36 protein-coding genes and 1 pseudogene are annotated in these 42,457 nt (G+C 37.3%); 32 read left to right on the top strand and 5 right to left on the bottom strand.

Annotation, left to right across the window (positions count from 1 at the left end):
- The first annotated feature begins 191 nt into the window (after positions 1 to 191).
- The gene (locus LQ50_RS19610) at positions 192 to 1,016 is read left to right on the top strand and encodes a CsxC family protein (RefSeq protein WP_034632558.1); all 825 of its coding nucleotides are present in this window, start codon (positions 192 to 194) and stop codon (positions 1,014 to 1,016) included.
- A gap of 149 nt (positions 1,017 to 1,165) precedes the next feature.
- On the opposite strand, the gene LQ50_RS19605 is transcribed toward LQ50_RS19610, so the two are convergent.
- On the bottom strand, positions 1,166 to 2,278 hold the full coding sequence (locus tag LQ50_RS19605; protein WP_034632555.1) for a GntR family transcriptional regulator: 1,113 nt from the start codon (positions 2,276 to 2,278) through the stop codon (positions 1,166 to 1,168).
- A 360-nt stretch (positions 2,279 to 2,638) separates the two neighbouring features.
- Here LQ50_RS19605 and araD point away from each other — a divergent pair, with 360 nt between their 5' ends.
- The 3 genes from araD (at position 2,639) to LQ50_RS19590 (ending at position 6,570) form a co-directional block, all read left to right on the top strand.
- The gene (araD, locus tag LQ50_RS19600) at positions 2,639 to 3,334 is read left to right on the top strand and encodes an L-ribulose-5-phosphate 4-epimerase (protein ID WP_034632554.1); all 696 of its coding nucleotides are present in this window, start codon (positions 2,639 to 2,641) and stop codon (positions 3,332 to 3,334) included.
- Between the two features lie 105 nt (positions 3,335 to 3,439).
- Positions 3,440 to 4,924, top strand: a complete 1,485-nt coding sequence (araA, locus tag LQ50_RS19595) for an L-arabinose isomerase (protein WP_034632552.1) — start codon at positions 3,440 to 3,442, stop codon at positions 4,922 to 4,924.
- 50 nt (positions 4,925 to 4,974) lie between these two features.
- Positions 4,975 to 6,570: a xylulokinase gene (locus tag LQ50_RS19590; protein WP_034632549.1), complete on the top strand. Its 1,596-nt coding sequence runs from the start codon at positions 4,975 to 4,977 to the stop codon at positions 6,568 to 6,570.
- 217 nt (positions 6,571 to 6,787) lie between these two features.
- Here LQ50_RS19590 and LQ50_RS19585 read toward each other — a convergent pair whose 3' ends face one another.
- From LQ50_RS19585 to LQ50_RS19575, 3 genes are all read right to left on the bottom strand, one after another.
- Positions 6,788 to 7,258: a CBO0543 family protein gene (locus LQ50_RS19585; protein ID WP_034632547.1), complete on the bottom strand. Its 471-nt coding sequence runs from the start codon at positions 7,256 to 7,258 to the stop codon at positions 6,788 to 6,790.
- A gap of 79 nt (positions 7,259 to 7,337) precedes the next feature.
- Positions 7,338 to 7,799, bottom strand: coding sequence for a hypothetical protein (locus tag LQ50_RS19580; protein ID WP_034632545.1), 462 nt, complete (start codon positions 7,797 to 7,799; stop codon positions 7,338 to 7,340).
- Positions 7,800 to 7,811: 12 nt separating this feature from the next.
- On the bottom strand, positions 7,812 to 8,591 hold the full coding sequence (locus LQ50_RS19575) for a hypothetical protein (RefSeq protein ID WP_034632543.1): 780 nt from the start codon (positions 8,589 to 8,591) through the stop codon (positions 7,812 to 7,814).
- Positions 8,592 to 9,227: 636 nt separating this feature from the next.
- Between LQ50_RS19575 and LQ50_RS19570 the strand changes: the two genes are divergently transcribed.
- The 21 genes from LQ50_RS19570 to LQ50_RS19470 all read left to right on the top strand — a co-directional run bounded on the left by LQ50_RS19570 (position 9,228) and on the right by LQ50_RS19470 (position 33,048).
- Positions 9,228 to 10,337: a TRAP transporter substrate-binding protein gene (locus LQ50_RS19570; protein WP_034632541.1), complete on the top strand. Its 1,110-nt coding sequence runs from the start codon at positions 9,228 to 9,230 to the stop codon at positions 10,335 to 10,337.
- 73 nt (positions 10,338 to 10,410) lie between these two features.
- A complete protein-coding gene (locus LQ50_RS19565; RefSeq protein ID WP_052144878.1) occupies positions 10,411 to 10,905 on the top strand; it encodes a TRAP transporter small permease in 495 nt (164 codons plus the stop codon).
- Positions 10,902 to 12,209: a TRAP transporter large permease gene (locus tag LQ50_RS19560; protein WP_034632539.1), complete on the top strand. Its 1,308-nt coding sequence runs from the start codon at positions 10,902 to 10,904 to the stop codon at positions 12,207 to 12,209. Before LQ50_RS19565 ends, LQ50_RS19560 begins: the two co-directional genes overlap by 4 nt.
- Positions 12,210 to 12,558: 349 nt before the next feature.
- Entirely contained in the window at positions 12,559 to 14,133 is a 1,575-nt protein-coding gene (locus LQ50_RS19555) for a class I adenylate-forming enzyme family protein (protein WP_034632537.1), read from the top strand.
- 15 nt (positions 14,134 to 14,148) lie between these two features.
- Entirely contained in the window at positions 14,149 to 16,212 is a 2,064-nt protein-coding gene (locus LQ50_RS19550) for a 3-hydroxyacyl-CoA dehydrogenase/enoyl-CoA hydratase family protein (protein WP_237563766.1), read from the top strand.
- Between the two features lie 6 nt (positions 16,213 to 16,218).
- Entirely contained in the window at positions 16,219 to 17,418 is a 1,200-nt protein-coding gene (locus LQ50_RS19545; RefSeq protein ID WP_237563765.1) for a thiolase family protein, read from the top strand.
- Positions 17,419 to 18,061: 643 nt separating this feature from the next.
- On the top strand, positions 18,062 to 18,463 hold the full coding sequence (locus LQ50_RS19540) for an acyl-CoA thioesterase (RefSeq protein ID WP_202595396.1): 402 nt from the start codon (positions 18,062 to 18,064) through the stop codon (positions 18,461 to 18,463).
- Positions 18,464 to 18,696: 233 nt separating this feature from the next.
- The gene (locus tag LQ50_RS19535; RefSeq protein WP_034632535.1) at positions 18,697 to 20,889 is read left to right on the top strand and encodes a helix-turn-helix domain-containing protein; all 2,193 of its coding nucleotides are present in this window, start codon (positions 18,697 to 18,699) and stop codon (positions 20,887 to 20,889) included.
- 359 nt (positions 20,890 to 21,248) lie between these two features.
- On the top strand, positions 21,249 to 22,430 hold the full coding sequence (locus tag LQ50_RS19530) for an acetyl-CoA C-acetyltransferase (protein WP_034632532.1): 1,182 nt from the start codon (positions 21,249 to 21,251) through the stop codon (positions 22,428 to 22,430).
- 16 nt (positions 22,431 to 22,446) lie between these two features.
- Positions 22,447 to 24,021 (top strand): class I adenylate-forming enzyme family protein, encoded by a 1,575-nt coding sequence (locus LQ50_RS19525; RefSeq protein WP_034632530.1) that lies wholly within the window; start codon positions 22,447 to 22,449, stop codon positions 24,019 to 24,021.
- A complete protein-coding gene (locus LQ50_RS19520) occupies positions 24,022 to 25,572 on the top strand; it encodes a class I adenylate-forming enzyme family protein (RefSeq protein WP_034632529.1) in 1,551 nt (516 codons plus the stop codon).
- A 309-nt stretch (positions 25,573 to 25,881) separates the two neighbouring features.
- Positions 25,882 to 27,081: an MFS transporter gene (locus tag LQ50_RS19515; RefSeq protein ID WP_034632526.1), complete on the top strand. Its 1,200-nt coding sequence runs from the start codon at positions 25,882 to 25,884 to the stop codon at positions 27,079 to 27,081.
- A gap of 132 nt (positions 27,082 to 27,213) precedes the next feature.
- Complete coding sequence (locus tag LQ50_RS25250; protein ID WP_152608262.1) at positions 27,214 to 27,567, top strand: hypothetical protein; 354 nt, start codon at positions 27,214 to 27,216, stop codon at positions 27,565 to 27,567.
- A gap of 513 nt (positions 27,568 to 28,080) precedes the next feature.
- Complete coding sequence (locus LQ50_RS19505; protein ID WP_034632524.1) at positions 28,081 to 28,341, top strand: metal-sensitive transcriptional regulator; 261 nt, start codon at positions 28,081 to 28,083, stop codon at positions 28,339 to 28,341.
- A gap of 229 nt (positions 28,342 to 28,570) precedes the next feature.
- Positions 28,571 to 29,050, top strand: a complete 480-nt coding sequence (locus tag LQ50_RS19500) for a DsrE/DsrF/DrsH-like family protein (RefSeq protein ID WP_034632522.1) — start codon at positions 28,571 to 28,573, stop codon at positions 29,048 to 29,050.
- Between the two features lie 37 nt (positions 29,051 to 29,087).
- Positions 29,088 to 29,372, top strand: a complete 285-nt coding sequence (locus LQ50_RS19495; RefSeq protein ID WP_034632520.1) for a rhodanese-like domain-containing protein — start codon at positions 29,088 to 29,090, stop codon at positions 29,370 to 29,372.
- 56 nt (positions 29,373 to 29,428) lie between these two features.
- The gene (locus LQ50_RS19490) at positions 29,429 to 30,004 is read left to right on the top strand and encodes a sulfurtransferase TusA family protein (protein WP_034632518.1); all 576 of its coding nucleotides are present in this window, start codon (positions 29,429 to 29,431) and stop codon (positions 30,002 to 30,004) included.
- Between the two features lie 74 nt (positions 30,005 to 30,078).
- Complete coding sequence (locus LQ50_RS19485) at positions 30,079 to 31,206, top strand: MBL fold metallo-hydrolase (RefSeq protein ID WP_034632516.1); 1,128 nt, start codon at positions 30,079 to 30,081, stop codon at positions 31,204 to 31,206.
- Between the two features lie 43 nt (positions 31,207 to 31,249).
- Complete coding sequence (locus LQ50_RS19480; RefSeq protein WP_034632515.1) at positions 31,250 to 31,477, top strand: sulfurtransferase TusA family protein; 228 nt, start codon at positions 31,250 to 31,252, stop codon at positions 31,475 to 31,477.
- A 54-nt stretch (positions 31,478 to 31,531) separates the two neighbouring features.
- Positions 31,532 to 32,308, top strand: coding sequence for a sulfite exporter TauE/SafE family protein (locus LQ50_RS19475; protein ID WP_034632513.1), 777 nt, complete (start codon positions 31,532 to 31,534; stop codon positions 32,306 to 32,308).
- 80 nt (positions 32,309 to 32,388) lie between these two features.
- A complete protein-coding gene (locus LQ50_RS19470; protein ID WP_034632512.1) occupies positions 32,389 to 33,048 on the top strand; it encodes an SOS response-associated peptidase in 660 nt (219 codons plus the stop codon).
- 466 nt (positions 33,049 to 33,514) lie between these two features.
- Here the strand turns inward: LQ50_RS19470 and LQ50_RS26555 are convergent.
- Positions 33,515 to 33,658 (bottom strand): annotated as a pseudogene (locus LQ50_RS26555) (YlaH-like family protein); the annotation flags it as partial.
- Positions 33,659 to 34,056: 398 nt separating this feature from the next.
- Here LQ50_RS26555 and LQ50_RS19465 point away from each other — a divergent pair.
- The 7 genes from LQ50_RS19465 to asnB form a co-directional block, all read left to right on the top strand.
- On the top strand, positions 34,057 to 35,640 hold the full coding sequence (locus tag LQ50_RS19465; RefSeq protein ID WP_034632510.1) for a multicopper oxidase family protein: 1,584 nt from the start codon (positions 34,057 to 34,059) through the stop codon (positions 35,638 to 35,640).
- Between the two features lie 330 nt (positions 35,641 to 35,970).
- The gene (locus LQ50_RS19460; RefSeq protein WP_034632508.1) at positions 35,971 to 36,684 is read left to right on the top strand and encodes a hypothetical protein; all 714 of its coding nucleotides are present in this window, start codon (positions 35,971 to 35,973) and stop codon (positions 36,682 to 36,684) included.
- A 72-nt stretch (positions 36,685 to 36,756) separates the two neighbouring features.
- Positions 36,757 to 37,455 carry a response regulator transcription factor gene (locus LQ50_RS19455; RefSeq protein ID WP_034632506.1) on the top strand — a complete coding sequence of 233 codons (699 nt, stop codon included), beginning with the start codon at positions 36,757 to 36,759 and terminating at the stop codon, positions 37,453 to 37,455.
- Positions 37,456 to 37,472: 17 nt separating this feature from the next.
- Positions 37,473 to 38,867 (top strand): sensor histidine kinase, encoded by a 1,395-nt coding sequence (locus LQ50_RS19450; RefSeq protein WP_034632505.1) that lies wholly within the window; start codon positions 37,473 to 37,475, stop codon positions 38,865 to 38,867.
- A gap of 409 nt (positions 38,868 to 39,276) precedes the next feature.
- Complete coding sequence (locus LQ50_RS19445; protein WP_034632503.1) at positions 39,277 to 40,179, top strand: F510_1955 family glycosylhydrolase; 903 nt, start codon at positions 39,277 to 39,279, stop codon at positions 40,177 to 40,179.
- A 335-nt stretch (positions 40,180 to 40,514) separates the two neighbouring features.
- Entirely contained in the window at positions 40,515 to 41,072 is a 558-nt protein-coding gene (locus tag LQ50_RS19440; protein WP_052144875.1) for a ferric reductase-like transmembrane domain-containing protein, read from the top strand.
- 536 nt (positions 41,073 to 41,608) lie between these two features.
- The coding region (asnB, locus tag LQ50_RS19435) for an asparagine synthase (glutamine-hydrolyzing) (RefSeq protein ID WP_034632499.1) at positions 41,609 to 42,457 on the top strand (849 nt) is incomplete at its 3' end.

Below are 42,457 nucleotides of genomic sequence, written 5' to 3'. Positions count from 1 at the left end.
TTAACCCTTTAATAACAGGATGTTCTTTTTTACATAAAAACGATTATTTCAATAACGATTTAATTTAATTGGGCATCCACCCTTGGCGTTTGCCTAACCGAAACTTAATTTAAAGACATATATAAAGAAGTAAGTCTAAATGGGTATTCTCTATATTTTAGATATTTTTTTGGGAAGTAAGGAGTTTAAAAATGAAAAATGATAAAAAGCCAAGTTATGGTTTTGATAATTGTGAAAATCAAAAACAAAAAAGCGATGGTAAAAAGCAAACGGTGCGGCATGAGAACTTTTCTCCTCCAAAGCAAAGTAAACAAGTAGAAGTAACACAAGCAGATTTTGGTGCTATGGTTTTAGGTGTAGATGGAAAGGAATTACAAGTTCCAGTTATTTATGCGGCTGTCCCTTTGGCTGAAGTTGAGTTATTTGCTAATATAGAGGCTTACATTAAACTTCCTACTTCAGCCAAAGAAATAAAACAGGTTCGTAAAAATGTGTATTTCACACAATGTAGGGCATTACCGTCACTTTTAGGTATAGACTATGTAAACTTGTCTATTACTGGATTTATTCATAAAAACATCCATTATACGGATCGAAGCGGCTATGTCCGTGATGTTGGCGTAGATGTCCCTTTTAGTTGTAATCAAACGGTTGAGCTCATCAACCGTCGTGACCCTTCTATAACTAGCTTGAAAAATACAGTGCTCGAAAGGAGTGAGATCGATCAAAATAAAATGGGAGCGGGTCATCCGAAGCATACACAAGTTAACTTTGAAGTATTTAATGAACCAATTGAGTGTAAGGTCCTTGCATCCTTTATTAACGAAGTCGATGTATTAAAAAAATATGATAAACGTGGGTATTTTAATAAAATAACTGAGAAAATGGAACTGTCAATCATTTTGAAGTTATTGCAAAATCAACAGGTCGTATTATTTAATAAACAGTATAGTGATGACTGCCATCTATCAGTTATGGAGCGAATTCAGCAGTTGAGAGAAAACTTTGAAAGATAATGTGTATATGAGTTTGACAGTTGAAGAGGGAAGGCGCGAATCCATCAACTGAAGATAAGTAAATTGGGAGGGAGAGGGCTCAATTGAGTCCTCTTATTATGAATGAACCGTTCGCACCATTCCGTCATACCATTCTTTCGAAAACAATATTAACTCTGAACTTTCTTAAGGGGCAAAGTAGAATTTCTAATTACTAATTTAGGCTCATAAACGATGGATGAAGGGTGATTCCCTTCAACAGCAGATACAATCCATTTTGCCGCATCAATTCCCATTTGTGTTTTTGGATGGGTAAGGGTTGTAAGCTTAACATCGGTAGCGTCCGCTAAAAAGGAATCATCATTACCAACTATAGAAACATCCTCTGGAACACTTAACCCAAGTCTTCTTAGTATGTTCAATGTTTGAAGGGCCAGTTCGTCATTATAACATACGATTGCTGTTGGTCTTGAGTTTGAATCAAGAAATTTCTCTAATCTCTCGACTACCTTGTCATACTTTTCTTCTGTCGTATAGGTAAGAACCATCTCCGGAAAAGAAGTCAAACCAGCCTCTCTAAATGCACGAATAAACCCTTTCATTCGATTGACCCCTTGAAGGTCATCCGTCTTAAACAAACCAACAATTTTTTCGTGTCCTAATGTAATTAAATGTTCAGTAGCTAGATATCCTCCTTCTTCGTCATTCATAATGATATGCGAAGGCATAAGCTGTGAATAAAATTGATTAATCATTAAATATGGGATATTCTTTTGCTCTAATTCAAGATAATATTGAATGTTTGGATTGTAGTTGCTGCTTTTTGTTGGTTCTACGATCAGGCCATCGATGTTTCTATTTAACAAAGTTTGTAAACATTGTTTTTCTTTTTCAACGTCATTGTTCGTACATGTGAGGGTTAAAGTATATCCTTCCGTCGTTAAATAGGATTCAATGCCCCGAATGATTGAAGGGAAAATATAATCGGAAATGTATGTTGTGATCACACCGATATTCTTCCCTGGTGTAGACCTTAAAGGTTGTAGAGTAGGAGATGGATCCAATAAGTTCGTAGAACAAAATGTTCCAGCCCCTTGTTCTCTGTATAGCCATCCTTCATGTACCAAATCCCCAATTGCCTGTCGGATTGTATGTCTGCTTACGGCAAACATTTTCATCAATTCACTTTCTGAATAGATCTTTTCACCAGGCTGTATCTTCCCACTTGTGATCCATACTTTTATCTTCTCTTTTATTAGCGTATATTTGGCTAGCTGTGCCATCTGTTCACCGCTTTCGAAATTGCTTCAATCTATTTGTAAATATGTACGTACGATATGAGAACTTCCATTGAGTATTATGGTATCAAAAAAGGCGCAATATCTCCAATATATTTTCTGCTCTTCATGCAATGATTAGTTATTTTGAAATTAAAGGGAGAAAATTGATAAAAAATTATGAAAAAAGTTGTTGAAATAATAGTAATCGGTGGTATGATTGGATTAACTTATACGTACAACTTCGAAGGGTTGTTTGGATATGTGCGTATAAATAATAAGATGCATGATTAAGAAATCTATCAACCTTTTAAAACGAGGTTAAGGAATAATTTAAAACGTTAAGGTGAAGGAGGAAGAAATGCTATGTTAGAACCTTTGAAAAAAGAGGTACTAGAAGCAAATCAACAACTGCCTAAACATAATTTGGTTACGTTTACATGGGGGAATGTAAGTGCAATTGATCGCGAAACAAATCTCGTTGTGATTAAACCAAGTGGCGTTCAGTACGATGAGTTACAAATAGAGGATCTCGTTGTCGTTGATTTGGATGGGAATATAGTTGAAGGAACGTTAAGACCTTCGTCAGATACTCCAACACATCTTGCACTATATCGTGCATTTCCTCAAATAGGTGGCATTGTCCATACTCACTCCCCAGGTGCTACTAGCTGGGCTCAAGCAGGAAGACCCATTCCAGCATTAGGAACTACCCATGCTGATTATTTTTATGGAGAAATCCCTTGCACGCGAATGTTGACTGAAGAGGAAATTGAAAGGGGTTACGAGCTTGAAACGGGTAACGTCATTATTGAAACCTTCGAACAAGAAGGACTTGATCCAATTGCAATGCCGGGAATTTTATTATCAGGACACGCTCCATTTAGCTGGGGGGGAAATGCCGCCGAAGCCGTTTACAATGCGGTCGTTTTAGAAGAAGTGGCTAAAATGGCGTTAAACACGTTTATCCTTAACCAGCAAGTTAAGCCGATCGATCAGTTCTTGCTTGATAAACATTATCTTCGGAAGCACGGGGTAAATGCATATTACGGTCAAAAGTAGGTTAAGTACAAGAAAAGCACTCAATAATCCTTAACTTGTACGTATAACTTGATGAGGGTTTACCTAGTCAATCATCTATCAATTACATTTTAGGAGGAATTTACTATGTTAACTACAAAAGCCTATGAATTCTGGTTTGTGACAGGAAGTCAATCATTATACGGTGAAGATGTACTTCGTCAAGTGGAAGAAAACTCTAAAGCGATTGTTAGTGGGTTGGATGATAGTTCTCAAGTACCTTATAAATTAGTTTTTAAATCCGTATTAAAAGATTCCGAGTCCATCCGCAAATTAATTCTAGAAGCAAACGCGGATGAGAATTGTGCGGGGATCATTTCTTGGATGCACACATTCTCTCCTTCAAAAATGTGGATTGCTGGCCTTTCTTCATTACAAAAGCCATATCTTCATTTAGCTACACAATTTAATCGTGATATTCCATGGGATTCCATCGATATGGACTTTATGAATTTAAATCAAGCCGCACATGGTGACCGAGAACATGGTTTTATTGCCGCGCGCATGAATGTGAAACGTAAAGTAGTTGCTGGGCATTGGAAAACTCTAGACGTGCAAGAGCGTGTGGGTCAATGGATGAGAACTGCGGTTGCATTTGAGGAAAGTAAGAATCTTAAGGTTGCTAGATTTGGTGATAATATGCGCCAAGTAGCAGTGACTGAGGGGGATAAGGTAGAAGCGCAAATCAAATTTGGTTGGACTGTGAATGGTTACGGAGTGGGGGATCTCGTTCAACACATGAATGAGATAACCGAACAAGAAGTTGAACAATTAATGAGTGAATATGAAAAGCAATATGAGATTACTTCTGAGGGGCTTACTGATGGGCCAATTCGTGATTCCATCCGTTATCAAGCTCGAATTGAGCTTGGGATGAAAGCATTCTTAACAAAAGGAAATTACACGGCTTTCACTACGACTTTTGAAGATTTGCATGGCATGCATCAGCTTCCTGGTTTAGCGGTGCAACGTTTAATGGAACAAGGATATGGATTTGCTGGTGAAGGGGACTGGAAAACAGCTGCTCTTGTAAGATTAATGAAAATAATTGCCGGTAACGAAGGAACATCTTTTATGGAGGATTACACGTATCACTTTGAGCAAGGAAATGAATTGGTTCTAGGGTCGCACATGCTTGAGGTGTGCCCGACTGTTTCGGAAAATCGACCGAAAATTGAGGTTCATCCACTTGGAATTGGAGGGAAAGAAGATCCTGCGAGAATTGTATTTGATGGAAGAGGAGGCTCTGCGTTAAATGCAAGCATTATTGATCTAGGACATCGGTTCCGTCTACTTGTTAATGAAGTAGATGCAAAACAACCAGAAAAAGAGATGCCAAATCTTCCTGTTGCTCGAGTCATGTGGGAAGCACAACCATCGTTAAGCCAAGCGGTTGAAAATTGGATTCAGGCTGGCGGAGCCCACCATACAGGCTTCTCTTACAAAGTGACAACTGAACAGTTGAGAGACTTTGCTGAACTGGCTGGGATTGAAATCCTTGTGATTAATAAGGATACAAACACTCATGCATTCAATAACGAAATCCGCTGGAATGACGTGATTTTTCGTTAATCATCTATAAAAAATAATGGGTTCATTTAAAACGTTTAGGAGGGAGTTTCATGGGTCTTGATGTGGAAAGTGTCATACTAAATGGAAAAGCAATCCTTGGTATCGAACTTGGGTCAACACGAATTAAAGCCATTCTTGTTGGAGAAGATGGCGAACCGATTGCAACAGGTAGTCACAGTTGGGAAAATAACCATGTGGATGGTATTTGGACCTATAGTGAAGTGGATATTTGGAATGGCGTACAAAACAGCTATCAAAAGATGGCTATCGAAGTAAAGCAGAAATATGGAGTTCCCTTACAAAAGATAGGAGCAATTGGTTTTAGTGCGATGATGCATGGCTATATGATTTTCGATAAAGATGGAAAGCTTTTAGTGCCTTTTCGTACGTGGCGTAACAATATGACCGAACAGGCTGCCAGAGAACTGACAGAACGGTTTAATTACCCAATTCCACAAAGATGGAGTATTGCTCACCTATATCAAGCGGTCTTAAATCAGGAAGAACATGTTAATGACATTAACTTTCAGACAACACTAGCTGGTTATATCCATTGGAAACTGACAGGTCAGAAAGTACTTGGAGTGGGTGACGCCTCCGGTGTATTTCCCATTGACTTAAATACGAAGACCTATAATCAAAAAATGATTAACCAATTCAATGAATTGATTTCACCTAATCATCTATCATGGAAGCTAGAAGATATTCTTCCTGAGGTGTTAGTAGCGGGTGAAAATGCAGGTGTCCTTACAGAAGAAGGAGCAAGGCTTTTGGATAGTACGGGAGAATTGGAGGCTGGTATTCCCCTTTGTCCACCAGAAGGAGATGCCGGTACGGGGATGGTTGCGACAAACAGTGTAGCCAAACGAACTGGTAATGTTTCGGCCGGGACGTCTGTCTTTGCCATGGTTGTTTTAGAAAAAGAACTCTCTAACGTCTATCCCGAGATTGACCTTGTAACGACACCAACGGGGAGCTTAGTAGCAATGGCTCATTCCAACAACTGTTCTTCAGATTTGGATGCATGGGTTGGATTGTTTGATGAATTTTCAAATGCAATGGGAATGGAAGTTGATATGAATAAGCTATACGGAACTCTTTATAGTTTGGCTCTTCAAGGAGATGCGGATTGTGGCGGTCTCTTGGCTTATGGCTATCTTTCTGGGGAACATATTACACACTTCAAAGAAGGTCGGCCATTATTTGTTCGTTCATCAGAGAGTAATTTTAATCTAGCTAATTTCATGCGTGTCCATTTATTCACATCATTAGGTGCGTTGAAAATAGGTATGGATATTCTTCTCAAACAAGAACAAGTGAAACTAGATGAAATCTTAGGTCACGGTGGCTTGTTTAAGGCTAAAGGAGTAGGCTCAAGTATGATGGCCTCTGCTCTTAATGTTCCTGTTTCCGTTATGGAAACGGCTGGGGAAGGTGGAGCGTGGGGGATTGCTCAGCTTGCATCTTATATGATTAACAAAGAGGAACATGAGACACTAGAGGAATATTTAAGCGAGAAAGTGTTTAAAGGTAAAGCTGGTGTTACGATCTTCCCTGATCCAAAAGATGTAAAAGGCTATGAGCAATTTATGAAACGTTATACGAAGGGACTTGCCATTGAAAGAGCAGCAATTGAGAATCTTTAATCGTTAATGATGATAAGTACAACAGGAGAGGGATATCTCCTGTTGTTTGTCGTTGAAAGAATATAATTAGGATACCTGATTTTATAATATTGGATTCGGGGGGAGAATGAGGTTTCTAAATGCTAGATGCTTTTCTGTATTCATTATTACTCGTAAAGGCTAAATCTATTGATTAAAGAAAAGAGAAATTCGAATGAGTCCTCATGTTATGCCATCCTTATTTTTTCATAATGAACCCAATCAAGAACCTCTCTGTTAAAGTTTTGAGAGAAATGCTAATAAGGGTGTGATACCATTTCCACCCTTTCTTCCATTTAATCAGATGTGTTTTCTTCTCGGCCCACAATTCAATGGCTAGCATTGGAAGAACAAAATAAAACCATTTATACAAAACAGTAAAAGCTTTATCTTTATAAGTTACTTGAAAATAAAGAACACTAATAGTTGGATAAATCAAAAAATCAAATAATACATGAATCTTGAATAACTTTGGTAATAAACGAGTAGGGTAGACAACGATATTGTAAGACCCAATTATTTTATCTATAATTCCATTTGTAATAGCATTAAAAAGATAAATGAACAACCACTTTTTTGTGTGAGGCTTCCTTAGTAAAAGAGTTAATATCCCTAGAGTGACTAAGAGCAAAACCCGCAAAAATAGCCGTTCGAGTTTATTGCTTTTCACTTATTATCACTCCTTAATTATGTATACTGCTCATAATTTATCAACGTATGTATGTTTATTTAAGTGTTGTAGATTATCATTAGCTCTTTAATGTTGCTACGCCAAGCGCCAAATTTTCCCAAAGGATTTTTTCTACCTCTTCAATCTGATCCTTGCTACAGTTAACAACTAGAATGACTTCCGATTTTTTTCCTCTCATTTGTCTTTTTCTTTTATGGATCACTTTAAAAAGGATGTAATCAATAATAAAACCAAGAATAAATCCGCTCGTTGCCCCAATTAAGCCCCAATAAATTGGTCCCCACTCAAGGGTAAAACCAACACTCGCTCCAATTACAGAAAAAGCAGTACCGATAGCTGCCCCCTTATCAAAAAGGCTGACACCATCAGCGCGATGGAGAGTATCCATAAATCTACGTTCCTCTATACGATTATCAAGTGGTACAGCTAAGATGGATTCTTTATCAATACCCATTTTCTCTAATGCTGTAATGCATAATTCTAAATAAGTAGAATGTTCAAATGTTGAAAAAATCTGCAAGAATTCCACCTCTCACGTTTCAGTTGCCATTTTCACACGGTATTTTTGGTAATTTGATTTGAAATATTTCCTTTGTTCGCTTTCAAACAATTTGTTATTTTCAACAGTATTTACATAGGAATCATAAACAGCGAATCCAATGTGGGAAGGGATGAATAGTAACCACTGTGGATCAAGGGCCTGTGTTGCTTGAGTAATGTCTCCTAGGAAAAGATAATGAACGGCAACGAGAAGATTCGAAAAATAAACAAAAACAATCGTAAAACTAGTTGTAAATAAAGCTGTCATCACTCGATGAATATAAAGTTGCCCTAGTCCAGGCGTAAACAGTGACCATAGTACAGCCATTATTGGTCTCCTTTTATCTAGGTAATTAATTTCTAAAGCCCCTATACTGTAGGTACTAAAATTGGCGTTTTCTCGTTCAGCGAGTACATATACTTTATTCATATCTACTGTCGTTCGGTAGCTATCCCAAATGCTGAATAAGTAGACAGGAATGTAGAACAAGAACCATTTTGGATCAAGAACCTCTTTTGCCATATCAATGTTTCCTGTAAATGAATAGACCATAGAAAGGTTGAGGTTGGTCATATTATTAATGAGGATTTCCCAGATAAATAGGGTGAAGCCTCGAAGGTATTTTGACAAAAGGAGGTGGCCGAATCCTGGAAAGGCTGCGGACCACCAAGCTATGATATAAGGATTACGTAAATGTAATTGTGTTGTTCCGAATACACTTACATGCGCTTTATACCTTCGTTCATGATTGGTCGGTTTGAAATTGTTCACATTACATCCCTCATTAAGTCATGTATAAACTTATTTCAGTAGTATGTACTATTTATGGGAGGTCATTCGTAATTGTTGTAAATTATTACATCCTTCTTGCCAGCATGATCCCCCTCTAACAACCTACTCTCTGAAATTGCTATTATATTTCTTTTGTTTTTTAATAGAATGAACACGTCTTTTCCGCATAATTAACGAAAAGAGTTAATGGTTTTCGTATGTTGTGTAGGTAGCTTTCCCCCAATTAAAAAAATATAATAAATTCAACATAACAAGCTATTGCTTACTCAAATACTTCTTGTTGAAAACGGTTACAAATTAAGTGAAACGGATCCTGGTTCCGCTAAATGAGAGAAAACGACGCGAAAAGAAGAAAAAGTGGAACCTAGATCCGTTAAATGTTCAAAATGTAGGGAAGATGACGGTGAAAAGGACAAATAGCGGAACGAGGATCTGTAACTGAGGTAGGAAACGTGTTTTTGAAGCAGATAGCGGAACCAGGATCCGCCAAGACTACAGTGTGAACGCATTCAAAAAGGGGGTGAACGAATGAAAAATGCTTCTAGCACTCACGCTTAGACTAGATACTAATGTCTTGCTTGTTTTTCGAATATTTAAAATTCAGGGGGCGAAAAAATGAAAAAGAATTATTTCGTTTTAATGTTCATTTCGTTGATGTGTGCGATTGTCGTTGTAGGATGTGGAGGTCAAACAAACGAAAGTGCTAGTACTACAGATGAAGAGGATGCGACGAGTAATGAAAATAATGAAGCCGTCGAAACGATGGAACCAGTTACACTTACATTGGCAGATTTTGCACCAGCGACTCATCCAATTCAAGCAAAATTGTTTCCAGAATGGATCAAAGCGATCGAAGAAGCTACTGATGGCTTAGTGACAATCGAACTTTACCCAGGTGGATCCTTGTTAGGAAGTGGAGATGTGTATTCAGGTGTAGCGGATGGTATCGCAGACATTGGGCATGATGTTTCTGGATTATATCCGGGTAGATTACCTGTTTTGAATGCTATGTACCTAGGTGGGATTAAATATGAAAGTAGTGCCGTATCTAGTTATGTAGCTCGTGATCTAGTAGCAGAGTTGCAGCCTGAGGAATTACAAGATACTGAACTGATGTTTATCTATGGAATTTCTCCTGGGGTATTGATGACAACTGAACCTATTGAGTCATTGGAAGATTTAAGGGGGAAACAGATTCGAGCAAGTGGTACAAACGTCGCTACATTAGAAAAATTAGGTGCAACTCCTGTAGCCATGCCGGTTACCGAAACCTATGAAGCTTTATCTAGAGGAGTAGTAGATGGAAGTTTATTACCAGCAGATACCCTTCAAAGCTTTAATCTAGCGGAGGTAACGAACTATGTGACTCATTCTAACTTAATGTATAACACGGTTCATTTTGTCACTATGAACAAAGATAAATGGAATTCACTTCCAACTCATATTCAGGAAGCGATTCGAGAAGTAAATGAAGAAACGTTTAAGGATGCTGCGCAATTATTTACAGAGGTCGTGGATAGTGGCTTACAGTATGCTATTGATGAGCACGGGGTAGAAGAAATTCATTTGTCAGAAGAAGAAACAAAACGTTGGGAAGAAACATTATTGCCATTAATAGAAAGCCATGTTGAAGAGTTAAACAATGCAGGTCTTAACGGACAAGAAATCATGGATAAGATAGCAGAGTTATCCGAGAAGTATAACGCCGAATTCGGAGATAACTAGTAATCTGGGAATGATGCATCGCATCAAAAATGATGCGATGCCCTTCACATTATGATAAAGGAGAGTGGATAAGGTGATCAGAGCATATGTGAATGTAGTAAAAAAAGCAAGCAAAGGTCTAGAAAATATAGCAGCTGTTATCCTGTTTCTTTCAGCTATGTTAGTGATAGCCAATGTAATTTCTAGAAGAGTTTTCAACATGCCCATCACTGGTACACTTGATTTAGTCTTATTTTTCACGACTGCTCTTATTGCTCTATCTATTGCGTACTGTGCTGTAGACGGTGGGCATATTTCTATCAGTATCTTTGTTGATCGTTTGCCTAAGAAGGTACAAAAAATAATCAATGTCATTATTGGTACGATTTCAGCCCTTTTTCTTGTTCTTGTAGCTAGGCAACTTGTCTTGTATGCCATTTCTTCTCACGCGTCAGGGGATGTATCCCTTACCCTGCGATGGCCTCATTACCCTTTTATTATCTTACTGGCTGTTGGTTTCGGAGTGCTAGCTTTGGTAGTAATTGGGCAGGTACTATCTCTATTTATAAAAGAAGGTGAACAATCATGACACCGGTTACGATAGGTCTTATTTCTATTTTGATTTTTTTTATATTTTTGTTGTTACGTATGCCAGTTTCATATACGATGTTAATTTCAGGAATTATCGGAATTAGTCTATTAAATTCACCTACAGTTGCATTGAAAGTGGCAGCAACGGAAATTTATACTTCTTTTTCTACTTATACTCTAAGTGCCATTCCGATGTTTGTTTGGATGGGGTTTTTAGCTTTATATGGTGGAATTGGGGCCAAATTGTTTCATTTTGCTTACCGAACAGTAGGTCATCTTCCTGGTGGATTGGCCATTGCAGCCCAAGGAGCTGCGGGTCTTTTTGGGGCGATATCCGGTTCGAACACAGCTACAGCTGCCACAATTGGATCACTTGCGGTTCCGGAAATGAGAAAGCATCATTATAATAACTCCCTTTCAACCGCAAGTGTGGCAGCAGGGGGCATATTAGGTGTGTTAATCCCACCAAGTACGCTATTTATTATTTACGGAATTGCTTCAGAACAGTCGGTTGGAAAGCTATTTTTAGCAGGGATTATACCTGGAATTATATTAATGATCCTATTTATGATCATGGTCTATATTCTGGCTGTAAGAAACCCTGAACTTGCTCCTGCTGGGGAAAAATCGACTTGGAGTGAAAGGTATCAGTCTCTTAAAGGTGGTCTGTGGGAAGTTAGTGTGATTTTTGCTTTATCGATGGGAGGATTATTTGCGGGATGGTTTACTCCGACAGAAGCAGGGGCCATAGGTGCAGGGGGAGTGTTAGTCCTCACTCTTTTAACAAAAAAATTAAGCTGGGAAGGCCTTAAGAGTTCCCTTTTTGACACACTACGAACGACTGCTATGATTATGTTATTAATTGCTTCTGCGGTTGTGTTTGGCCGACTTATTACTATGAGTCGCATCCCGTTTGAAATCGGTGGATGGGTGGAGAGCTTGGTCCTTCCTTCGTTTGTCATTATGGCACTGATTTTACTCATTTATTTAATCTTAGGCTTTTTCATGGATGCTTTGGCCTTAATCTTATTATCTATTCCAATCTTTTTCCCGGTGGTAGTAAATACGCTAGGTTATGACCCTATTTGGTTCGGTGTCATCATCGTCTTAGTTGCCGCAATGGGAGTTATTACACCACCCGTTGGGGTGAACGTGTATATAATTAAAGGAGTCGTCAAGGATGTATCCGTTGAAGAGATCTTTCGGGGCATTTGGCCATTTTTAATTATGATTATGGTTCTAGTAGCCTTATTAATGGCCTTCCCAGAAATTGCTACGTTTTTACCAAATTTACTAGGTTAATGTTGAATGAAGATGCTCATATGGCAAAAAAGATTCCTTTTAAGCTAGTGATCTTGTAACAGGTTTACCCTCTCAGGTGTATAAATTGGGAGGGCTTTTTTATATTCCTTTGATTTTATGACGTTTTCTCATTTTTTAACCTTATCGTTAAAATGAATGAAAGAAAAAAGTTTTTCCCTACACGATGTAGGTGGCTTGAGAGAAACAAACATATTAAAGTTAATAATGAAGAAGGTTGAATATAGAACATACATCAATATAGAGAGGTGAACATGTTCAAGTATTTACGAATGGTTGGTTGAAAGCGTTTTCGTAAAATGAGCTATGTAAAGGAGTGATCTTTAAAAGTATGTTTACAGAGCGATATCATATGTCATTGCCGCAACTATTGGAGTCCGCCTTATCTTTAAAACCAGATGAAGAAGTCATATACGATGGGGAAAGAAGAGTCAATTATAAAGAATTAGATCAAGAAGCTAACGATTTAGCATCAGGGTTACATCAGCTCGGAATAAGAAAAGGAGATCGTGTCGCAGTTAGTTTACCAAATTGGCATGAGTTTATCGTGATTACATTTGCCTTAGCTAAATTAGGTGCCATACTCATTCCGTTTAATACACGATTTAGAAAGGAAGAAGTCAGCTATATTTTAAAGAATTCAGGTGCAAAAGCTGTTTTTTTCCCGAAGGAATTTGATCAGATCGATCATTATCAACAATTCCATGAAATAAAAGAAAATGTTCCGCAATTAGAATATCTTATTTCAGTCCGATTTGAAAGTGAAGACATACTTAGCTATGAAAACCTATTAAGGAATGGGAAACTGACAAAAGCACCCGCTGTAGAGATAGAGGCAGCTGAGGATGTTTTTGCGATTTTGTATACTTCTGGGACCACGGGTAGACCAAAGGGAGCCATGCTTACTCATAAAAATTTGATTCATACAGCAGTTGCTGGTGCAAAGTGTATGCAATGTTCACCAAAAGATGTATTTTTACTCCCGACTCCAGTATTTCATGTGATGGGACTTATGTTTGTCTTACGTGCGGTCGCCTCAGCTGGTCGAATGGTTCTGATGGAAGTCTTTAAACCAGAGAGAGCACTATCACTAATCGAACAAGAAAAAGTCACGATTAAACCAGGTGTTCCAACGATGTTCATTTTAGAATTAAACCATCCAAATTTTAAGAAGTATGACCTTTCATCGTTACGAACAGGTGAAATGGGTGGAGCGCCTGCACCTGTAGAAATCATTAGGCGGATACGAGAACAGATGGGTTGTAATGTCCTAATCGGATATGGGATGACGGAAACATCGCCAACGTTAACGTTAACTAGCTTTGATGATGATGATCAATTACGAGCTGAAACCGTTGGAAAGGCATTACCTGGTGTAGAATTGAAGGTTGTAGATAGATACAAAAATGAATTACCTATAGGGGAAGTTGGCGAGTTAGTATGTAAAAGCTTTGGATTGATGAAGGGCTATTATAATATGCCTGAAAAGACTCATGAAGCCATCGATGCAGAAGGTTGGTATTATACGGGTGATTTAGTCACGATTGATGAACAGGGTTATCTTCGCATTGTCGGTCGGAAAAAAGAACTGATTATTCGAGGTGGATATAATATTTACCCTCGAGAAGTCGAGGAGCATTTCTATACCCACCCTAAAGTTAACGATGTTGCCATTATCGGAATGCCAGATACGGTTCTTGGTGAGATCTCTTGTGCCTGCATTCAGTTAAAAACAGGTGTTGAAGGAACAGAGGAAGAGTTGCTTGTGTTTATTAAAGAGAAAGTAGCTGATTATAAAGTTCCAGATAAATTGATCATCGTAAACGATTTTCCGATGACGCCATCAGGGAAGATTAAAAAGATAGAATTACAGAAACGATTAAAGGAACAAATACAATTACGATAATAATAGGAAGGGAAGATGAAAATGACAAATTCATTAAAAGTTGGAGTAATTGGCGCAGGGAATATGGGGTCTGGAATAGCGCAAAAAATGGCACAAGAAGGTTTGTATGTAACATTAGTTGATGTAACAGAGAAGCAAGTGCAAAGAGGGATCTCTATAATATCGAACACGCTAAATGAAGGCATCGAGAGAGGAATATTTAGTGCGAATGACGTGTCTGAGACATTGGCTCGAGTTCATGCAACATCGGACTATGAAGCTTTAAAGGATGCAGATTTGGTCGTTGAGGCAGTATTTGAAGATGAAAAAGTAAAAGGGGAGGTTTTTGCTAAGTTAGATAAAATATGTGATGAGAAAACGATTTTTGCCACGAATACATCAGGTATCTATATTAGAGATCTAGCTAAATATACAAACCGTCCAGATAAATTCATTGGTATGCACTATTTCTATCATCCTGCAAAAAATAGATTGGTAGAGGTAATCCCGCACGAAGGAACATCTAAAGAGACGATCGAGACAACGCTTTTTATAGGAAAGCTTCATAATAAAACTTGTATTGTCGTAAAAGACTCACCTGGTTTTGCTGTTAATCGTTACTTTTCGACGTTTCTAACAGAATCTATTTATTTGTTGGATCAAGGGGTAGCTAATACAGCAACGATTGATGCTGCAGCGAAACAAGGTTTTGAAATTGGCATGGGTCCTTTTGAATTGATGAATGTGACAGGCATTCCAATTGCTTTACATGTCTCGGAGTATATGGGGCAGGAAGTAAGTGAGTTCTATTCTCCAGCCGATCTCCTTAGAAAACAAGTGGAGTTAAAACAGGATTGGGATCTTAGTGGTGAAATAGATGAATCCAAGTTCCAAACGATTAAACGCCATTTATACGCTACCATTTTTGGTGTGGCAGGTGCACAGGTTGACGAAGGGGTAGCTTCAATTGAGGATACGGACAGAGGGGCAAAAATTGGCTTAAGATGGAACTTAGGACCGTTTGAATTAATGAACAAAGTGGGTGTGCAAGAAGCGTGTGAAATGGTAAAAGAATTAAATGCATCACGGTCAGGCTTTCACTTCCCAGAGGTGTTAAGAAAGCAGGCTGAAAAAGGACTGCCGTTTGAGTTTAAATATGTTGATGTAGAAGTGAAAAATGACATTGCCTATATTACGATTAACCGTCCTGAAGCTATGAATGCATTAAATCCAGTAGTTGTCAATCAACTTGAAAAGGCATTTGAAGAGGCGGAGAAAGATCCGAAAGTAAAAGGAATTGCGATTCAAGGCGCTGGTAAGGCATTTGTAGCAGGTGCTGATATTAAGCATTTTATCGAATGCATTCAAACGAATCAGGTTGATAAAAATGTAGCGTTTACTAGAAAGGGACATGAGTTATTTAGAAGATTTGAAATGTCAGAGAAGTTAACCATTGCTGTATTAGACGGACTATCTCTTGGTGGAGGAAGTGAACTTGCGCTAGCTTGCCAAGCGATTGTAGCGACACATCAAGGATCAATGGGCTTCCCTGAAAGTGGGTTAGGAATCTATCCTGGCTTAGGTGGAATGCTCCGTACGAACCACCATATTGGAAAAGAGTTAACGAAATATTATACGTTTACGGGGAAAACAATCCCAGCAAAAGCATTAAAAGAATTGGGAATTGTGACCGAATTAGTAGATATGAAAGACACTCAAGCAGCAATTGAAAAGATCGTGGCGAATGGAAAGTTTAATAAATATGGAGAGCGAGACATTCCATCATCATTTGAAGAGTTCAAACAGGCGTTTTCTGATGAAAATGTGAAACGTATGTTAAATGGTGAAAAACCAGAAGGGATTAGGAATGAGTTAGCAGAGAAAACGTTAAAAATTCTTTCAAATAAAGGGTTAATCGCACTTGAGACGATGAATGATCTGATTAATAAACAAACAGATCTTTCCATTGATGAAGGGATTGAGCTTGAGCTAGATGGTTTAGTTCCGATATTTAAAACGGAAGATGCTCTAACTGGATTAATTGCTGTAACAAACGGGAAGCAACCAGTGTTTAAAACGAAACTAGTAGGGAGGGCTTAAATACTGATGAGCATGTTTGATAAGGCTTTCATTCCGTATGGAGGTTATTACACAACACCGTTTAGTAAATGGCAAGGTACTTTACAAAATGAACATTCGATCGAACTAGGTGCCAAAAGTAGTAACGCATGGTTTAAGTCAAGAAATTTAGATCCTAATGAAGAATTGGATTATCTTTATTTAGGAATTACAGTAGGACAAAAAAGGGTATTTTACGGTGCTTCCTGGGCTTCCACATTAATGGGAGCTCCGGATATTCCAGGACAAACGTTAATGCATGCTTGCGCAACATCGACAACCACTCTCTATAATGCAGCTGCAGCGGTTCAATTAGGAAACGCACAAACAGCTTATTGCCTGCTAGTCGACCGTTGCTCCAATGGGCCACATACCGTTTGGCCAAATCCGAAAGGGCCAGGTGGTGAGGTCATTTCGGAAAATTGGAATATGGACAATATGGCTGGTGATCCATCAACCGGAATTGGGATGATCTATACGGCAGAAAGGGTTGCGAACGATAATGGCTTCACTAAGGAACAAGCGGACGAACTAACTTTTCGGCGGTACGAGCAATATGCCGATTCGTTAAAAGACGATCGCGCATTCCAAAGAAAATACATGATGCCAGTTGAAGTTAGGATATCTAAGAGAGAAACGATACATCTTGAAGCGGATGAAGGTGTTAATGAAACATCGAAAGAAGCTCTAAATAAACTAAAGCCAACGACTGAAGATGGCATCCTGACGTTTGGTAGTCAAACACATCCCGCGGATGGAAATGCAGGAATAATGGTCACTTCTCAAGAAAATGCTGCTAGGTTAAGCACCGACTCTGCCATTCCGATTCAGATTATTTCCTACGGCTATGCAAGAGCAGAGAAAGCCACGATGCCACAAGCACCTGTACCAGCAGTTAAAATGGCATTAGAGAGAGCGGGCTTATCTATTCATGATATGACAGCGATTAAAAATCACAATCCATTTATTGTGAATGATATGTATCTTGCTAAGGAGCTAGGAATTGACCCAACGAATATCAATAATTATGGAAGCTCTTTGGTTTTCGGTCATCCACAAGCACCGACAGTGGGACGACTGCTCATTGAAGCAATTGAGGAAACGGTACTTAAAGGTGGAGGATATGCATTAGCAACAGGGTGTGCGGCTGGAGACAATGGTGCCGCTATCATTGTCAAAGTGGGGTAGTCGATGGAAGGGTTCCTGAGGTGAGGCAGAGGGGCATAAGTAAAAGACATGCTACCAAATAAAACTTGCTCCCTCGCCGCTTCGGACATACACTTCGCTTTTCGCGGGTGGCTGGTGAGCCACCTCGTGCTGACGCACTGCGGGGTCTCACCCCTGCCTTCTCTGAGGCCACTGAAAAAGTGCTCGTTTATTTAGGACTTGAAAAGGAGCTTTGATCTCGCTCCCGGGATGGGGGGCACGCTTTCCGCAGGCGGGCGTTGAACTAACCGGCTGCGCCGGTGGATTTCAACCTGCCCTTCCCTCCTGCAGGAGTCGGCCCCCCCATCCCGTCCGCTTGTTGAGAGGAAAGATAGAAATTCCCTACTTTTCATCGATCAAAAGAAACTAGGGGAAATAGCGCAAAGAAGGCACTGTAAAAGAAAAAAACGACTTTTTCAGTGACCTCCCTTCTCTCCCGCAGGAGTCTTCGTGTATGTCCTTCGCTAGGACAGAGGGACCTCCTATTCTTTCAACTTGAGGACAGCTTCAGCGTTTGGCTGGGAGCGCAATGGGAGTGAACATGTGAAGAACATGTAACCTATAGAAACAACAAAGTATAGGAAGACAGCTAATTTAAAAGAAAGAAAAGCTGGAGGGGAATCGAATGAAAACAATAGAGTATACATTTGAAGTGAAGTGGGGAGATACGGATGCAGCGGCGATTGTGTTCTATCCTAATTTTTATAAGTGGATGAATGAAGCCGCGCATCATTATTTTGGTGAAATTGGTTTTAAGCCTTCAAGACTATTTGCCGAGGAAAAGGTTGGCATGCCTTTACTAGAGGCGAATTGTCAATTTAAGACCCCGTTGTTGTTTGAAGATATGGTTACAGTCTATTCAACTATTACGGAGGTTCGAAATAAGGTTGTGATTCTAGAACATATTTTTAAAAGAGATGATACGATTGTTGCAATTGGAAAGGAAGTTCGAGCGTGGACTAGTTTTGAGGGGACTCCAAAAGCGATCCCTGTACCTGAAAAACTTCGTGAAAATGCAAGAGGATAATGGTTAATATCACAAACGCCCAAGCAAGCCATAGATGCGTTGCAAGTGGAGATAGAAAACATTAAGTCCCTGATCGTTTTGGTCAGGGACTTAACGCTTTCTATCTATTCTTACTTAATCACTGATACGATTAGAGGAAATTGTAGATAAACATCGAATATCAATAGGTATAAGGTTGAAAAGCACAGTAAAATGTAAGCGTTTTATTATCAAGGGAGAAAGGAGAGCAAATGATGATACTGACAAAACGTGAAAAGCTACTAAATCGATTAGAAAATCATTTGCGAATGACCGCTCGTCAACTGGTGAAATTCGACACGGAAGAAGAAACGTTGCAGTATTTAATTGACGCCTCTCGTTCTGAAATAAAATGTGATTTTGTTGGAATTGTTCTAAAAGATGGAGATTGGTTAACATCGAAAGTTTGGAGCGGCACTACCATGTCTATTTCAGAGGCGTTTCCAATACGGGTCAATCAGTGTTTGCCAACACTATTGAGTAAGAGTATCACATTTGAAAAGGTAGACAGGGAGACTGAGTGTGATTTTACAAGACTATTAATACAAGAAAAAGTGGCAAATTGGTTTACCGTCCCTTTAAAAGATGAACCGAATAATTATGGTTTTTGTGTGTTTGGTTTCAACCAATATGTTCCTCTCTTAAATGAAATGGATAAAGTATTTGTTGAGTTTGGGAAAGATGTAGCAGTTGCGATTTCGTTATCTAGACGAAAGGAAAGACAAAAAAGCAAAATAAGTGACATTGAGTGGATGAGTCAAAACCTGACCTTAGATGCTGAAATGGATCAAGTGGTGGAAAGGCTGGTAGAACGGGCAGGAAAATCGACCAATGCTCAATTTGCTTGTATTTATTTATTCAATGAAAAAGAGAATACATTTGTATTGCAATCACCTTCCTATGGAAGTCAAACTCGAGCGAATACGATTCATATAGAGAAAAATTATGTTTTGAAAGAGTATTTTCCATATTTAGAAACCCTCGGAGGTAACCAACTTACCGTCCCACTGCTCATTGATTTAAAAACAATTGGTGTAATACACGTCGAACATAGTAGCCATGTATTCACGAAAGAAGATTTAGAAATTCTTGAGCTTCTTTCCAATCATGTGGCTGCGATGTTAGAAAATGCACGTCTTTACCATAATGAGAAGGATCATAAACAGAGACTTCATTATTTACTAGATTATCAGCAAGCGCTCGTAAAAGAAACGGTTGAGAAAGATAACTTTGATGGGATTGTTGTAACACTTAGTAAACTTTTCTCCAAATCGGTTATGATATTTGACCGATTTATGAGACCGATCGCTTATGAATTATACAACTTAACAAATGACCACTTACATACTCTTACTGAATTAGCAACGTTAGAAGTATATCAAAAGAATAACCGAGATTTATGGTTCTCTATAGACGATGATCGGAAGATGGGTGTGTGGCCTGTTGATGGCGGAGGAGATTTGTTAGGGTATTTATCCATTGATATTACAGGTGAGGAGATCGATGATTTTTACAAATTAACTATAGATTTAGCGAGAAATATTGCATCGATTCAATTTATTAAACAAAAGATCGTATTGGATGCAAAGGAACAAGTCAAGGATAGCTTTATTCATAAGTTGCTTGTAGAAAAAGTTGAGGATCAAGAGAGCATCATCCAATATGCAAATTTATTTCAATGGAATTTATTTAACAAGCATAGGGTTGCGGTATTATCACTTGATCTTGGAGGTGAAGAATCAAATGAGAATATCCTCGAGCAGCAAGCAAAGAAATCGCTGCTTTGGGATCAGTTAAAAACAAGAATTCTATTTTACGATCAAGATATATTAATGGCTAATAAAGATGGAGATTTAATTCTAATTGTTCCCATTGAAAAAGAAGAGAAGAGCCCTAAAGTCTATTGGGCAAAATTGTATGAGGAACTGAAAAAGTGGTTGATACTCCAAGGAGATAAAAGTACGATTTTGGTTGGTATTGGAGGCAAGACGGAATTCATCCATGATTACTTTACGATGTATCAACAAGCAGTTCAGGCATTGAATGTAGTTTATCATCGTTTTTCAAATGTTGGTTTTGCGATGTTTGAGGATTTAGGTTCCTATACTCTGCTTCATCATTTAAAAGATTCATCTGTTGCAATGTTATTTATTAAAAAGCATTTAGAACCATTGCTTAAATATTCGGAAGGAAAAAGTATGGATTTGTTTCATACGTTGCGAGTCTTTTTAAATAATAATGGTAGCATTAAAGATACGTCTGAGGAACTATATATTCATCGAAGTTCGTTGTTATATCGATTAGAGAAAATTGAGAACTTACTAGAAGTGTCTTTAGCGTTTGCCGAACATCGATTTGATTTAATGATGGCTTATAAATTATATGATTTATATTATGCAAACTTATAAATATATTTTGCAACATAGAAGAGCAAGGGGGATAGATTAGATATCTCCTTGCTCTTTTACTCCTACAAGTTGTTGGATTAACCAATGACAATTCCTACATCACGAGGGTATTTTTCTGAAAATGAACAATTTATAATAAGCATATGGAAAAGAGCAAACAACAAGTGAGGGTGAGCGGAAAATCCATTAATTATGCACTTTGTGTAAGGATTTAATAACTAAAAAGAATGCTGTAGGTCAATTATTGAAAGCGTTATCAAAAATTAACTGATTTTGTTGCTGCAATTTGAAAAAATTGATTGGCGATGCTCACCCATTAGGATGGACCTCTAGAAGTATCAAAAATAGGAGATGATGATATGACTCAAAATGAAGTTGTACTAGTTGAAGGGGCACGTACGGCCTTTACAAGTTTTTGTGGTTCGTTTAGAGATATTACAGCAACAGATTTAGGAGCATTAACCGCAAAAGAAGCAATAAAGCGTTCGAACATTAATCCAGATGAAGTGGATCAAGTCTTTTTCGGCAATGTCATGCAGTCAAGTACAGATGCACATGTATTAGCTCGCCACGTTGGGCTAAAGGCTGGGGTTTCGATTCCGACTCCATGTTTAACAATTAATCGATTGTGTGGATCTGGTTTAGAGTCATTAGTGCAAGCGGCAAGGTTGATTCGAACAGGAGAATCACAAGTTGCGTTAGCAGGAGGGGCGGAAAATTTAAGTCAAGTGCCACATGTCATTCGTGGTGCAAGATGGGGATTAGGTTTAGGGCAAACAGGTGCCGAAGATTGGCTATGGGATTCGTTTTATGATTCGTACGGAGATTGTACGATGGCTGTTACTGCTGAGAATTTAGCCAAACAATATGAGCTATCTCGCAAAGAAGTCGATCAACATGCATTGTTAAGCCATAAGCGAGCACTAAATGCAATGGAAAAAGGGTATTTTAAAGATGAAATAGTACCAGTTACCGTGAAGAAAAGAAAAGGAAATGTAACGATTGACACAGACGAACACCCTAGAAACACAACTCTAGAAGACTTATCAAAATTAAATGCAAGATTCGTTGAAAACGGTGTCGTGACGGCAGGGAATGCTAGCGGCATAAATGATGGAGCAGCCTCCGCTATCCTTACGTCTAGTCAGTTTGCAGAGAAAAAAGGGTTAAAGCCATTAGCTCGTCTCGTTTCTTATGCAGTAGTTGGAGTTGAACCACAAGTTATGGGCATTGGACCGGTGCCAGCTATTCAACAAGCATTGAAGCAGGCTGGAATGAAACTAGAAGATCTTGATTTAATCGAGATTAATGAAGCTTTTTCTGCGCAATATCTTGCTTGTCAAAAAGAGTTAGGATTTGACCCGGAAATTGGAAATGTAAATGGTGGTGCTGTTGCATTAGGTCATCCATTGGCCGCCTCAGGAACAAGAATTACCTTATCATTGTTAAGAGAGTTAAAGCGTCGCGGGAAAAAATATGGAGTTTCTTCTCTTTGTATTGGTGGCGGGCAAGGAATTGCAGCTATTTGGGAGAGTATGTAAGCAGGGGAGGACATTTATGAGTGAAAGTCTTTCTTTACATCAAGTATTAGAGAAAGCCGCTAAACAATACCCTAGCAAGGAGGCTTTATTTGACGGTTACGAACGAAAGTCTTATGGAACTCTCTATGAAGAGAGTCTATGTCTTGCGTCCTCATTGTCTCAGCTAGGGGTAACAAAAGGCGATCGAGTGATGGTGTGCTTACCGAATTGGAATGAAACCGTGGTAATTTATTTTAGTTTAGCGATGCTTGGGGCTGTTTTGGTTCCGTGTAATCCACGTTCTAGTCGTGAGGAGTTTATTTATATCCTTGAAAATAGTCAAGCTAGTATGGCTTTTCTTTCTGATGGCTTTATTCATACAGAAATCGTTAAACATTATGTTAAGGGACAATCCAAAAATGGCACTCTTGAACAGGTTATCAAGCTACGAAGCCAAAACAATAGCTACTATTCATATGAAGAGTTAATTAAAAAAAGTGATAACCCAAACATATATAATGTGGAAATAGATCCAGTGAACGATGTGTTTGCTATTTTATATACGTCTGGATCAACGGGTCAACCAAAAGGTGTCATTCTCACTCATCAAAATGTGATTTATACAGCGAATGTCACAGCAGAGGCCATGGAATGCACAAGCAACGATGTGTTCCTTGTATCTGTTCCGTTATTTCATGTATTCGGATTAATTCCAAATATGATAACGGCAACAACGATTGCAGCTAAATTGGTTTTGCAAGAAAGATTTCAGGCAAGAGAAGCACTTAAACTAATTGAACAGGAACAGGTTACTGTGCATCACGGAGTACCAACGATGTTCATCCTTGAATTAAATGATCCACTGCTTGGGTCTTTTGACTTATCAACGTTACGAACAGGGATTGTTGCTGCAGCTCCATGTCCAGAAGAGATAATAAGAAAAATTCAAACCTTAATGGGGTGTAATATTATCGTTTCATATGGTTTAACTGAAACATCAGCCGGTGTTACAGCTACGAGCTTAGGTGATGATGACCTTTTGCGTTTGACTACTGTCGGGAAACCGCTTCCTGGAGTAGAGGTGAAGATCGTTGATTTATATAGGAATGAAGTAGCAAGAGGTGAAACGGGGGAGTTGGCAGTAAGAAGCTATGGAGTTATGAAAGGATATTTTCAATTACCAGAAACCATCATGAAAATCGATGAAGAGGGTTGGTTTTATACGGGAGATTTAGCAAAAATGAATGATCAGAATGATATTACAATCGTTGGTAGACAAGAAGAGATGATTATTCGTGGAGGTGACCATATTGCTCCAGAAGAAGTTGAAAATGTTTTCTATAAACACCCTAGCGTCTTAGAAGTAGCTGTAGTTGGGATAGACGATTCAAAAGTAGGAGAAATGATTTGTGCAGTGATTAAGTTAAAGCCGGACAGAGTAGAAGATGAATATTCTTTGAAAAGCTATATGGAAGGAAAAATGGTCGTTCCAGATCAGGTTGTGTTTCGTGAAGATCTCCCCAAAACAGCAAATGGAAAAATTAATAAGGTGCAACTAAAGGTAGAGCTGACTAAGCAGTTAAAGGAATGGGAAAAGAAAGGAACGGTATGAATGATAGTAAAAGACAATAAATTGTCCGTATCAGAACTGTTAACTCGAGCCGTCGAATTAAAACCTGATCGTGAAGCTCTTTATGATTTACAAGAAAGGCTCACTTATAAGCAGTTCCATGAAAGAGTTGAGAAACTTGTTGCAAATTTGCTAGAGCTTGGGGTGAAAAAAGGAGACAGAGTGGGTGTTTGCTTACCGAATTGGAATGAAACACCCATTATTTTCTTTGCGGTTGCAAAAGTTGGTGCCATTGTTGTCCCTTTTAATCCTAACTATCGTCAGAACGAAATCGAGTATATAATCGAGAATTCAAGACCGAAACTATTGTTTGTGTGTGAAAAAGTAGAAAAAAATGTTGGGTTAGAGAAACTAACGTCAAACGTTGAAGTTATAGCGGTTCGTTTTGAACATGAATGTACCATTTCATTTGATTCCATGCTAGTAACATCCGGAAACCATCCTAGTAATACGCTACCTGAAATCGATGTCGACAATGATATTTTTTGTATTCTCTATACATCTGGAACAACAGGTGTTCCAAAAGGAGTTATGTTGCCACATCGGAGTATCGTTCAATCTGGAAATACATTAGCTGCTAGTTTACGTTGTACAACAGACGATGTCTTTATTGTACCTGCACCATTGTTTCATATTTTTGGCATTGCGTGTAATCTTATGGCGTCCGTGGCATCACAAGCAAAACTGCTCCTTCAAGAAAAATTTCAACCAGAGCAAACTCTACAATTAATTGAACAAGAAAAAGTAACGATTCATCAAGGTGTTCCAACGATGTTTGTGATGGAATTAAATCTTCCTAATTTTGATCAATATAATCTATCGACACTACGTACAGGAATGGTAGGAGCAGCCCCTTGTCCACCTGATACGATAAAAGCCATCCGCGAGAAGATGGGATTGAATTTGTTAATCTCATTTGGAATCTCTGAAACAGGAACGGTTACGATTACTGATTATGAAGAGGAAGAGATCAATTATCTGGAAACGGTAGGAAAGGCCATTGATGGGGTTGAGTTGAAAATTGTGAATGAACATCGAGAAATATTGCCACTTGGCGAAGTAGGGGAAATTGCTTGTAAAAGTGCTGGGGTGATGAAGGGATATTATGGAATGGAAGAACAAACGAAAAAAGTATTTGATGAAGATGGCTGGTACTATACTGGTGACCTTGGCTCACTAGATGAAAAAGGCTATCTTCGTTTCATAGGCAGAAAAAAAGAAATGATTATCCGTGGCGGCTTCAATATTTACCCACAGGAAATTGAAGGAGTGTTAGCAAAGCATCCAAAAGTGCTTGAATGTGCTGTTGTCGGCTATCCCAATGAAGTATTAGGCGAATTAGTTTGTGCCGTTATTAAACTAAAAAAAGGTGAAAGCTGCACACCGGATGAAATAAAGGAATACGTCAAAACCTATATTGCATCGTACAAAGTACCTTCTGAAGTGGTATTTGTGGAAGAATTCCCTGTTACAGCGAGTGGGAAGATCCAGAAAGGGAAGTTGAAAGAAGAGATGCTTAATCTTTTACGATAGTATGGGGATTAAAAGCGTTATCAAATCAGGATGAACAGTTGTCCAAGTGCATCAAAGAAGAAGCGGATCCTCATTCCGTTAATAGGAAGAAAAGCTGTTTTAAAGGTGTAGAAGAGGATCCTAGTTCCGCTATTCGTGAAAAATCTATGGAATATTAGGTTCAAAAAGGAAATAACGGAATGAGAATCCGACAAATAGCGAGGCTGCGATAAGCAGTCCTTTTTGTTTTTTTAACTGAAACTATAGTATCATCAATATGAAATAGGTTTGAAAAAACATGATAATCAAGTCATAAGCTAAGGGGGTATTATGAATCGAGGATCTTGGAGAGCGTTACTGTGGATTGGGTTAGCAGTACTATTTGCATTAAGTCTATGGTTTAGTGCATCCGTTATTGCATCTGAACTAATTCAAAATTGGAACCTTAGCTCCCATTCAGAAGTATGGTTGTCTGCATCTGTTCCGATGGGTTTTGTTATAGGAGCATTAGTTAGTTCGTATTTTGGTATAGCAGACCGCTACAATCCCCGGAAAATTTTTGCTGTGTCCGCACTGTTGGGAGCATTACTGAATGGCTTACTAATAGTAGCTAGTGGTCCTTTTTTTGGAATACTACTAAGAATACTAACTGGAGTAGCTCTCGCTGGAGTTTACCCAATAGCCGTTAAAATGTTATCGCAATGGTTTCCGAAAAAAAGAGGTTTTGCTATTGGTATTTTAATAGCTGCTTTAACTTTAGGATCATCATTGCCACATTTTGTTGTTATGTTTTTCTCTTCATTAAATTGGAAGGTAGTTATCATTTTCACGTCTGTATTAGCTGTATTAGCAGCAATTATTGTTAATTGGATATTAGAGGATGCTCCAGAGACAGCGAAAAAATCCACTTTCTCCTTTAAATTAATAAAAAAGGTTGTAAAGAATAAACAAGCAATGCTTGCTAACTATGGTTATTTTGGACATATGTGGGAACTGTATGCGATGTGGACATGGCTTCCTGCATTTTTGACCGCTAGTTTTATAAGCTATTCACCAGAAACGTCTTATTGGTTTATTGCCTTATCTTCCTTTATTTCAATAGGGGTTGCTGGGGGGATTGGTTGTGTGTTGGGTGGCCTAATCTCAGATAAAATTGGAAGGTCAAATTTAACCATTTACTCTATGTTGATAAGTGCTTCCTGTGCCGTATTAATAGGTTTAACATTTGGTCATTTTATTTGGTTGACACTCATTCTTTCTTTTATTTGGGGGATGTCTGTTATAGCTGACTCTGCACAGTTTTCTGCAGCCGTTTCAGAGGTTGCAGAAGTTGAATATGTAGGGACAGCCCTCACTTTTCAAATGTGTATAGGCTTCTTAATCACCATTTTTTCTATCAATTTAATTCCTATGATTCAGAGCTACGTAGGTTGGGAATGGGTCTTTGCATTATTAGCGATTGGACCAATTCTTGGGATTTTATCTATGCTTAAATATAAACGATACGAGTTTAATTATATGGAAAGATAATGAATCCTATTAATCAATTTTTTTGAAATTCTCCTATCAAAAATTAGCTTACCCTTATATATATAGTATGAAGACACACTAACGATAGGAGGATCTTCATATGGCTATTTTCCGTATGATTCAAACAAAGTTTTGGAATGTCTCAGTGATGGAGGTTATGTTCTTTTTGATGTACTTGCTTATCAATCGGGGGTTGACTCAATTTGCAATCTATTGGATTACGAAGAAACAAGAGGCTTTGAAGCAAGTTTCTCCGTTGAAACGTCGCAAATTGAGCGCTTTTTGAATCCGCATGAACTCATTCGTTTCAGTGAGGAAATAAGGGAGATAGCGATTAAGAACTGGGGCAAGCACAACCTCGGATGTGGTGGCAAACCGATGCTAGCATGTATTCGGAAGGAACTAGAGAGTGTCAAGCATCAACCTATTATGGAGAATGTTGGACAAGCGGTGGCCAATGATTCTTTATGTATTCGTCTGCCTTGAAAACGACGATACGTTGACGTTACGGGGACAATAAGAAGAAAAAGAAAAAGAAGAAGAAGAAACACAAAAGAAAAAGAACAACAGGTGTTGCCGTTAGTAGCCGTATAAGCAACTAAGTTTATCATTTCTTTTTTGAAATTCTCTTTTGTAACCAAGAAAGTTGAAGGGAGTTTTCCTTAAATTTTCTGCAACAAAGCGTTGATAGAACTAATCATGACATTTAAGTTCTGGTAAACAAACTCCTAATAAAAATAGACATATTTATTATTAGCAAATTAATACACAATATTTATTTAAGATTTGTTACCGGAAAAATTAAGATTGACAATATACCTATGCGGGTATATTGTGAATATACAAACAACGAAGGGGAGGTAGATATGATTAAACGGTATCAAGATAGTTAATCTAAAAGGCTGAGTGTTCACATAGGAAGATGAGGTTAAAAATAGATATTCTTGAGAGTATTACTAGCTATTAAACAATATCTAGTAAGAAAATGGAGGGAAATCCATGAAGTACAATGACAAAATGAAAAACAGAGTAAAGCGTGTGGAAGGACAAGTTAAAGCGATTCTTAGAATGATGGAAGAGGATAAGGACTGTAAAGATCTGGTTGTTCAAATGTCAGCCGCAAGAAATGCATTGGACCGAGCGATTGGTTTAGTCGTAAGCTCTAACTTGGAACAGTGTGTGCGCGAGCAAATGGTAAAAGGCGAAGACACAGAAGCGTTTATTCAAGAAGCTGTGAACTTATTAGTGAAAAGCAGATAATAATATAAAATGATTGACAGGGGTGAGTGAGATCAATTAATATACCCCTATAGGTTTAAATAGACTTGAGAATCGAATTAAAACGCTATTGACCTATTTTTTTAATTATTTATAATACCTATAGAGGTATATGTATTTAAAATCTGAATTAAAAGGCTAGGCTACCTATTTTTTTGAACATTAACATACCCATACAGGTATATGCTGATAAAGATAAGGAGTGGAGAACATGACAGACAAAAAGAAAACGACGATCATCTTATTTAGTGGTGATTATGATAAAGCAATGGCAGCATTTATTATCGCAAACGGTGCTGCAGCCTATGACCATGATGTAACGATCTTCTCAACATTTTGGGGTTTAAACGCTTTTAGAAAAGATCAACACGTAGCAGTGAAAAAAGGATTCTTAGAAAAAATGTTTGCGAAAATGATGCCACGAGGCGCTGATAACATGGGACTTTCCAATATGAACTTCGCCGGAATGGGTCCAAAAATGATTAAGCATGTTATGAAAAAACACAATGCGATGCCATTACCTGATTTAGTCGAAATGGCACAAGAACAAGGCGTAAAGTTAGTTGCTTGTACAATGACAATGGATCTATTAGGACTACAAAAAGAAGAGTTGATTGAGGGTTTAGAATATGCTGGTGTGGCAGCTTATCTAGCTGATGCTGAAGAAGGAAATGTGAACTTATTTATATAATAAACCCACTTGGAACTACCATAGGAGGAGATCGGTTTTGAAAGAAATCACACCAAAAGAAGTAGAGCGTCTCGTCAATCCTAATATTATCGATGTTCGAAAAACGGATGAGGTAGCAGCAGGGCACATACCTAAAAGTGTAAACATCCCGCTTGGATTACTAGAATTTCGTCTTCATGAACTAGACAAATCGAAAGAATATATTATCGTTTGTCACTCAGGTGCTAGAAGTGGAAGAGCCACTGAGTTTCTGTCCAGTCAAGGGTTTCATGCTACCAATATGGTTGGAGGCATGATGAACTGGGAAGGGAACGTTCAGTAAATTTTTTTAAAGTTAAACATACCTATAAGGGTATTGATTATTAGGGGGAATTTTAAATGGAAACCATTAAATTTGATCAATTAGTAGATGCAAAAGGATTAGCATGTCCAATGCCAATCGTTCGTACAAAAAAAGCGATGAATGAGCTCAAACCAGGAAAAGTATTAGAAGTTCAAGCAACAGATAAAGGGTCAACTGCTGATATGAAAGCGTGGGCCAAGAGCACGGGACATCAATATTTAGGAACGGTTGAAGAGGGCGATGTGTTAAAACATTACCTTCGTAAAGCATCTGGGGAAGAGGAAGAAGAGAAGAAACACCCATATGTTGTTAACAACGAGGAACTTCAAGCGAAGTTAGCTAACAATGAAGATATTTTAGTGTTAGATGTTCGTGAATCAGCTGAATATGCCTTCCATCATATTCCTGGTGCGAAATCGATTCCGCTTGGCGAACTTGAGAATCGGTTAAATGAACTAAGCGAGGATGAAGAACTTTATGTTGTGTGTCGAACTGGAAGTCGTAGCGATTTAGCCGCACAAAAGTTAACAGAAGCAGGATTTAAAAAGGTAATTAATGTGGTACCTGGTATGAGTGAGTGGAACAGTCAAATAGATAGTCTAAAGAAATAGCAATGATGCAGATGTAAGATTTACTTTTTAAAGAAATTTTTTTAAATGGTTATATACTATAGGGGGTATGTTTGATGTCGGTTAAAGCATTGAATTCAAAAGAAGTAGCAAGAAAAGTAATTGAAAAGAAAGAGCTATTTATTTTAGACGTTCGGAATGAAGGGGATTTCGCTGATTGGAAGATTGAAGGAGAGAACTTTGATTACTTTAATATTCCTTATTTTGAACTATTAGATGGCGTAGAAGAAATCATGAGTGAAATCCCAGTAGATAAAGATGTGTTAGTTGTATGTGCGAAAGAAGGTTCTTCGATGATGGTAGCTGAGATGCTTTCTGATGAAGGGTTAAATGTAGCTTACTTAGAGGGAGGTATGAAAGCTTGGAGTGAATATCTTGAACCAATAAAAGTAGGGGATTTGAAAGACGGTGGTGAGTTGTATCAATTTGTTCGTCTAGGTAAAGGGTGTCTATCCTATATGGTTGTTTCTAATGGAGAAGCAGCAATTATTGATGCAACACGTATGACGGATGTGTTTGTGAATTTCGCAAGTGAAATCGGAGCGAACTTTACACACGTATTTGATACACACTTGCATGCTGACCACATCTCAGGTGGAAGAAAAATTGCAGAAGCAACTGGGGCAACGTACTGGTTACCTCCAAAAGATGCAGAAGAAGTAGTATTTGAATATGCTGCACTTGAAGGCGGAAATGACGTACAAATTGGGAACTCAACGATCAACATCCATGCTCTATACACACCTGGTCACACAATCGGATCGACTTCATTTGTTATCGATGAAAAATATCTATTATCCGGAGATATACTCTTCATTGATTCCATTGGAAGACCAGACCTAGCAGGACTCGCTGAAGATTGGGTAGGAGATTTACGTGAGTCCCTTTATAAGCGTTATAGAGAACTATCAGAAGAGTTAATGGTTTTACCGGCTCACTTTATGATCATTGAAGAGTTAAATGAAGATGGAAGTGTTGCCGAGAAGTTAGGTACACTATTTGCCCAAAATCATGGACTCAATATTGAAGATGAACATGAGTTTAGATCAATGGTGACAGAGAACCTACCACCACAACCAAACGCGTATCAAGAAATTCGTGAAACCAATATGGGGAAAATCAACCCAGATGAAGAAAAACAACGTGAAATGGAAATTGGACCTAACCGTTGTGCAGTAAGATAACAGACGATAAAAAAATAGAGATTACTAACTGGAGGTTTTAAAAATGAATTCAGATAAAGTATTAGACGCAAAAGGATTAGCATGCCCAATGCCAATCGTTCGTACAAAAAAAGCATTGACTGAACTTGAATCAGGTCAAATCTTAGAAATTCATGCGACTGATAAAGGAGCAAAAAATGACTTAGCAGCTTGGACGAAATCTGGTGGTCACGAGTTAGTATCAGATACGGAAGAAGATGGAGTATTAAAGTTCTGGATTAAAAAAGGCTAATAGATAAGGGAACCGGTTTGGTTCCCTCTTTTCCTTTAAAGGAGGTGGGTTATAATGGATTTTGCTTTTATTATTACAATCTTTTTAATTGGTTTCATAGGTTCGTATATTTCAGGAATGTTAGGGATTGGTGGATCGATCATAAAATATCCGATGTTACTTTATATTCCACCCCTATTTGGTATAGCAGCTTTTAGTGCTCATGAGGTTTCAGGTATTAGTGCCGTTCAAGTGTTCTTTGCAACCATTGGTGGGGTCTGGGCTTATCGTAAAGGTGGATATTTAAATAAGGCGTTAATTATATATATGGGCTCAGCGATTTTAATTGGGAGTTTTGTTGGTGGTTATGGATCGAAACTAATGTCGGAAGGTGGAATTAATCTTATTTACGGGATATTAGCATTAATTGCCGCAGTGATGATGTTTATCCCTAAAAAGGGGATTGATGATGTTCCATTGGATCAAGTGACATTCAATAAATGGTTAGCAGCAACCTTTGCATTAATTGTCGGGATTGGAGCAGGAATTGTTGGTGCAGCTGGGGCCTTTTTGCTAGTACCAGTCATGCTTGTCGTCTTAAAGATTCCAACGCGCATGACTATTGCTTCTTCCTTAGCGATTACTTTCATCTCGTCCATTGGAGCAACCGTCGGAAAGATTACAACTGGACAAATTGATTATTTTCCAGCTTTAATTATGATTGTCGCGAGTTTACTAGCTTCTCCACTAGGTGTAATGGCAGGAAAGAAGATAAATACAAAGATTTTACAAGTAATCTTAGCTGTATTGATTGCTGCAACAGCAGTGAAAATTTGGATTGATATTTTATAAGAACAGCGGAATTGGGTTAACTACGAGGGGTGGTTGAAATTAGATCCTTGGTTAATAATAGTTGTTAGAGGTGATCATTCATGTGTGGTAGATTTACTTTGACAGCAACGAAAGAACAAATTGAAGAACAACTGTACGTAGAGTTGTTTGATTATCAACCAAGGTTTAATATAGCTCCTAGCCAGCCTGTATTAAGTATTATCTCAGATGGAGAAAAAAGAAGAGCAGGTTATTTGAGGTGGGGACTTGTACCTGTTTGGGCAAAGGATCCTAAAATTGGATATAAGATGATTAATGCTCGAGGTGAAACGGTAGATGAAAAGCCAGCTTTTAAACGATTACTTAAACGCCGTCGTTGTTTAATTGTGTCGGATGGTTTCTATGAATGGAAGCGTACGGGAGAAAATAAGAAGCCATATATAATAACAGTAAATGAAGGTATCTTTACATTTGCAGGTTTGTGGGATAGATGGAAATTGAATGATGAGGAAATTGTTTCTTGTACAATTCTTACAACTGAACCTAACGAGTTTATGAAGGGAATCCATGATAGGATGCCAGTTATATTGGATGAAGAAGAGAGAAATGTTTGGTTGGATCCAGGTGTGGAGGATAAGCAGATCTTAAAGGAGCTTATAAAGCCATACCCAACTCAAGGTATGAATGCATACGAGGTTTCGACCTTGGTTAATAGTCCAAAGAATGAGACAGAAGAGTGCATAAGGCCATTGATAGAGTAAAAAGCACTTGTAGCTGGTTTGTTATCATATTATAGGTTAAGTTGGGGTTGTATAGATATAATTACTGTAGATAAAATACAAGCTTGGTGAGAATCATTTTTTAGATATTCATTCTAGTTGTTCTGGCTTATTTGCATCTCCAAACAATAGTTGTAACTTTAAAGCTAATGCTAAAAGGAAGACTTGCCAGATTTGCCATTTGAAATTAAACAATAGACCAAGCATGATGATAGCAATAACAATACTTCCCCAATCAAAAAAGACTTCTAAAGATAGCCGTATTAGGAAACTAGCGTTTAGACCAACAACAGTTGCATAACACTTGCTAGGTATAATTTTAGCTTCTCATTCTCTAAATTTACCGACATAAGGAGCACCTAACTAGCACCACTAAAAATGTTTTCCACTAAAAAATAGCTATTTCGCCTATTCATGTCTTATTTTTAGTAGGAAAACATTTTTAAATTTAATTACTAGTATGAGATTCAACTGCAAGTCTAAATCTATATGTTATTAAAAGGAGTACTATTGCCACTAATGACTCTGAAATGGGATATGCTATTGCTAAGAATGTAATTGGAAACGCACCTAAAAGTAACATACTATAAACATTTACATTTTTTTAAATAGGTAGTTTACGAGCAAACCCAATTTACGATTTAAATATTCCCGGTTTTAGCCATAATTAGTTACCTCCAGTAAATATTATGAGTCTTATATTTTTTGACTGAACATACTATGTTTCTTAGAAGAGTACTAGTTATAAGATAAACAGAAAATTAATTTCCCCTCTTGAATTTTTCAGAAATAATATACTGACGTATAGCGTATGATTACTGGTTTACATAAGTGTAATGTAGCTTCTTGCTTATTATTTCCAGAGAAAAAGTGTGACGCTTTTATAAAAATGATATATAAGTTCATTTCTTCATAAATTCTATATACTTTTTTTCTAGAATTATATTTGAAAACTAATCAAACATTTTTTTGGAAAAGGGGAAATTAACAATGAAAAAATCATACGGTTTGGCTGGTATAGCGCTGACATTGTCATTAGTTATAGCCGGCTGTTCAAATGATGCAGTTGACCATTCCGCAATGGGACATGGTGAGCCTCAGCAAGAAGAACAAACACAGGAGGTAATTTCAGAAGATGGAAAGAAAGTTTTTGACCTAAATGTTACCGAAACTCACTGGATGTTCAATGATGAGATCATGGATGATGCATGGACATATAATGGTAGTTTACCTGGTCAAGAAATCAGGGTTCAAGAAGGAGATAGTGTATTAGTAAATGTGACCAATTCACTAGATGAACCCACTGCTCTCCATTTACACGGATTTCCGGTTCCAAATGAAATGGATGGTGTTCCTGGTGTAACACAAAATGCAATCATGCCTGGAGAAACATTTACTTATGAGTATCAGGCTGATGTACCGGGGACATATTGGTATCATTCCCATCAAGACGGTGCTAGACAAGTTGGAAAAGGTCTTTACGGTGTCTTTATTGTTGAGCCTAAAGACGGAGAATATTATGATCTGGATGAAGTGGTCGTAATTGATGAATGGTCCTCTATGGGAATGGGAGACATGGATCACAGTGGTATGGATCACGGTAATATGGACCATGGAAGCATGAATCATGGAGATATGGATCACGACGATATGAATATGGAAGAAGATATGGATCATGGCGATATGAGTAGTGAGAGTAATGGGTTAAGTCATGCTGAAATGATGAATGAAATGTATGATACTATGATTATTAATGGAAATGCCACTCCGCAAATAGAATCAATTCAAGTTGAAGAAGGAAATAAAATGAAACTTCGTTTTCTGAATGCAGGGCTCTTTACTCAAGTTGTTTCGATTCCAGGGCACTCTTTTCAAATCACAAATTATGATGGCCAGCCTGTTAATGAACCTGAATGGTTAAACGATACAGCATTTCGTATAGCACCTGCTGAACGCTATGATGTTGTAATAGATCTAGACAATCCAGGGGCATGGGGTATACAGGTTTTCGCTGAAGAGAACCGAGAGAATTTACAGTCTTTAATACCTATTATTTATAATGATTATGAAGATAATGATCTTCAAACGACGGAATCGATTTCTTCATTTTTTGACTTTACTACCTACGGAGAAGCAGTTGATGTAAATCTACCTGAAATCACAAAAGAGTTCGATATGAATCTTGGAACAAATGATGGTGGCGAGACGTTTACAATTAATGATAAATTGTTTCCAGATCATGAGAGTTATGAAGTTGAAGAAGGAGACGTTGTGAAATTTACAGTTGTAAATGACACAGATGTTGACCACCCAATGCATTTACATGGAGAATTTTTCAATGTTATTTCTAAGGATGGAGTACCTATCTCTGGATCACCGATCTTAAAAGATACATTGAATGTCAGACCAGGGGAAACATATGAAATTGTATTTGAAGCAAAGAATCCAGGGATTTGGATGTTCCACTGCCATGAATTTCATCATGCCAATGCAGGAATGATGGCTGAAGTTCGTTATAAAGGTTTTGAACCGAGTTTTTCAATAGATCCTAACATCCCGAATAAACCTGAGTAATTTCATGAAGAATATAAACAAACATGACTCCCGTATATGAGTCATGTTTGTTTTGTTCTTATTTACTCAACCCTTTTTGTGAATTTTGAATATTACGTTTCATATAATTACAGTGTTTTTTTGAAAAGGTAATTTATTATTTTATTATCTTCATCTTTTCTCCACATTTATCTCCTATTGTTATATCAAATGAAAAGCAGTGTATCTATCGAGGGGAAATATAATAGTGCGACTAGTAATATTTACTCTCTAATAATATTGGAATCAGTGTAACTTAATATAAATTGACTGGTTAACCCTTATGTATGTGTGGGCTATAGGAGGAGTAATGTGAGAATAATATCAGTATTGATATTCGTTGTTTTTATTACTTTGGCTGGATGTCAAAAACCAGTTACCAAAGACGTTCAAAATATTTATGAAAACAGCTATATAAAAGTGGTAATAGATGAAATCGAGGAAGTAGAAAATGGTTTTTTCTTAACAGTAACGCTGGAAAGTATTACGGAGGGCGGAATTAACAAAAATGATTATGCTGTAGCTTTTCCAAGTCAGATCATGTTAGATAACGGCCATGAATTTCACAAAATAAATGAGGAACAAACAACAGAGTTTGTTAATGATGAAAAATATATGATCCGGGAGTTCTATTTAAGTGAAAGTGAAAACCAAAAATTAGCAGGATTCCTATCTTTTTCGTTATACGTTAAGCCAACTTTCAATAAAAAATTAGTGACCTTTGAAATAGATGGGAATAGAAATGATGTTATGAGTGACGGAATTATACTAACAAATATAGATCTAAAGGATAACTATTTAAGGTTAAATTTAAATGATGTACATCCAACAAAAGGAATAGGGGTAACGATAGAGCTTGAAGGAGAGAGGATTTATCCATTGGTGTCTAAAACTGAACAAAATCTAAATACGATGAAAGGTGAATATGAGTTCGCTCAACCACTACCTGAGACTATTGTATTAATGGTTTCAAGAGCAAATTTGTCAGAAACGATATGGGAACTTCCTTTTACAATAGAATTTTAACATTAATATGATAACATGCTTTTCATAATTTTTACCATTTCGTTTCAAATTAAATACTAAGGGGTTAATCATATGATTGAAAACAAAACTATTTTAATTGTTGATGATGAGTTTCAAATGCGAACTCTTTTATCGATATATTTGAAGGATGAGGGATTTGTTCTATTTGAGGCTTCGACGGGTAAGGAAGCTATTACAAAGATTCGGAGCAACCCAGATAATTATGATCTGATTATACTAGATATTATGATGCCAGATCTTGATGGTTTTGAAGTATGTAAAATCGTAAGAGAGTATTCAACAATTCCGATACTAATGCTCTCAGCTAGAAAGGCATTAGAAGATCGAGTAGATGGGTTAAATTTAGGAGCAGATGATTACCTTACAAAACCATTTGAGCCAGAAGAGTTAATAGCTCGTGTAAAAGCATTGCTAAGAAGAGTAACCACAATTGAAGCAAAGAAAGACGAGGTGAAGTTAGCATTTGAAGATGGATTATCCATTTATTATGAAAATAGAAGTGTCTATGTGAACGATGAATTGGTTGAATTAACAGCAAAGGAGTTCGAGCTTTTATATAAGCTCGCTTTAAATCCACAACGAGTGTATACACGAGATGACCTCCTTTATTTAATCTGGGGGGAGGATTATGTAGGGGCACAAAGAACTGTAGACTCTCATATAAAGAATATACGGTCGAAACTTTATGCTGCTGGCTTAAAAAATAACCGAATTATAACTGTATGGGGTGTTGGATACAAATTTGTATAAAAGAGATGGGACAACTTATGAATCGAATTGATATTAAATTAGGCCTTACGATTCTACTCTTATTAATTACGATAATATTACCGTTAGGCTTTGTTATGAATCAAATTTTTTATGGGTTTTATGTTAGTCAAGCACAAGAAGAAACACATATGCTGTCTTCTCGATATGCTAGCTTAATTAATGATAGTACTGTTGAAAACCGATTAGAGGTTGTGGAAGTAGCTGCGAAAATCTCGAATCAAAAAATGCTAGCACTTAGTGATGAGGGAGAGGTCTGGGCTCAATCGAATTTTGTAATGAGTCATCATGACACAGAGTATCTTCTTGACCTTATTCATTCTACAGATTCACACCACTATATGACAAATTCGTTTGAAGATAGTGATGGGAAAACGTATATTGCGACAGCTTCACATATAAATGTAAATAATGCAAAGGGACATGTTATTGTTTTTTCTTCACTCGAGAGTATCATACTGTCCATAAGAAACGTGCAAAATTTCCTGAAACTCTCAGCAATTGGCGCTTTATTTCTGGGAATTGGACTTACTTATTTTATTTCCAAAAAATTATCTCAGCCTTTAGTCAGTATGGAAAAAGCGGCAAGGCAAATTTCTAAAGGGAACTATAAGACACGTATCGTTCAGAAATCAGGTGATGAGTTAGGGACACTTGCACGAGCTATTAATGATTTAGCATTTAGTTTACAACGTATTAATGATCAGAGACGTGAGTTTTTCGCCAATATATCACATGAGTTACGCACACCTATGACCTATTTAAAAGGATACTCAAAAGTTTTGCGCGAAGGACGTTGGAAAACAGAAGAAGAAAGAAACCAATACCTTGAAATTATTGATCATGAAGCAACTAGATTAACTTATTTAGTCAATGATTTATTTGACTTAGCACAGATGGATGAAGGCCGTTTTAATCTTGAACATAAAAAAGTGAACCTAAATGAAATTATAAAACTTGTTGTAAAGAAAACGGCATACAAAGCACTAGACCAAAACCTTAAAATACAATACCTATGTGAACTATCTGATAAGGAAGACTGTATAGTGCTTGGTGATCCTTTAAGATTGGAGCAAGTTCTTATTAATCTAGTTGAAAACGCAATAAAGTATACGAAAGAAGGATCCATTACAATTTCTACTGTTAGTAATGATGAAAATATTAAAATTAAGGTTAGGGACACGGGAATTGGCATGGAAGAAGATGAGCTACCGTATATATTCGAGCGTTTTTATCGAGTAGAAAAGTCTCGGTCTAGGGCTTTCGGTGGTACTGGTCTTGGATTGTCCATTGTGAAGCAACTAATAGAATTACACAATGGGATAATTGAGGTGAAGAGCACTGTTGGTGAAGGAACTGAATTTACTATAATTCTACCCAAAATTTCGTATTAAAGTGAGATGAAGCCAATTGAAGAAATCAGAATGGCTAGTTATGGTTGTTTTTATTTTCTTAGGAGTTATATGTTTAACGATTTCAGCAACTTGGATTCTACCTGAAGCACATCGTCATCTCAGTCTTACCTTTCTTACCATTTGTTTATATACTCTTATTCCAGTTTTCCTAGTAAGTTGCGTTTATATTATCTTTAAAATCTACGTCAAATAGGGAAAGCAAATAAAATAGTATTACCATGGATCCTCTAAATATGAAAACTAGACGATTATTTATCCGAACATTGACCTTACTATATAAAGAAGAACAAGTAAAAATAAAAAGTTGTCGCTAATATTGTAGAATGTTTAACGAAAAAGGAAGTAAATTTTCAACAAAAAGATAACACATTTAAAGGGGATTATTTCAATGAAAAAAGGATTAATGGCTAGCATTATTACTCTATCTCTATTTGTTATATCAGCATGCTCAAATGACACAAATCAGATCGACTCGTTTATGCATATTCATGGATTAGAATACTCACAACATGACGAGAGTATTTTTTTAGCTACACATATGGGCTTAATTAATTTAAATGAAGAAAGTTGGGAACTAGTTGGTGAGCCAGAACATCAGCATGATTTCATGGGTTATACAGTTATAGATGAAAACGTAATGATCTCAAGCGGGCACCCTGGTGCTCGGTCTGACTATGTTGATCCATTAGGGGTTATCATTAGTCATGATTCTGGTGAAACATGGGAACCAATTGCACTTTATGAGGAAGTTGATTTTCATCTTTTACACGTAAATGAAGGAAACCAAGAAATTATGTATGGAATTGATGTATACAACTCAAACCTATATCGGTCAAACGATGGAGGTTATGATTGGGATGTGGTGGATACAGCAGGATTACCAGGGCCTGTAGCTTCCGTTCTTTCATTAACGTCTCATCCGCAATCTCCTGATTACTTGCTAGCTGGAACTGAGACTGGAATGTATGAATCATCAGACGGTGGTCAAACGTGGGCTTTAAAAGAAAATAATCTTAGCGCAAGTTCTTTCCAAACTCTTGATTCTGATTCAGAAGATTTAGTAGCCTATCTCTTCGGAGAAAAGGAAGGCTTGTATTTAAGTGAAGACTTTGGAGAAACATGGGCATCTTTGAATTTTAAGGTAGACGATGATTACATTATGTATATTAGTAACCATCCAACAGATGATCAAAAGATAGTACTCGGATCAATGAGCCAAAGTATTTATGAGACAAAGGACTTTGGGAAATCGTGGGAAGTATTGGCAGAGGAAGGAAAAAGAAAGAATTAAAATATAACTCATTTTTGTAAATGATCCAACATCAGGCTATGGTGGCCACATTGAATGGATGTTACAAGAGGCGGGAGTTAAATAGCTATGTATGGTGTAAAAATACTAGTTAGTCTGACTAACTAGTATTTTAAATGGCTCGTTAACATTTTTTTCTTCTATTATTCTTCATACATTCTACAAACATGCAGGATATACTCCAACAGAAGATGAAGGAGGAGTGCGATGAAAAATAGTACTTATAGACAAATAGTACTTATAGACAAATAGTTGTAGGGGGTTTATCGCTTATACTAGCTTATCTATTTTTTCAAAGCAGAGGTCTCTGGGATCCAATGCATGCATGGAACAGAGCATTTGCAGATGTATCGTTACTATTCTTAAGTGTGATTTTACTTCTAGGATCCCTTTCTAAAGTATTCAAGTCAGTAAGGAAATGGCTGGTTTGGAGAAGAGAACTTGGGATATGGACAGGTGTTACTGCAATTGTTCATGTATTGATTATCCTTGATGGCTGGGTTCAATGGGAATTATTCCAGATCTTTTTCGTTTTTAGTCCATTTGCAGGTGAGTGGGTTTTACATCCTGGATTTGCTTTAGGTAACTTATTGGGAATTGTAGCGTTGGTATATGTTCTTATCTTAATGTTAACATCAAATACTAGAAGTAAAAAAATATTGGGATTCAAATCTTGGAAATACGTCCAACAAACTGTACATGTCTTGTATCATTTGGTAATTTTGCATACGGCTTATTTTATTTTTATACACAATCCTAATGCTGCTAATTGGTTACAAGTACCTTTCATCATGACTATTACATTAGTCTGGCTAAGCTCTTTAATAGGGTTTTGGTTTACCGTAAAAGAGGCTAAAAAAAGTAAAGGTATATAAATAAATGGCTCCTTACGAAGGTTAGGAGCCATTCATTTTGTTGTCATAAGAGATTAAAGCTATTATCTTTTTTTCAAAGATTTCATAAATCTTCTTCATATTTTCTACACAATTAAATGCAATACTCTATAACACAAAGCTTATTAGGCTAATTTTGAATAGGATGTAGATAGAAGGAAAGCTATTGATTTACTTAAACTGGTTTATTAACTGGCTTGGGAAGAAACGTACTATTTGGTTATTAATTATGACCAATTGGGGACGATCTACGGTTATATATGGTATATGCCTCAATTAGTCGATATACCTGTTTGATTAAATTCGATGTGTACTCCTAAACATGACCATAAAGTAGAGGTCATGTTTTTATGATGGTATGTCTTTAAAAATGGCGGTTCAAAATGGGAGTGGCACTGTGATGTTGAACATTAAAATTCATTTCCCTTTGTTTTACATGAGTTCTTCATGAAAAAAACATACATTGAGGGTAATGTAATTATCTATCTAAAACAAGAAGAAATATGAGGTGTTGTCAAATGTGTGGTTTTGTTGGATATATAAATGAACAAAATGAAATCGGAAATATAGAAAAAAATCAAATAAATAATATGCTTAAGTTGATTCATCATCGTGGACCAGATGACACAGGTTTCTTTAATGATGATCATATCGTTTTTGGATTTAAAAGACTAAGTATCATTGATGTGGAAAATGGAAAACAACCTATCTCATTTGAAAATGAACGGTATTGGATGGTATTTAATGGTGAAATTTACAACTATCAGGAACTGCGTAAAACCTTGAAAAATATAGGGTACACATTTCAGACTTCATCAGATTCAGAGACCATTCTTGCTCTTTTTAGTCATAAAAAAGAAGAAGCTTTTTCTGACTTAAGAGGAATGTTTGCTATTTTGATTTGGGACAAGCAGGAGCAAACGATGTACGGAGCACGAGACCCCTTTGGTATCAAACCATTGTATTATACGATTGGTAAAAGTGAGCATGAACTATATTTCGCGTCTGAGAAAAAAAGTTTAGAAGCACTTGAAAACAATAAATCTTTAAATAAGGAAGCATTACATCATTATTTAACTTTTCAATACGTGCCTGAGCCATTAACGATGGCAACTGATACGTTTAAAATAGAGCCTGGCCATTATTTCATCAAAAAGAAAGGGGAGGGGTTAATCCAAACAAAATATTGGGAGCCAACCTTTAAACCAAGTCAAGGTGATCTGGATACAAGTTCTAAACAGATCGCACGAACGTTAGAGGAGTCTGTAAATTGTCATATGATTAGTGATGTTCCATTAGGAGCTTTCTTATCTGGTGGAATTGATTCCACTTGTATAGTGACATTAGCGAAAAAAATTAATCCTGCT

Source organism: Halalkalibacter okhensis (assembly GCF_000787375.1).
Classification (GTDB): Bacteria; Bacillota; Bacilli; order Bacillales; family Bacillaceae_D; genus Halalkalibacter; species Halalkalibacter okhensis.
This window is presented reverse-complemented; position numbering and strand designations above follow the sequence as displayed.

Excerpts from the sequence above, each read along its gene's own strand:
- araD (WP_034632554.1), top strand. The coding sequence starts at position 2,639 with ATGTTAGAACCTTTGAAAAAAGAGGTACTAGAAGCAAATCAACAACTG.
- LQ50_RS19610 (WP_034632558.1), top strand. The coding sequence starts at position 192 with ATGAAAAATGATAAAAAGCCAAGTTATGGTTTTGATAATTGTGAAAAT.
- LQ50_RS19530 (WP_034632532.1), top strand. The coding sequence starts at position 21,249 with ATGACTCAAAATGAAGTTGTACTAGTTGAAGGGGCACGTACGGCCTTT.
- LQ50_RS19515 (WP_034632526.1), top strand. The coding sequence starts at position 25,882 with ATGAATCGAGGATCTTGGAGAGCGTTACTGTGGATTGGGTTAGCAGTA.
- LQ50_RS19570 (WP_034632541.1), top strand. The coding sequence starts at position 9,228 with ATGAAAAAGAATTATTTCGTTTTAATGTTCATTTCGTTGATGTGTGCG.
- LQ50_RS19560 (WP_034632539.1), top strand. The coding sequence starts at position 10,902 with ATGACACCGGTTACGATAGGTCTTATTTCTATTTTGATTTTTTTTATA.
- LQ50_RS19525 (WP_034632530.1), top strand. The coding sequence starts at position 22,447 with ATGAGTGAAAGTCTTTCTTTACATCAAGTATTAGAGAAAGCCGCTAAA.
- LQ50_RS19485 (WP_034632516.1), top strand. The coding sequence starts at position 30,079 with ATGTCGGTTAAAGCATTGAATTCAAAAGAAGTAGCAAGAAAAGTAATT.
- LQ50_RS19455 (WP_034632506.1), top strand. The coding sequence starts at position 36,757 with ATGATTGAAAACAAAACTATTTTAATTGTTGATGATGAGTTTCAAATG.
- LQ50_RS19505 (WP_034632524.1), top strand. The coding sequence starts at position 28,081 with ATGAAGTACAATGACAAAATGAAAAACAGAGTAAAGCGTGTGGAAGGA.
- LQ50_RS19465 (WP_034632510.1), top strand. The coding sequence starts at position 34,057 with ATGAAAAAATCATACGGTTTGGCTGGTATAGCGCTGACATTGTCATTA.
- LQ50_RS19540 (WP_202595396.1), top strand. The coding sequence starts at position 18,062 with ATGAAAACAATAGAGTATACATTTGAAGTGAAGTGGGGAGATACGGAT.
- LQ50_RS19480 (WP_034632515.1), top strand. The coding sequence starts at position 31,250 with ATGAATTCAGATAAAGTATTAGACGCAAAAGGATTAGCATGCCCAATG.
- LQ50_RS19605 (WP_034632555.1), bottom strand. The coding sequence starts at position 2,278 with ATGGCACAGCTAGCCAAATATACGCTAATAAAAGAGAAGATAAAAGTA.
- LQ50_RS19545 (WP_237563765.1), top strand. The coding sequence starts at position 16,219 with ATGAGCATGTTTGATAAGGCTTTCATTCCGTATGGAGGTTATTACACA.
- LQ50_RS19535 (WP_034632535.1), top strand. The coding sequence starts at position 18,697 with ATGATACTGACAAAACGTGAAAAGCTACTAAATCGATTAGAAAATCAT.
- LQ50_RS19440 (WP_052144875.1), top strand. The coding sequence starts at position 40,515 with ATGCATGCATGGAACAGAGCATTTGCAGATGTATCGTTACTATTCTTA.
- LQ50_RS19450 (WP_034632505.1), top strand. The coding sequence starts at position 37,473 with ATGAATCGAATTGATATTAAATTAGGCCTTACGATTCTACTCTTATTA.
- LQ50_RS19470 (WP_034632512.1), top strand. The coding sequence starts at position 32,389 with ATGTGTGGTAGATTTACTTTGACAGCAACGAAAGAACAAATTGAAGAA.
- LQ50_RS19550 (WP_237563766.1), top strand. The coding sequence starts at position 14,149 with ATGAAAATGACAAATTCATTAAAAGTTGGAGTAATTGGCGCAGGGAAT.
- LQ50_RS19555 (WP_034632537.1), top strand. The coding sequence starts at position 12,559 with ATGTTTACAGAGCGATATCATATGTCATTGCCGCAACTATTGGAGTCC.
- LQ50_RS19520 (WP_034632529.1), top strand. The coding sequence starts at position 24,022 with ATGATAGTAAAAGACAATAAATTGTCCGTATCAGAACTGTTAACTCGA.
- LQ50_RS19490 (WP_034632518.1), top strand. The coding sequence starts at position 29,429 with ATGGAAACCATTAAATTTGATCAATTAGTAGATGCAAAAGGATTAGCA.
- LQ50_RS19475 (WP_034632513.1), top strand. The coding sequence starts at position 31,532 with ATGGATTTTGCTTTTATTATTACAATCTTTTTAATTGGTTTCATAGGT.
- araA (WP_034632552.1), top strand. The coding sequence starts at position 3,440 with ATGTTAACTACAAAAGCCTATGAATTCTGGTTTGTGACAGGAAGTCAA.
- LQ50_RS19500 (WP_034632522.1), top strand. The coding sequence starts at position 28,571 with ATGACAGACAAAAAGAAAACGACGATCATCTTATTTAGTGGTGATTAT.
- LQ50_RS19445 (WP_034632503.1), top strand. The coding sequence starts at position 39,277 with ATGAAAAAAGGATTAATGGCTAGCATTATTACTCTATCTCTATTTGTT.
- LQ50_RS19590 (WP_034632549.1), top strand. The coding sequence starts at position 4,975 with ATGGGTCTTGATGTGGAAAGTGTCATACTAAATGGAAAAGCAATCCTT.